This window comes from Ewingella sp. C233 (assembly GCF_055407225.1).
This window is the reverse complement of record NZ_JBUZRI010000001.1, coordinates 1-56,646: the sequence shown is the minus strand read 5'-3', so window position 1 is coordinate 56,646 and position 56,646 is coordinate 1. Positions and strand designations below refer to the sequence as shown.

Annotated in this window: 55 protein-coding genes and 1 rRNA gene (1 of these 56 only partly in view); 39 read left to right on the top strand and 17 right to left on the bottom strand. The window is 52.8% G+C overall.

What is annotated here, in order from left to right; translation table 11 throughout:
- Window positions 1-759 carry the 5' portion of an HNH endonuclease gene (locus ACZRKO_RS00280; protein WP_463735291.1) on the bottom strand. It extends 18 nt beyond the left edge of the window, so 759 of the gene's 777 nt are visible here — the first part of the coding sequence; its start codon is at window positions 757-759; its stop codon lies beyond the left edge, outside the window.
- Window positions 760-1,653: 894 nt separating this feature from the next.
- Between ACZRKO_RS00280 and ACZRKO_RS00275 the strand changes: the two genes are divergently transcribed.
- From ACZRKO_RS00275 to ACZRKO_RS00265, 3 genes are read left to right on the top strand one after another with little or no spacing between them, the layout of a single operon-like run.
- Entirely contained in the window at window positions 1,654-2,208 is a 555-nt protein-coding gene (locus ACZRKO_RS00275; protein WP_463735290.1) for a cysteine hydrolase family protein, read from the top strand.
- A 56-nt stretch (window positions 2,209-2,264) separates the two neighbouring features.
- Window positions 2,265-3,047, top strand: a complete 783-nt coding sequence (locus tag ACZRKO_RS00270) for an ABC transporter substrate-binding protein (protein WP_463735289.1) — start codon at window positions 2,265-2,267, stop codon at window positions 3,045-3,047.
- A gap of 21 nt (window positions 3,048-3,068) precedes the next feature.
- On the top strand, window positions 3,069-3,461 hold the full coding sequence (locus tag ACZRKO_RS00265) for a VOC family protein (protein ID WP_463735288.1): 393 nt from the start codon (window positions 3,069-3,071) through the stop codon (window positions 3,459-3,461).
- A 5-nt stretch (window positions 3,462-3,466) separates the two neighbouring features.
- On the opposite strand, the gene ACZRKO_RS00260 is transcribed toward ACZRKO_RS00265, so the two are convergent.
- Window positions 3,467-4,249, bottom strand: coding sequence for a DeoR/GlpR family DNA-binding transcription regulator (locus tag ACZRKO_RS00260; RefSeq protein ID WP_463735287.1), 783 nt, complete (start codon window positions 4,247-4,249; stop codon window positions 3,467-3,469).
- A 299-nt stretch (window positions 4,250-4,548) separates the two neighbouring features.
- On the opposite strand from ACZRKO_RS00260, the gene gatZ reads away from it, so the two are divergent.
- From gatZ to ACZRKO_RS00225, 7 genes are all read left to right on the top strand, one after another.
- Window positions 4,549-5,844 (top strand): tagatose-bisphosphate aldolase subunit GatZ, encoded by a 1,296-nt coding sequence (gatZ, locus tag ACZRKO_RS00255; RefSeq protein ID WP_463735286.1) that lies wholly within the window; start codon window positions 4,549-4,551, stop codon window positions 5,842-5,844.
- Window positions 5,837-6,361, top strand: coding sequence for a PTS galactitol transporter subunit IIA (gatA, locus tag ACZRKO_RS00250; protein WP_463735285.1), 525 nt, complete (start codon window positions 5,837-5,839; stop codon window positions 6,359-6,361). The genes gatZ and gatA overlap by 8 nt, the downstream gene beginning before the upstream one ends.
- The gene (gene gatB, locus ACZRKO_RS00245) at window positions 6,358-6,642 is read left to right on the top strand and encodes a PTS galactitol transporter subunit IIB (protein WP_463735284.1); all 285 of its coding nucleotides are present in this window, start codon (window positions 6,358-6,360) and stop codon (window positions 6,640-6,642) included. Before gatA ends, gatB begins: the two co-directional genes overlap by 4 nt.
- A 4-nt stretch (window positions 6,643-6,646) precedes the next feature.
- Window positions 6,647-8,044, top strand: a complete 1,398-nt coding sequence (locus ACZRKO_RS00240; protein WP_463735283.1) for a galactitol-specific PTS transporter subunit IIC — start codon at window positions 6,647-6,649, stop codon at window positions 8,042-8,044.
- A gap of 40 nt (window positions 8,045-8,084) precedes the next feature.
- On the top strand, window positions 8,085-9,134 hold the full coding sequence (gatD, locus tag ACZRKO_RS00235) for a galactitol-1-phosphate 5-dehydrogenase (RefSeq protein ID WP_463735282.1): 1,050 nt from the start codon (window positions 8,085-8,087) through the stop codon (window positions 9,132-9,134).
- A gap of 4 nt (window positions 9,135-9,138) precedes the next feature.
- Window positions 9,139-9,993 (top strand): tagatose bisphosphate family class II aldolase, encoded by an 855-nt coding sequence (locus ACZRKO_RS00230; RefSeq protein WP_463735281.1) that lies wholly within the window; start codon window positions 9,139-9,141, stop codon window positions 9,991-9,993.
- A 90-nt stretch (window positions 9,994-10,083) separates the two neighbouring features.
- Window positions 10,084-10,788 carry a GNAT family N-acetyltransferase gene (locus tag ACZRKO_RS00225; protein WP_463735280.1) on the top strand — a complete coding sequence of 235 codons (705 nt, stop codon included), beginning with the start codon at window positions 10,084-10,086 and terminating at the stop codon, window positions 10,786-10,788.
- A gap of 14 nt (window positions 10,789-10,802) precedes the next feature.
- On the opposite strand, the gene ACZRKO_RS00220 is transcribed toward ACZRKO_RS00225, so the two are convergent.
- Window positions 10,803-11,357: an N-acetyltransferase family protein gene (locus ACZRKO_RS00220; protein ID WP_463735279.1), complete on the bottom strand. Its 555-nt coding sequence runs from the start codon at window positions 11,355-11,357 to the stop codon at window positions 10,803-10,805.
- Window positions 11,358-11,454: 97 nt separating this feature from the next.
- Window positions 11,455-12,570, bottom strand: coding sequence for a bifunctional DNA-binding transcriptional regulator/O6-methylguanine-DNA methyltransferase Ada (ada, locus tag ACZRKO_RS00215; RefSeq protein ID WP_463735278.1), 1,116 nt, complete (start codon window positions 12,568-12,570; stop codon window positions 11,455-11,457).
- A 213-nt stretch (window positions 12,571-12,783) separates the two neighbouring features.
- Between ada and ACZRKO_RS00210 the strand changes: the two genes are divergently transcribed.
- Window positions 12,784-13,260 carry a GNAT family N-acetyltransferase gene (locus ACZRKO_RS00210; protein WP_463735277.1) on the top strand — a complete coding sequence of 159 codons (477 nt, stop codon included), beginning with the start codon at window positions 12,784-12,786 and terminating at the stop codon, window positions 13,258-13,260.
- Here ACZRKO_RS00210 and ACZRKO_RS00205 read toward each other — a convergent pair.
- On the bottom strand, window positions 13,244-14,032 hold the full coding sequence (locus tag ACZRKO_RS00205) for a transporter substrate-binding domain-containing protein (protein WP_463735276.1): 789 nt from the start codon (window positions 14,030-14,032) through the stop codon (window positions 13,244-13,246). The two genes, ACZRKO_RS00210 and ACZRKO_RS00205, sit on opposite strands and share 17 nt — an antisense overlap.
- Before the next feature lie 22 nt (window positions 14,033-14,054).
- Entirely contained in the window at window positions 14,055-15,242 is a 1,188-nt protein-coding gene (locus tag ACZRKO_RS00200; protein ID WP_463735275.1) for a M20 family metallopeptidase, read from the bottom strand.
- Window positions 15,243-15,440: 198 nt separating this feature from the next.
- Between ACZRKO_RS00200 and ACZRKO_RS00195 the strand changes: the two genes are divergently transcribed.
- Window positions 15,441-16,310 (top strand): LysR family transcriptional regulator, encoded by an 870-nt coding sequence (locus tag ACZRKO_RS00195; protein WP_463735274.1) that lies wholly within the window; start codon window positions 15,441-15,443, stop codon window positions 16,308-16,310.
- A gap of 3 nt (window positions 16,311-16,313) precedes the next feature.
- On the opposite strand, the gene ACZRKO_RS00190 is transcribed toward ACZRKO_RS00195, so the two are convergent.
- Window positions 16,314-17,195 (bottom strand): PhzF family phenazine biosynthesis protein, encoded by an 882-nt coding sequence (locus tag ACZRKO_RS00190; protein ID WP_463735273.1) that lies wholly within the window; start codon window positions 17,193-17,195, stop codon window positions 16,314-16,316.
- A gap of 78 nt (window positions 17,196-17,273) precedes the next feature.
- On the opposite strand from ACZRKO_RS00190, the gene ACZRKO_RS00185 reads away from it, so the two are divergent.
- A complete protein-coding gene (locus ACZRKO_RS00185; RefSeq protein WP_463735272.1) occupies window positions 17,274-18,554 on the top strand; it encodes a lysine N(6)-hydroxylase/L-ornithine N(5)-oxygenase family protein in 1,281 nt (426 codons plus the stop codon).
- Here ACZRKO_RS00185 and ACZRKO_RS00180 read toward each other — a convergent pair.
- The gene (locus ACZRKO_RS00180; protein ID WP_463735271.1) at window positions 18,551-19,084 is read right to left on the bottom strand and encodes a class IV adenylate cyclase; all 534 of its coding nucleotides are present in this window, start codon (window positions 19,082-19,084) and stop codon (window positions 18,551-18,553) included. The genes ACZRKO_RS00185 and ACZRKO_RS00180 overlap by 4 nt on opposite strands.
- Window positions 19,085-19,248: 164 nt before the next feature.
- On the opposite strand from ACZRKO_RS00180, the gene pfkB reads away from it, so the two are divergent.
- Together pfkB and ACZRKO_RS00170 are read left to right on the top strand one after the other, a co-directional pair.
- The gene (gene pfkB, locus ACZRKO_RS00175; RefSeq protein WP_463735270.1) at window positions 19,249-20,211 is read left to right on the top strand and encodes a 6-phosphofructokinase II; all 963 of its coding nucleotides are present in this window, start codon (window positions 19,249-19,251) and stop codon (window positions 20,209-20,211) included.
- A gap of 163 nt (window positions 20,212-20,374) precedes the next feature.
- The gene (locus tag ACZRKO_RS00170) at window positions 20,375-20,815 is read left to right on the top strand and encodes a DUF1198 domain-containing protein (protein WP_463735269.1); all 441 of its coding nucleotides are present in this window, start codon (window positions 20,375-20,377) and stop codon (window positions 20,813-20,815) included.
- Between the two features lie 125 nt (window positions 20,816-20,940).
- Here the strand turns inward: ACZRKO_RS00170 and ACZRKO_RS00165 are convergent, their stop codons facing one another.
- Entirely contained in the window at window positions 20,941-21,276 is a 336-nt protein-coding gene (locus tag ACZRKO_RS00165; RefSeq protein ID WP_463735268.1) for a DUF2002 family protein, read from the bottom strand.
- A gap of 163 nt (window positions 21,277-21,439) precedes the next feature.
- Window positions 21,440-22,639, bottom strand: a complete 1,200-nt coding sequence (locus tag ACZRKO_RS00160) for an MFS transporter (protein WP_463735267.1) — start codon at window positions 22,637-22,639, stop codon at window positions 21,440-21,442.
- Between the two features lie 297 nt (window positions 22,640-22,936).
- Between ACZRKO_RS00160 and ACZRKO_RS00155 the strand changes: the two genes are divergently transcribed.
- Window positions 22,937-23,245 carry an ElaB/YgaM/YqjD family protein gene (locus tag ACZRKO_RS00155; RefSeq protein ID WP_463735266.1) on the top strand — a complete coding sequence of 103 codons (309 nt, stop codon included), beginning with the start codon at window positions 22,937-22,939 and terminating at the stop codon, window positions 23,243-23,245.
- 204 nt (window positions 23,246-23,449) lie between these two features.
- On the opposite strand, the gene pdxR is transcribed toward ACZRKO_RS00155, so the two are convergent.
- Complete coding sequence (gene pdxR / locus ACZRKO_RS00150; RefSeq protein ID WP_463735265.1) at window positions 23,450-24,898, bottom strand: MocR-like pyridoxine biosynthesis transcription factor PdxR; 1,449 nt, start codon at window positions 24,896-24,898, stop codon at window positions 23,450-23,452.
- A gap of 110 nt (window positions 24,899-25,008) precedes the next feature.
- Here pdxR and ACZRKO_RS00145 point away from each other — a divergent pair, with 110 nt between their 5' ends.
- From ACZRKO_RS00145 to nrdF, 5 genes are all read left to right on the top strand, one after another.
- A complete protein-coding gene (locus ACZRKO_RS00145) occupies window positions 25,009-25,440 on the top strand; it encodes a carboxymuconolactone decarboxylase family protein (RefSeq protein WP_463735264.1) in 432 nt (143 codons plus the stop codon).
- A 279-nt stretch (window positions 25,441-25,719) separates the two neighbouring features.
- Window positions 25,720-25,959 (top strand): glutaredoxin-like protein NrdH, encoded by a 240-nt coding sequence (gene nrdH, locus ACZRKO_RS00140; protein WP_463735263.1) that lies wholly within the window; start codon window positions 25,720-25,722, stop codon window positions 25,957-25,959.
- 10 nt (window positions 25,960-25,969) lie between these two features.
- The gene (gene nrdI / locus ACZRKO_RS00135) at window positions 25,970-26,374 is read left to right on the top strand and encodes a class Ib ribonucleoside-diphosphate reductase assembly flavoprotein NrdI (protein ID WP_463735262.1); all 405 of its coding nucleotides are present in this window, start codon (window positions 25,970-25,972) and stop codon (window positions 26,372-26,374) included.
- Window positions 26,356-28,518, top strand: a complete 2,163-nt coding sequence (nrdE, locus tag ACZRKO_RS00130) for a class 1b ribonucleoside-diphosphate reductase subunit alpha (RefSeq protein ID WP_463735261.1) — start codon at window positions 26,356-26,358, stop codon at window positions 28,516-28,518. The genes nrdI and nrdE overlap by 19 nt, the downstream gene beginning before the upstream one ends.
- A gap of 9 nt (window positions 28,519-28,527) precedes the next feature.
- A complete protein-coding gene (nrdF, locus tag ACZRKO_RS00125) occupies window positions 28,528-29,511 on the top strand; it encodes a class 1b ribonucleoside-diphosphate reductase subunit beta (protein WP_463735260.1) in 984 nt (327 codons plus the stop codon).
- A 191-nt stretch (window positions 29,512-29,702) separates the two neighbouring features.
- On the opposite strand, the gene ACZRKO_RS00120 is transcribed toward nrdF, so the two are convergent.
- The 3 genes from ACZRKO_RS00120 to ACZRKO_RS00110 form a co-directional block, all read right to left on the bottom strand.
- Complete coding sequence (locus ACZRKO_RS00120; protein ID WP_463735259.1) at window positions 29,703-30,242, bottom strand: OmpH family outer membrane protein; 540 nt, start codon at window positions 30,240-30,242, stop codon at window positions 29,703-29,705.
- Window positions 30,243-30,418: 176 nt separating this feature from the next.
- Entirely contained in the window at window positions 30,419-30,979 is a 561-nt protein-coding gene (locus tag ACZRKO_RS00115) for a C40 family peptidase (RefSeq protein ID WP_463735258.1), read from the bottom strand.
- A 205-nt stretch (window positions 30,980-31,184) separates the two neighbouring features.
- Window positions 31,185-32,540, bottom strand: coding sequence for a 2-hydroxycarboxylate transporter family protein (locus tag ACZRKO_RS00110; RefSeq protein WP_463735257.1), 1,356 nt, complete (start codon window positions 32,538-32,540; stop codon window positions 31,185-31,187).
- 314 nt (window positions 32,541-32,854) lie between these two features.
- On the opposite strand from ACZRKO_RS00110, the gene ACZRKO_RS00105 reads away from it, so the two are divergent.
- The 6 genes from ACZRKO_RS00105 (at window position 32,855) to proX (ACZRKO_RS00080) (ending at window position 40,388) form a co-directional block, all read left to right on the top strand.
- Entirely contained in the window at window positions 32,855-34,483 is a 1,629-nt protein-coding gene (locus ACZRKO_RS00105) for an ATP-binding protein (RefSeq protein WP_463735256.1), read from the top strand.
- A gap of 17 nt (window positions 34,484-34,500) precedes the next feature.
- Window positions 34,501-35,244 (top strand): response regulator, encoded by a 744-nt coding sequence (locus ACZRKO_RS00100; protein WP_463735255.1) that lies wholly within the window; start codon window positions 34,501-34,503, stop codon window positions 35,242-35,244.
- A gap of 588 nt (window positions 35,245-35,832) precedes the next feature.
- Entirely contained in the window at window positions 35,833-37,029 is a 1,197-nt protein-coding gene (gene proV / locus ACZRKO_RS00095) for a glycine betaine/L-proline ABC transporter ATP-binding protein ProV (RefSeq protein WP_463735254.1), read from the top strand.
- The gene (gene proW, locus ACZRKO_RS00090) at window positions 37,029-38,210 is read left to right on the top strand and encodes a glycine betaine/L-proline ABC transporter permease ProW (protein ID WP_463735253.1); all 1,182 of its coding nucleotides are present in this window, start codon (window positions 37,029-37,031) and stop codon (window positions 38,208-38,210) included. Before proV ends, proW begins: the two co-directional genes overlap by 1 nt.
- A gap of 110 nt (window positions 38,211-38,320) precedes the next feature.
- A complete protein-coding gene (proX, locus tag ACZRKO_RS00085) occupies window positions 38,321-39,325 on the top strand; it encodes a glycine betaine/L-proline ABC transporter substrate-binding protein ProX (protein WP_463735252.1) in 1,005 nt (334 codons plus the stop codon).
- A gap of 67 nt (window positions 39,326-39,392) precedes the next feature.
- On the top strand, window positions 39,393-40,388 hold the full coding sequence (gene proX, locus ACZRKO_RS00080) for a glycine betaine/L-proline ABC transporter substrate-binding protein ProX (RefSeq protein WP_463735251.1): 996 nt from the start codon (window positions 39,393-39,395) through the stop codon (window positions 40,386-40,388).
- Window positions 40,389-40,467: 79 nt separating this feature from the next.
- Here proX (ACZRKO_RS00080) and ACZRKO_RS00075 read toward each other — a convergent pair whose 3' ends face one another.
- Window positions 40,468-41,340, bottom strand: a complete 873-nt coding sequence (locus ACZRKO_RS00075) for a LysR family transcriptional regulator (protein WP_463735250.1) — start codon at window positions 41,338-41,340, stop codon at window positions 40,468-40,470.
- A 179-nt stretch (window positions 41,341-41,519) separates the two neighbouring features.
- On the opposite strand from ACZRKO_RS00075, the gene ACZRKO_RS00070 reads away from it, so the two are divergent.
- From ACZRKO_RS00070 to emrB, 7 genes are all read left to right on the top strand, one after another.
- The gene (locus ACZRKO_RS00070; protein ID WP_463735249.1) at window positions 41,520-42,704 is read left to right on the top strand and encodes an MFS transporter; all 1,185 of its coding nucleotides are present in this window, start codon (window positions 41,520-41,522) and stop codon (window positions 42,702-42,704) included.
- A 196-nt stretch (window positions 42,705-42,900) separates the two neighbouring features.
- Window positions 42,901-43,656, top strand: coding sequence for an AzlC family ABC transporter permease (locus ACZRKO_RS00065; RefSeq protein WP_463735248.1), 756 nt, complete (start codon window positions 42,901-42,903; stop codon window positions 43,654-43,656).
- Window positions 43,646-43,987, top strand: coding sequence for an L-valine transporter subunit YgaH (gene ygaH / locus ACZRKO_RS00060; protein WP_463735247.1), 342 nt, complete (start codon window positions 43,646-43,648; stop codon window positions 43,985-43,987). The genes ACZRKO_RS00065 and ygaH overlap by 11 nt, the downstream gene beginning before the upstream one ends.
- Window positions 43,988-44,157: 170 nt before the next feature.
- Window positions 44,158-44,679 carry a transcriptional repressor MprA gene (gene mprA, locus ACZRKO_RS00055; protein WP_463735246.1) on the top strand — a complete coding sequence of 174 codons (522 nt, stop codon included), beginning with the start codon at window positions 44,158-44,160 and terminating at the stop codon, window positions 44,677-44,679.
- A gap of 22 nt (window positions 44,680-44,701) precedes the next feature.
- Window positions 44,702-46,156 (top strand): efflux transporter outer membrane subunit, encoded by a 1,455-nt coding sequence (locus ACZRKO_RS00050; protein WP_463735245.1) that lies wholly within the window; start codon window positions 44,702-44,704, stop codon window positions 46,154-46,156.
- Window positions 46,157-46,184: 28 nt separating this feature from the next.
- Window positions 46,185-47,381 (top strand): multidrug efflux MFS transporter periplasmic adaptor subunit EmrA, encoded by a 1,197-nt coding sequence (emrA, locus tag ACZRKO_RS00045; protein ID WP_463735244.1) that lies wholly within the window; start codon window positions 46,185-46,187, stop codon window positions 47,379-47,381.
- Window positions 47,382-47,398: 17 nt separating this feature from the next.
- A complete protein-coding gene (gene emrB, locus ACZRKO_RS00040) occupies window positions 47,399-48,943 on the top strand; it encodes a multidrug efflux MFS transporter permease subunit EmrB (protein ID WP_463735243.1) in 1,545 nt (514 codons plus the stop codon).
- A gap of 96 nt (window positions 48,944-49,039) precedes the next feature.
- Here the strand turns inward: emrB and ACZRKO_RS00035 are convergent, their stop codons facing one another.
- Entirely contained in the window at window positions 49,040-50,173 is a 1,134-nt protein-coding gene (locus ACZRKO_RS00035) for a tRNA/rRNA methyltransferase (RefSeq protein WP_463735242.1), read from the bottom strand.
- Window positions 50,174-50,407: 234 nt separating this feature from the next.
- On the opposite strand from ACZRKO_RS00035, the gene trxC reads away from it, so the two are divergent.
- The 5 genes from trxC (at window position 50,408) to ACZRKO_RS00010 (ending at window position 56,275) form a co-directional block, all read left to right on the top strand.
- Window positions 50,408-50,827 (top strand): thioredoxin TrxC, encoded by a 420-nt coding sequence (gene trxC / locus ACZRKO_RS00030; RefSeq protein WP_463735241.1) that lies wholly within the window; start codon window positions 50,408-50,410, stop codon window positions 50,825-50,827.
- 150 nt (window positions 50,828-50,977) lie between these two features.
- On the top strand, window positions 50,978-51,682 hold the full coding sequence (locus tag ACZRKO_RS00025) for a tRNA-uridine aminocarboxypropyltransferase (RefSeq protein WP_463735240.1): 705 nt from the start codon (window positions 50,978-50,980) through the stop codon (window positions 51,680-51,682).
- 31 nt (window positions 51,683-51,713) lie between these two features.
- Window positions 51,714-54,392 carry a bifunctional acetate--CoA ligase family protein/GNAT family N-acetyltransferase gene (locus ACZRKO_RS00020; protein WP_463735239.1) on the top strand — a complete coding sequence of 893 codons (2,679 nt, stop codon included), beginning with the start codon at window positions 51,714-51,716 and terminating at the stop codon, window positions 54,390-54,392.
- A 115-nt stretch (window positions 54,393-54,507) separates the two neighbouring features.
- On the top strand, window positions 54,508-55,863 hold the full coding sequence (pssA, locus tag ACZRKO_RS00015; protein ID WP_463735238.1) for a CDP-diacylglycerol--serine O-phosphatidyltransferase: 1,356 nt from the start codon (window positions 54,508-54,510) through the stop codon (window positions 55,861-55,863).
- Window positions 55,864-55,927: 64 nt separating this feature from the next.
- Window positions 55,928-56,275, top strand: coding sequence for a YfiM family lipoprotein (locus ACZRKO_RS00010; protein ID WP_463735237.1), 348 nt, complete (start codon window positions 55,928-55,930; stop codon window positions 56,273-56,275).
- Window positions 56,276-56,554: 279 nt separating this feature from the next.
- On the opposite strand, the gene rrf is transcribed toward ACZRKO_RS00010, so the two are convergent.
- Window positions 56,555-56,646: ribosomal RNA gene (gene rrf, locus ACZRKO_RS00005) — 5S ribosomal RNA — on the bottom strand; the annotation flags it as partial.

The window sequence follows — 56,646 nt, the reverse complement described above, 5'->3', positions numbered from 1 at the left end:
ATTTGCTGAGACGCATCCGTTAAGACTGATTCCAACATAGCAGTGACTTAAACTCATTGCGCTAAACGTTGCCCAGTCCACATTATTAAGGCTGATTGTTAGCTCTTTACTATCGCCTTTTAATCGAACACCTCTAAATAGCATATCTATTTTTTCAACAACGAGTCCAGTTGGTGGAATTAACCTTATTCTGAGAAAAATGTCCCTCAGTTTCCGTCTAAAAATAATCACTGAACCTTCAGATTCAACATCCCAACTACCAGAACTAACAGAGAATTCATTATCCTCTATGCTTAAAGACTCTCTACCTAAGCTATCAGTAAATACGCCTGACAGACGTACCGGCTCCCCTTCATTTTCTGGAGGTAAAACAGATAACAATGGGATATTATTTACCGTGATGAGATGGTTGCAATCGTAAAATTCAACGCCTGCAAATTGAATTCTTATTGGGTCGGTATGAAAATCGAAACTCTCATGTGCAAAACCTTTTTCCAGGCACTTAGGTGATTTGTTTGCTCTCGCGACGGTGTCTGATGACAATCTGTTCCTTGCCCTTTTCTGATTACACTGAGAACAAAGAAGCGTCATACCTTCAGGCCGATGTTCTTTAGCATCAACAAAATCAGGATCGAAGTGTTCATAGTCATAAAAAGCCAATCCACAGATGACACATCCAAAACCACAACGTTTTCTTATTTCCCTTTTCACATCAGCAGGGATGTCGCGTGTAAGCCCGTGCTTATTCTTCTCTGTCATAATAATTTTCTTTGTTAGGGGGTGAGGGCCAAAAATACTAAATCGTACGGCAGGAGCAAAATATCCGTCTAAAAAATCGAATATTAAACATCAGTGTCCGTAAAATGCCATTTTTCGATTATAAAAACATCATTTCAAGGACATTTTTCAATGTCCATTATATTTTTATATATCAGTCAGTTACTTCACTGGCGTACGTTGTCGTTCCATTGGACTTCAAACCCCAAGTTCGGCTATATCTCGCATTAGGGGCTGATAGCTCCACAACCTATCGCTTCACCCTTTTTATTTCTTATCAGTACTCGCAGCGCTCCGTCCCCATCTATGGAGTCTACGGTGAAATTTTTTTTGCCAATAACTCCGGTAATAGCAGCAAGGTAACCACCAGTGATCGACTCACAATGAATAGCCCCTACTTTCGATGAGTTGAGTCTTACAGGATTGGCTTGGTCTGCAACACTGTAGCCCTATCAAAATCGGCATTGGTATACGTTTAGGTATACGCTACAAATATGAATTCGTAATTAACAATTTAAAACAGTAAGTTAGCCAAATTACTCAACTTCCCCCAGCCCGATGAAGAGGCTGAGAAGCGCATTTTATGAAAGACATGGCTGGCAGCGTTGCGATGAAATCCCCTGCTTACCCGCGCGGCACCCGCCGAATTGTCATGAGTAAGAAGCTTTAGCTCAGTTGACTTGATAGATAGATGAAGCCATATTCATTCTATGAATAAATTTATGCGCGCCCTACATACGACCACCACAACGACCGCTTATGGCGGGACGTAGGGTTCGTTCGTCGATGTAAAGCGTGCAGATCCTAAGCCCCCGCCTGACAGGCCGGGGCTTTTTCTTTTCCCTAGCCTCATGGGCATTTTTGAGGAGAAGAAAGATGAAACAATCCAGCCCTAGAAATAAAGCACTGGTGATTATCGATATGCAAAATGGTTTGTATTTCTCAGAGCCCCCTGCATACGACAAAGAACATGTTCTGAGTAATATTAATCTGCTCATCCGTCAATTTCGCGCTGACAGCGATCCGGTAATCTTTGTGCAACATACCGGACCACAAGGCTCTCCGATCCAGCAGGGACAAGACCTGTGGCAGTTGATCGTGGGGATGGATGTACAACCTGCGTCAGACCTGATTATTAGCAAGCATAAATCCAGTATCTTCACGGATACACCGCTTTTCGAGTGGCTAAATCAGCATGGGATTAACTCGCTTTATATCGCCGGGATGAAAACACAATACTGCATCGATACGGCCTGCCGCGCCGCATCAGGCTTAGGTCTGGAAGTGATATTGGTGTCCGATGCACATACTTGTATAGATACTGGAGATCTGACAGCACAGCAGATTATCAACCATCACAATACGACGCTGAATGGGCCCTTTGCCAAAATAAAAAACACGGTGGAGATTTGCGGCACCGATTTTGCTTAATCCTGATGTAGTTCAAATCTAACCTTAAATTTTTGTCTCTTTCCAGGGAATATAACGTGAAAAAATACAGTCTAGTGATGATGGTTTTGATCGGTTCTTTTAGCACAGCAAGCCAGGCAGAAACCGTGATTAAATTTGGGGTTGATCCCTCCTTCCCACCCTTCGAGTCCAAAGCTACTGACGGATCGTTGGTCGGTTTTGATATTGATCTGGGCAATGCAATTTGTGAGCAGGCGAAAGCCAAATGCATATGGGTTGAAACGGCGTATGACAGCATTATCCCGGCCCTGAACGCCAAAAAGTTCGATGCAGTACTCTCGGCGATGGCCATTACCGAAAAGCGCAAAACTCAGGTGAATTTCTCCAACGTGCTCTACAACATCCCGAGCGTATTGGTGGCGAAAAAAGGCAGCCAGCTTGATACCACCGTTGATTCACTCAAAGGGAAGATCATCGGCGTGGCGCAAGGCACCACTCAGGAAGCTTATGCCGTCGGCATGTGGCAGTCGAAAGGCGTGCAGGTCGTGTCTTATCAAAATCAGGACTCCGTCAATCTCGATTTAGAAACTGGCAGAATCGACGCAACGTTCACTAACGCAGCAGCTGCTGAAACAGGTTTTCTGAAAACACCGCAGGGCGCTGGTTTTGGTTTTGTGGGCAAAACCGTGCTGGACCCGCAATACCTGGGAGGCGGTGCAGCGATTGCCTTGCGTAAAGATGATCAAGCCCAATTAGCGATGATTAACAAAGCGCTCGCCGGAATGCACGCGGATGGCACCTATACTAAGCTTGAGAAAAAATACTTTACCTTTGATGTCTTTAAAAACAATAAACCTTAATCCCTCAGATAAGGAGCCAGAATGTTTTCCCACCTTTGTATTGGCGTAAACGATTTTGACCGGTCATTTGTTTTTTATTCGGCGATATCACGAGTTCTGGGTCTGGAACTCAAATTCTGCGACAACGAACGCTCATGGGCAAGCTGGCAAACCCCTGAGGTTCCACGTCCCCTGCTGATTATCGGCAAACCGCTGGACGGTAAACCCGCCACTACCGGAAACGGTCAGATGGTCGCGTGGCTTGCCAATAGCCGGGTACAAGTCGAACGCGTTTACCACACAGCATTGGAATATGGTGCTCACTGCGAAGGGCCACCAGGGTTGCGTCCGTATTATCACGAACACTATTTTGGTGCCTACTTCCGCGATCCTGATGGCAATAAACTTTGCGTTTGTTGCCATCATTCAGAATAGGCCCGTTAAACCACCACCACATTGGCTTTGGTTTGTGCCAAAGCCTCTGAGGCTTCTTCGCTGATCCCGCTATCGGTGATAATCGTGTCAATTTTCTCCATCGGTAACACCAAATTAAAGCCCCGACGGCCAAACTTACTGGAATCCGTCACCACGACCACTTGCCGGGCAGCTTCCGCCATCTTTGCACTGATCGAATACCCTTCATTAAATGTCGTAATACCGCTGCTGGCATCAAGCCCGTCTGCGCCTACAAACATCAGGTTCGCCACAATGCCTTGCAACGCAAATTCTGTAATGTTCCCGTGAAGTGAACGGGTCTTATGCCGTAACGTCCCCCCGCACACTACCAGCGTAATATCCGGATTCTCAGACAACACAAATGCGGCAGGTAGATTATTCGTGATCACGGTGATACTGGCCGTTTTCACCAGCTCCTCAGCGATAAGCATCGTCGTACTGCCACTGTCGAGAATGATCGTATCACCCGGTTTGACCATAGCGGCAGCAGCCAGCGCGATGCGTTTTTTAGGATCTTCGGCCTGCCGATAGCGCTCTTCTAACACCAACTCTCCGGCCGCATTGGCGCTGTTCACCTCAGTGACAGGAGCCGCCTTTCCCGCGCCTCCGTGAAAACGTGTCATCAACCCTTTCTGTTCCAGCAAACGTAAATCTGCACGTATCGTCACCTCAGACACTCCGAAAGAATTCGAAATATCGGAAACTAAAACACTGCCATTTTCATTCACCAGATCAATGATCTTATGGCGTCTCTCGTATGAATTCATCGGTTCATGCCTGTTACTCAACATAAGATCAGTTTAAACAAAAGAATTCGAAAATGGGAGAAAAAAAACAACTCTGTGAAATGTGCCACAACACCCCGCTCTCACGGCCTCTCCTCGTTGTCGTATCGGCCATCTTCTAAATAAACAGGATGGATTTTGTTCGAGATGCCGCGAAAAACCAAAGAAACGCAATGTCGAAAGGCAACGAAATACTTCGATCTCTATCACGAAACATATACAACAGCATTGTACGGATATCGAAATAATATGATTATTTTCGAAAATAAACGGAGATTGATATGAAAGACATTCTAAAAAAGCACAAAGGCGGGGAATTGGTTGGTATCTGTTCTGTCTGCTCTGCACATCCTCTTGTGATTGAGGCAGCATTACGTCTCGATCTGCATACCGATCGCCAGGTTCTTATTGAAGCAACTTCCAATCAGGTGAATCAGTTTGGCGGGTATACCGGCATGCAGCCGATTGATTTTCGAGATTTTGTACTCAATATCGCGGAGCGCGTGGGTTTTCCACAACAGCGTTTGATCCTAGGGGGCGATCATCTCGGTCCAAACTGCTGGCAGGGAGAAAATGCCGAAGACGCCATGACCAAAGCGGAAGTCCTCATCGCCCGTTATGTCGAAGCCGGATTCAGTAAAATTCATTTAGATGCCTCTATGTCTTGTGCAGACGATCCGGTTCCTCTGGACCCTTTCGTTGTCGCCACCCGTGCAGCCCGCCTTTGTAAGGTAGCCGAGCGCGTAGCAACGCCACTGCAGAAACAAAAACTGACCTACGTGATAGGAACTGAAGTACCAGTGCCAGGGGGAGAATCTGCGGCGATTGAGCAGGTTCATATTACCCTTGCCAAAGATGCACAAGCCACCATTGAACTGCATCACCAGGCATTTTCTGAAGCCGGCCTGACTGACGCCATTGAGCGTATTATTGCCGTCGTCGTGCAGCCAGGCGTGGAGTTCGACCACAGCAGTGTTATCCATTATCAGCCACAACATGCCAGGGAACTCTCTGCGTATATCGCCTCAACGCCTCTGGTCTATGAAGCCCACTCTACGGATTATCAAACACGCGATTCATATCGCCGTTTAGTGGAAGATCATTATGCCATCCTGAAAGTTGGCCCGGCCCTGACGTTTGCACTGCGTGAAGCCATTTTTGCATTGGCCAACATTGAACAGACCATTGTAGCGCCGGGCGAACAGAGCCAGGTTTTAGCGGTGATTGACCGCGTAATGCTCGACGAACCCGATTACTGGAAAAAATATTATCACCCGACCTTCAGCCGCTCATTGATCGATCTGCACTTCAGCCTTTCTGACCGCATTCGTTATTACTGGCCACATCCCCGCATCAGCCAGGCGGTCAACACTATGCTGAGTAATTTGCAGCAGTCAGAAATACCCCTCGGCCTGCTCAGCCAATATATGCCGGTTCAGTTCGGCCGCGTCATGTCTGGGAAGCTCAATACTGTCGCGCATGAGCTCATTATCGACAAAATACAGGATGTCCTTCGCGACTATCGCTATGGCTGTACCGTGGCACCGTTAAAAACCGAGGTTAGCACCCATGCATAACTGTGAAGTTTTTGTCAAAACAGGGATTGCATTTAGCGATGCGCAAGAAGCCCTGAAACATATCGGGAAAGAGATGCTGCGCGCAGGCGTCGTTGAGGTGAGCTATCCCCAAGCATTAATCCGGCGGGAGGCCGAATTCCCAACCGGCATCATGCTGGAAAGCCATGCAGTTGCGATCCCCCATTGCGAAGCCGTGCATGCGCTTAAGCCGGCGATTTACCTCATCCGTCCTGACAATGCAGTGCTCTTTTCTCAGGCCGATGGAGACGAACCTATTCAAGCATTGCTGATTATCGCGCTGATCGTCACACACCCGTCAGAACAACTCATCCTGCTGCGAAATCTGTTCGGGCAGCTACAGGATCCCTGTTTTATCGAACAACTGCTGGAGGCGCCAGAACACCAACTGGCGAACATTTTTAAACAGCAGGTTTTTCCCACGTTAAGTAATGAGCCCGACCCAACAACCCCAAAAACAACAATATCTAAAACAGAACACCAAGGAGCTTTATCGTGAAGAGAAAAATTATTGTCGCCTGCGGCGGTGCCGTTGCGACTTCCACGCTCGCCGCTGAAGAGATCAAAGAACTGTGTGCAGAGCATGAGATCACGCTTGATCTCATCCAGTGCCGGGTCACCGAAATTGAGACCTACATGGAGGGTGCGGATCTCATCTGCACCACCGCGCGTGTAGACCGTCAGTTTGGTGATATTCCGGTTGTTCACGGCATGCCCTTTGTCTCCGGTGTTGGTATTGATGTGCTGAGACAAAAAATACTGACGCTGTTACAGGAGTAATCCCATGTTTACAGACATCATGCGTTACATCCTCGATCTCGGGCCCACGGTGATGCTGCCACTGGTGATCATCATTTTCTCCATGATATTAGGAATGAAAATCGGTGACTCCTTTAAATCTGGCCTGCATATCGGTATTGGTTTCGTTGGCATAGGGCTGGTCATCGGCCTGATGCTGGACTCTATAGGCCCGGCCGCTAAATCGATGGCCGAGCATTTTCAAATCAATCTTCAGGTTGTCGATATTGGCTGGCCCGGTTCATCACCGATGACCTGGGCATCGCAAATCGCGCTGGTCGCCATCCCTATTGCCATTGGTGTCAATATTCTGATGCTGGTGACACGCATGACCCGCGTGGTGAATGTCGATATCTGGAACATCTGGCACATGACGTTCACCGGCGCCATGCTGCATCTGGCAACCGGTTCCTACTGGCTCGGCATTATGGGCGTGGTGGTACATGCCGCCTTTGTTTACAAACTGGGCGACTGGTTCGCTAAAGACACCCGTGACTTTTTCAACCTCGAAGGGATTGCTATCCCGCATGGTTCTTCGGCCTATCTCGGCCCGATAGCTGTGCTTGTGGATGCCATCATTGAAAAAATTCCGGGCCTGCGAAACATCCATTTCAGCGCAGACGATGTGCAAAAGCGCTTTGGCCCCTTTGGTGAACCGGTCACCGTCGGCTTTGTTATGGGTCTGTTGATTGGTTATCTCGCGGGTTATGACGTCAAGGGCATCATGCAACTGGCTGTTAAAACCGCCGCTGTGATGTTGCTGATGCCTCGCGTCATCAAACCCATCATGGACGGGCTGACACCTATTGCACGTCATGCCCGTAGCCGTTTACAGGCAAAGTTTGGTGGACAGGAGTTCCTGATTGGTCTGGATCCCGCGTTGTTGTTGGGTCATACCGCCGTGGTCTCCGCCAGCCTGATTTTCATTCCTCTCACTATCCTGATTGCCGTTATTGTTCCGGGAAATCAGGTGCTCCCATTTGGTGACCTGGCAACCATCGGCTTCTTTGTAGCAATTGCCGTCGCGGTCCATCAGGGCAATTTATTCCGCACCCTGATTTCTGGCGTGATCATCATGGGAATCACCCTGTGGATAGCCACGCAGACCATCGGTTTACACACCCAACTGGCGGCAAATGCAGGCGCACTGAAAGCCGGTGGACAGGTAGCGTCGATGGATCAGGGTGGCTCTCCGATCACCTATCTGCTGATTCAGCTTTGTACCTGGCAAAACATCGCAGGCCTGACCGGTATTGGTGTGGTTTATGCCCTTGGCGTATTCCTGACATGGCGCCGTGCGCGGGGGTTCCTGCGCGCAGAACGCCTGACGGCAACGGTTACCGCAACCACTACCGCTTCACTAAATAAATCTAACGCACTTTAACTAACCTGTGGGGGCGAAAGCCCCCTGTATGGAGTTTTCAATGAAATCAGTTGTAGTTCACGCTGGCGGAAAGGTGGTTGTCGAAGAAAAACCCACCCCGCAGATTCAGCACCCTGACGATGTACTGGTCAAGATTGCCTATTCCGGGCTCTGCGGCTCGGATATCCCACGCATTTTTGCTGAAGGTGCACATTATTACCCGATAACATTAGGTCACGAATTCAGTGGTGAAGTGGTCAGTTACGGAGAAAAAGTGGAGGATTTAGAAGTGGGAGATGCCGTTGCCTGCGTACCGCTGCAACCTTGCTTTAGTTGTCCGGAATGTCAGCGCAACGCTTTCTCGCAGTGCAAACACTATCAGTTTATTGGTTCAAGAAGTGATGGCGGCCACGCCGGGTATCTGGCAGTACGCCGGAGTAGCCTCTTTAAATTGCCGAAGGGATCGTCTCTTTTACAAGGGGCATTCCTGGAACCTATCACCGTCAGTCTCCACGCATTAAAACTGGCCGGGGGCTGTGAAGGAAAGGAAGTGATTGTCATCGGCGCAGGCACCATCGGCCAGTTAGCGATTCAGTGCGCTAAAGCCTTGGGCGCTAAAGCGGTGACGGCTATCGATATCAATCCGCAGCGCCTGCAACTGGCACAAGAGATCGGCGCATCTTTTGTGTATGACAGCGCCACCATGAGTGCCGCAGAGATAGCCACGGATTTGCACCCGCGGCGTTTCGACCAGTTAATCCTTGAAACTGCTGGTACCCCACAAACGGTTGCTCTGGCATTGGAGATCGCGGGGCCACATGCTCAGGTCGCGCTGGTCGGCACACTGCACAAAGACCTCCTGCTCCCGTCTGCAACTTTCAGCCATATATTGCGTAAAGAGCTGACGATTCTCGGTAGCTGGATGAACTACTCCGCTCCCTGGCCGGGCAGTGAATGGCAACAGGCTGCCACCCTGTTCGATCAAAAAAAGCTCCAGCTGGAACCGCTGATCGCCACCACTGGCGATGCACAGACCTTCGCAGACAGTGTCAATGCGCTCGGTGGTCAGCCAATGAAAGGCAAAATCTTGCTCGACATGACGGAGGATTAACGCCATGTATCTGATATCAAACAGAGAAATGCTTCGCAAAGCACAGCGTGAAGGCTATGCCGTACCGGCATTCAACGTGCACAACCTTGAAACCGTGCAAGTCGTGGCAGAGACCGCCGCCAGAATGGGCTCTCCCGTGATTATGGCCGGAACGCCGGGAACCTTCAGCTATGCAGGTGTCGATTTTCTGGTGTCCATTTGCCATCAGGCTGCACAACTTTACCGCACCCCTATCGCTCTGCATCTTGATCACCATGAAGAGCTGGACGATATTGAAAGCAAGGTCCGCGCCGGGATCCGCTCAGTGATGATTGATGCTTCGCATTATGACTTTGAACAAAACATCGAGAAAGTTAGCCAAACCGTCCGGCTCTGCCACGGATTTGATGCCAGCGTCGAAGCCGAGCTTGGCCGTCTCGGTGGTCAGGAAGATGATCTGAATGTCGCTGCCGCAGACAGTTTCTTTACTGACCCTCTGGCAGCAAAAGAGTTTGTCGCCCGCACGGGGATAGATTCTCTGGCCGTGGCAATTGGCTCTGCGCATGGCTTGTACCAAGGAGAACCTCATCTCGACTTTGTGCGGCTGGAGAAAATCCGCCAGCATGTGGATATTCCTCTTGTTCTTCATGGCGCATCAGGGATCCCGGAAGGAATGGTCAGAGAAGCCATTGCTCTGGGTGTCTGCAAAGTGAATATCGCCACTGAACTGAAGATTGCTTTTGCTGACGCTGTAAAACTCTATTTCGGCGAACATCCCGCAGCCAACGATCCGCGCAAGTATATCGTGCCGGGCAAAGCGGCTATGCAAGGGGTGGTTGAAGAGAAAATCCGTATCTGCGGCAGTGCCGGAAAACTTTAGCCAAACAAGTGTCATGCTTCGGGTTGCAGCGTTGTCAGGCTTCTGATTTTATAGAGTCTGTTCACGGGTAAAATAGAAACGGAATCAGACATGACAACGCTCAACCACTTTGGTCAACCTCTCGGTGATGCCCTGCCAGACTGGCAAGCACGAGAAGTTCCGCAATCGGTGCAACTTGATGGTCGCTTCTGCCGGCTGGAACCACTGGATCCTTCTCTTCACAGCGAGGCGCTGTTCTCTGCCTGGCACAGTATTGATGACGATCGTGACTGGACCTATTTCGCCAGCGATCGCCCCGCGACGCAAGCAGAGTGTGATTCACTGCTAACCCGTAATGCGGCAAGTCGGGATCCGCTATTTTTTGCCGTGGTCGATAACACAACCCAGCGCGCAATCGGCAGCGTAGCGCTGATGCGCATTGATCCGGTAAACGGTGTGGCAGAAATTGGTTGGGTAAATTGGTCACCGCTGATGAAGCGTTCAAGCCACGGTACCGAAGCCATTTCCCTGTTGCTGAAATACCTCTTCGATGAGCTGAAATATCGCCGCTGCGAATGGAAATGCCACAGTCTGAATGCAGCGTCCAATGCAGCCGCGCAAAGATTTGGCTTCCAGTTCGAAGGAATTTTCCGTCAGGCAATCGTCAACAAAGGCCGCAACCGTGATACCTGCTGGTACTCCATGCTGGATAATGAATGGCCCACACGTAAACCTGCTTTTGAACAGTGGCTAAGTGCAGCGAATTTTGATGCTGAAGGCCAGCAGAAACAGCGTCTGGAAGCCTTCAGAAAGTAGAAGAGAGGAAAAACTTAACGCCGTTGCGGCTTGAGGGATGACGACAGAAGCTGGTCGATATCATCCCACGCATAAATAATATTCGGGGAAAGCCAGAGAGGTCCGGAGTCGGTATAGCGACCGGCCTCTTTGCCACCCAGCGCGGTATAGAAACTGATAGCCGGAGCATTGCCTTCGACCACGCCCAGACCCGCGCCGGTGAAACCGCTGTTTTTCAGCCGCTGCGCAACCTCAGTTAACAGACAGCGCCCGATCCCCTGACGTGCAAACTGGCTATAGACATACAGCATTTTTATTTCAGCCAGCGCACCGAACTCTGGGTTTGAGGAAGCAGACGCCAAGACGAACCCGGCCAGTTCACCGTTAATTTCAGCCAGTAATACGAACTGATTTTCTGCCGGATTGGCGAATTTATCCTGCCAGAATGCCAGTCTGCGGGGCTCATTCAGTGCCGCAAACGCGTCGGCGGGAGCCAGTTCACGATAGGTTTCGCGCCAGACAGCAACGTGTAAACGGGCCAGTTCAGCAGCGTCAGAGGCTTTCGCATCTCTGAGAGTCAGCGTAGTCACAGAAAATATCCTTAAATTTAACGGATTAGCTTTCACTTTTGGAAAGTCATTCGCCAGTATAGCGTCTGATCTGTGCTTTCCCGATAGCGCAGAGAGGTTATTTACCTCCCGCTTTTTTCTCTTGTGTGAGCAAAGCCTGTTTGCGCTCGACGCCCCAACGGTAACCGGAAATCTGCCCGTCGTTTTTGACTACCCGATGACAGGGAATAGCCACCGCCAGCAGGTTGGCAGCGCAGGCACCCGCAACGGCACGAACTGATTTTGGCACTCCCATTTTCTGAGCAATTTGCGAATAACTGGCGGTCTCGCCCAATGGGATTTCACGTAATGCCTGCCAGACACGCTGCTGAAAAGCGGTACCTCGAATATCCAGAGGAAGTGACAGGCCGGTCTGCGGCGCATCGACAAACCCGAGAATGCTTGCCATCCGCTGCTCAAAATCAGGATCCGCTCCCCGCAAAACGGCATGAGGGAAATGGTCCTGCAACTGATGAACCAACAGTTCGGGGCCATCGCCCAGCAAGATGGCGCAAATCCCTCTTGCACTTTCGGCCACGAGAATATCGCCAAGCGAACATTTTCCGACCGCAAACCAGACTTCAATCCCGCGCCCACCGGCCCTGAATACTGTCGGTGTCATACCCAAAGTCAGGCCGGCACTCTCGTAAAACCGGCTATCGGAAGCGTATCCGGACTGATAAATAGCCTCGGTCACCGGCAGATCTTCTCGCAGGGTTTCACGCACGCGCCTGCTGCGCAGCGCCAGCGCATACTCTTTCGGTGTTACGCCGGTATGAGCTTTAAACAGTCGGTGAAAATGATAGGAGCTGATGCCGACAGCCGTGGCGAGTGCGTTCAATGTCAGAGGATTCTCTGCCTGTTCAATCAGGCGACAGGCGTGTTCAATTTGCCGGGTATGATGCTGCGCGAGAGAAATCAGCCCCTGACGGCAGCGCTTACAAGGACGAAAACCCGCCTGCTCGGCTTCTTGTGCACCGGCAAAGAAAACCACATTGTTAGGATTAGGCTGACGGGAAGCACAGGAAGGCGCGCAGTAGATTCCCGTGGTTTTCACGGCATAGACAAACTGTCCGTCAGCAGCAGCGTCGCAATCCACCACCGCTAGCCAACGCGGGTCATCCTGCGTCAGGGGGGTAGCGCTTTTCACGAGCAAGATTTTCGCTGACTTCGCTGACATCGTTTTCGTAGACATGGCAGAACCTCGTTGATCTCGGGTGGGCTGAATAACAGGCTAACCCGCCTGCGGCTGCAAAACCCTCCGGCGCTTGCTTTCTCATTGTGCATCAGCACGGAACCCGCGTCATTAGCTGGCCGGGGTTTCACGCGTTCAACAACGGCCCGTTCCTTGCCTATGAGAATCTTTATTATTATAGATCATGCCTGTTTAACTCTGGAGTGTACTGATATGGCGCTGAGCATTTTCCCCATTACGCTCAATGATCCGCGTATGGCAACGCTGATCGCCGAGCTCGATAAATACCAGTCCGTTCTCTATCCGGATGGCAGTAACTACGCGATGCCACTGGATCGGATGGCAAATGCGGAGAACTATCCTTTTCTGGCGGAAAACGAGGGTCAGCCGGTGGGCTGCGCTTGTCTGTATCTGGGGGACAACGGGATTGCGGAAATTAAGCGGGTTTACGTAGCACCTGCCGGCCGCGGCAAAGGTGTAGCCTCCAGACTGATTCAGGCTCTGGAGGCCCACGTGCAGACTTTAAGTATTACGGCACTGTTTCTTGAAACCGGTATTTATCAGCCCGAAGCGATAGGTTTATATCAGAAACTGGGTTACGGCATGACCGGGCCCTTCGGCGATTACACCTTCGACCCGCTCAGTGTTTATATGGTGAAAACTTTCCACGCCACTATTGCGAACGTTTGACCGCCATCTCCAGCGAGCCAAAATAGTGGGTTTTGATTTTTTCCCACGTACCGTCGGCAATGATTTTTGCCAGACCGTCATTGAGCAGTTTTTTGGTTTTGTCGTCACCCTTACGCATCCCGTAAGCCGAGCCGATACTGAACAACTTATCGTCACGCACTTCCGGACCGGTCAGAGCGAAATCTTTGCCTTCCGGTTTATTGAGGAAGCCAAAGGTCACAGCCACGCCAGGGCTGAGGGATGCATCGAGACGCCCGGCGATCAAATCCTGATAAATCGTATCCTGATCGGCGTAGGCAACCACATCAACCCCCTTCGGCAGCCAGAACGCATTGGCATACATTTCCTGAATAGAGCCTTGCTGTACGGCAACACGCTTACCCTTCAGAGATTCGGCGGTAGGCTGCAACGGACTGCCTTTGGGGGCGACTAACTTAGTCGGAATGTGGAAGACAAAATCGCTGAAGTCGATCACCTTACGGCGCTTTTCAGTCGCACCCTGCGGTGAAATAAAATCGACTTTCTTCGCCATCAGCGACGGAATTTCAGCATCGAAACTGCCGACCACATATTCACATTTTACGTTCATCTCTTTACAGATAGCGTTAGTGATATCAATTTCGAAGCCGGTCGGCGTCCCGCTGGCATCACGGAACTGGAAAGGTGGAAAACCCAGATCCGCGCCGACGCGCAGGGTTTCGCCTTCGGCGTGTGCCATTGTGCTGCTCATCATCAGGCCGAAAACGGCCAAGGCCAGTGTTCTTTTGATCATTATTGTTCTCTTATACCCAGGGTTATTTTTGTGACTGCCAGTGTAAAAACTCTTCCCGTACCGCGCGCAGCATCTCAGGGTTCTGACACAAATCCACGGCGGTCATTGCCAGCGCTTTGGCTGCCTGCAGCATGGTGCTCAGCCCGGCCTCAGACCCGGCAGCTTCGGCAAATTCGGGGGTATGCGGCAGGACATCGCCAATACGTAAATAAGGATGGATCGCCGCCGTAATCTGGCTGACGTTACCAATATCGGACGAGCCAATACCGCCGCTGAGCGGTGGCGGAACCACCTCCTCGCCGAGGATCGCCAGATTTTGCTGGAAGTATCCGGCCAGCGTCAGGTTGTTATTACGCTCGGCGTAGGTTAGCCCTTCCTCAATTTCCAGCCGCGCCCCGCTCATATCTGCCGAACCTTGCGCGGCGGCGAAGACTTTCTGTTTCACTGTCGCCAGTCCGCCGACGGTGTTGGCGCGCATCAGGAATTTGGCTTCGGCATAGGCAGGTACGATATTGGTGGCGCTGCCGCCGTGGGTAATAATGCCGTGGACACGAACGTCGTCGGTGAACAACTGGCGCAGGGCATTAATACCGACAAAAGTGTGGATCACCGCGTCGAGCGCGCTGATGCCGTTTTGCGGTGCGGAGGCCGCATGAGCGGCTTTGCCGAAGAATTTAAACGTCGCATCGACGCAGGCCAGACCGCCGCGGGTGACCATGGTTTTATCCCGCGGGTGGAACATCATCACAGCATCAACGTGGTCAAAAAAGCCTTTATCCGCCAGAATGATTTTCCCGCCGCCCTCTTCTTCCGCCGGTGTTCCCACCACTTCCAGCTTGCCGGTCAGGGCTGGAAAACCCGCTTTCAGCGCCAGCGCAGCCGCCACTGAAGCGGTGCCGATCAGGTTATGCCCGCAAGCATGCCCCAGACCTTCAAGCGCATCATATTCAGCCAGCAGCGCGATGGTCGGGCCAGGTTTACCGCTGTCAAAGGTGGCGCGAAACGCCGTCGTCAGTCCGCCAAGGGGCTCTTCAATCTCAAAACCCGCGGCCCGCAACGGGGCTATCAGCGCCGCCGCCGACTGCACTTCCTGAAAACTTAACTCCGGGTTGGCGTGAATCGTCAATGCCAGCGCGGTGAGTTCAGCCGCGTGCCGATCAACGCTGTCGATCACCTGCTGCTTATGATCCGTCATGGTGCAATAAGACATGTTTATTTCCCTGCTCTGGTGCAAAACCAAAAAATATTTTCGCCGGACGGGCTAAGCACGATGCGATCGTGCATATGAATGCCTTAGAAATAGGGCTTTTACAGAGAAGGGTCAAATTCAGCCTTTTTATCTGTTGCGCTCTCTGCGCAAAAATTATTTTATGGCTACAGTTTTTAATACCCAAAATAAAGAGGCGGTATGAACGAGAAAGACTGGCTGATCCTGCGCGCCGTCTGGCAGCACAAAAATATTACCCGCGCAGCCGAGCAGCTCTATACCTCACAACCGGCGCTGAGTTATCGCCTGCGCCAGATCGAACGTAAGCTGGCGATCAGGCTGTTTGTAGAGGGGCAAAAAGGTCTGGTTTTCAGCGCGCAGGGAGAATATCTCGCCCAACATGCGCTGGCCGTCTTGCGGGATTTACAGCAGTTGAAAATTACCCTGCACAGTATGGATCAGGGCCAGCAGGGGGAAATTTCCCTGGGCGTGTCGAGCAACTACGCGGCGTATCGTCTGCCTGCATTGTTAAGCCAGTTTCGCCAGTCGCATCCGGGGATTCGCGTGAATCTGATGAGTGGTTTCAGCGAGGAAATATTCCAGAAGTTGCTGCGTAACGAAATCGATATGGCGCTGGTAAAGGACGATTTTAACTGGAAGGAAGGTAAGCATCTGGTTGAAGAGGATGACTATTTTTTAGTGAACCGTCAGGATTTTGATTTCGCCCTGCTGCCGCAGATGCCACAAATAAAGATTCATCACGGCGCGCACGTCACGCAGTTAATCGAACGCTGGTGGAATGCCAATTTCTCTCACGCCCCCAATATTGCCATGGAAGTGGACAAGCTCGAAGTCTGCCTGGCAATGGTGGAACATGGGCTGGGTTACGCTATTGTCGCCACCTATTTACCACTGGCTGAACATCTTTACCGCCGCCCTATCAGCGTCGACGGGCGGACGGTAAAAAACTGCACCTGGCTGCTGTACCGCCACACGCTGAATGACTCGCCGATGATGCAGGCATTTATTCATCTGATGCGGACGGCGCAGCACGGCGAGATCAGAGGCTGAGCGTCAAAGCGCCAGCGTCCCGTCGATTAACGTGCAGGTATGTCCGCCAATCCACGGCTCGCCGCCAACGTATTCCACCGCCACGCACCCTTCGCGCTGGCGCAGCGTACCCTGACGCACCTGATAACTTTCTGCGCTATTTTCACCGTCAGGAAAACCCTGCGCTTTCAGCACCCGCGCCAGACAGGCGTTGGCGCTGCCGGTGACCGGATCTTCCGTCAGTATGCCTTGCTCCACCAGCAGTGCCCGCACTTCGTAATCCGCCGGGCCGCCTGCGGCGTACGCGCCAAATACGGCCACGCCGTCAACACCGCATTCCTGCTGTAATTGCTCAATCGCCTGCATATTGCCGACAATATCCAGACAAGCCTGCGCACTTTCCATACGCACCACCAGCCAGCGGATACCCATATTTACCGCCAGTGGCGTCACATCTGACTGAATTTGACCGCCCGCCAGTGCAGCGGTGAGCAACGGGCGATGTGCGTCGTCAAGCGGAGTGATTTCCGCCGCAGGTGCACAAAATGCCAGCCCGCCGTCATCGAGCATTTTGACCGGCACCAGCCCCACACCACACTCCTGAATCACAAACCCCGGCCGCTTTGGCTGTAAGCCCGCTTCCAGCAAGGCGTGCGCAGTGCCGAGCGTTGGGTGTCCGGCAAAGGGAAATTCGGTATCCGGCGTAAAGATACGCACGCGGTAGTCCGCCGTGGGGTCCGTTGGCTTGAGAACAAAGGTGGTTTCAGAAAGATTGGTCCAGCGGGCCATAGCCTGCATCTGTGTGTCACTGAGATCGTCGGCATCGAAAATCACGGCCAGCGGATTACCTTTCAGGGGAACAGACGTGAAAACATCCACTTGTTTGAAACGGCGCGTTTGCGTCATGAAGAGTCCTTTTTAAAATCCGCTTTCAGAGCGTTGTTCTATGATTAAGAAATCATAAAGGGAAAAGGAATTTAAATCATGTCGGCAGTAGATTTGATTGGTGTGGGGATTGGTCCTTTTAACCTGAGCCTGGCGGCACTGGCAAAAGATACCGGTAAAATTGAGAGTGCTTTTTTCGATGCAAACAAAGAGTTCAGCTGGCACCCCGGCATGTTGCTGCCCACCGCCACCATGCAGACCTATGTCTTACAGGATCTGGTGACCACGGTTGCGCCGCGCAGCGAGTTTTCGTTTATCAATTATCTGGTCGAACAGAAGAAGATCTACCGCTTTCTGGCCACGGAGCAGCTGATCATCAGCCGTGATGAGTTCTCCGATTATTTGCGCTGGGCCTGCGCCCGTATTGACCGCCTGCACTTCTCGCAGCCCATCGATGCAATAAATTTTGATGACGCGAAACAGGAATTCATTGTCCATACCCAAAAAGGCGAACACCGGGCGCGCAATATTTGCCTTGGCACCGGTCATGCGCCCTGGGTGCCTAAATCGGCCCGTCCGGCGATTGGGACAAATTGTTTTCACGCCTCGGAAATGGAGCTTCGTGAACCCGACTTTACCGGTAAACGGGTGATGGTGGTCGGCGGTGGGCAGAGCGGCGCTGACATTGTTCTTAACGCGCTGGACAATCACTGGGGAGATTTCGCAGAGCTGAGCTGGCTGTCACGCCGGCCTAACTTCCAGCCGCTGGATGAATCCATCTTTACGAATGAGTATTTCACGCCGGAGTACGTCAACTATTTCTATACCCTGCCGGAAGAGATCCGTGAGCAGGAGATAAAAACCCAGAAGCTGCCGTCGGATGGCATCAGCTATCACACGCTGGAGGCCATTTATAAGCAGCTTTACCATCGTTTTGACGTGCTGCACCAACCGCGAAACGTGCGTTTATTGCCGCACCGGGCGCTGGACAACATCGCTGTGGAGGCTGACGGCAGCTACCGTCTACAGGCCCTGCACGGGCTGGAGAATGGCGAAGAGCACTTCAGGGCAGATATTGTCATTCTGGCGACGGGTTACCGGCCGGGCCTGCCGGATTATCTGGAGCCGCTGCTGGAGCGCATCCCTTACGATCGCGAACAGCATCTGCCGCTGCGGCCCAATTTTAATCTCGAGTGGGAAGGCCCGGCGAATAACCGTATTTACGCAGTTAATGCTGGCATCCACAGCCATGGAAGCGCCGAAGGCCAACTGACGCTCACCGCGTGGCGGTCAGCAAAAATCCTCAACCATTTGCTTGGCGAAGCGCATTATGACCTCACTCCCGGCCCGTCGCTGATACAGTGGTGGAGCGGCGATTAGTCTTCCTGCGAGCCTTTACCTTTGGCGTTGAGTAAATCCACATAGGCCTGATCGATTAATTCCTGACGGTCTATGTGCAGTTTTTCCAGCAACGCTTCGGCGATGGCAATACCCTCTTCATGGCTTTGGTGATCGGCCAGCACCACTTCAAATTCCAGGTAATCACCGAGTCCCTTCACGCGGTCCAGATGCAGGCGGGTCTGCCCGACCATAAACAGCGTACGCTGTTTAATCACGCGCCCGGCGGCACCATAGGCCAGCGTCAGGGTATTACGTAACCCCTCTGGATCGGCTGTTTCGGTCAGCACATAGAAACTGGGTTTAGGACCGGCTTGATCCGGACGCTGATAAAAAATCAATTCACCGCGATCGACCGCCAGCGTACGCAATTTGAGACGACCATGCGGGCAGATAAAGAACGTATCATCTTGGTCGATAAGATCCGGCAACCCTTCAGCCATCAGACCAATTTTTTCGTACATCGCTGAAAAATCATCAATTTTGGCTTTAATCTCAATATTTCTGGCCATGCTATTTCCTTTTATACAGCACGTGGATACTGCGTTTAACCCTATCACCATGGGGCCAGAGTGGCATCTGTTGATTTGATCTGGGACGCTAAAATGGCGATCAAATACCCCGTTTATTTTGTCAGGTGCTAGGTTGGAGATCGGATTTATTCTTTGAGGGAAAAATGATGATTCAGAAAGCTGAACCCCGCATTGTCACGCTGACGCTGGCTCCTTCGCTCGACAGCGCAACCATCACGCCAAAAATTTATCCTGAAGGAAAATTACGCTGCAGCGCACCGGTATTTGAACCGGGCGGTGGCGGGATCAACGTGGCGCGCGCCATTGTGCATCTTGGCGGTAAAGCGACGGCGTTGTTCCCGGTGGGCGGACCGACCGGCGCACATCTGGCGCAGCTGCTGGAGCAGGAAGGCATCACCACCGAGACGCTGGAAACTCATGACTGGACCCGGCAGAACCTGCACGTTCACACCGAAAATACCGGGGAGCAGTACCGCTTTGTGATGCCCGGCGCGAAGCTTACGGATGAAGAGTTCGCCGCCCTGAGCGCCAAAGTGACGCAGCTTCCTGCCGGTTCCCTTCTGGTGGTCAGCGGCAGTTTACCGTCAGGCACAGACGTCGCCGCGCTGACCGGCCTGCTACGTAAAGCCAAACAGGCGGGGCTGCACTGCATCCTCGACAGTTCCGGCGATGCGCTGGCTGCTGGTTTAAAACTGGGCGGACTGGCGCTGGTGAAACCCAATCAAAATGAGCTGGCGCAACTGGTGGGGTATCCGCTGGAAAAACCGGATGACGTGCTTAATGCCGCAAGGCAGATCATCCGTGAGGGCGGCGCTAAACGTGTGGTGGTATCCCTTGGACCGCAGGGCGCGCTGGCGGTGGATGCAGAACGCTGGTTCCAGGTCATTCCGCCGCCGGTGAAGAAAATGAGCACCGTGGGCGCAGGCGACAGCATGGTCGGCGCGATGACACTCAAACTGGCCGCCGGTGCAGACCTGCTGGATATCGTGCGTTATGGCGTGGCAGCAGGCAGCGCGGCGACGCTCAATATCGGCACCCGTTTGTGTTCGCATACCGACACGCACGGCATTTATGATTACCTTTGCCAGCAAACACCGGCGCATTAGTTTTATGCCGGAGATCCACTTCGCCCCCCCGCGATGGCGTCGGGGCGCAAATTCTTCGTCTTTCTCCTTAGGCTTTTCAGGTGATAACCAGATAAACTCGCCGCATCGGGTGCCCTGCGCACCTTTCCGTCACGCCAGATTAGGCCGGAGGCCAACGTCCAGAATGATATGGATTATGCTTGCAGCAATTGTTGTGGTTTTCATCGTTGGGTATTGGTTCATGACCGCAGACACCCGCAAGGCCAATGATTCCCTTGCCAGTCTGCTGAAAATTAAGCCGGTGTATATTGATTCCATGCTGCTGGAAATGGGTAAACGCCAGAGCCAGATGTTTATCCGATCGATCAGCGGAGGCTATGCTGAGGAGATCCGCAAAGCCGCTTATATCGTATTTATCTATTACACATTCATTAAAGATCCGTCTGACGAAAACGTCGTCAAATGGCGTGAGATTTTGATCCGCGCACATCTTTCGCCGCAGCTCTCCAGCGAACATGCCGAACTGGCGCTGTTCTATTTTGCCGAACTGGATTTGGAACCTTTCGAGCTGGCGCAGTTTCGCCGCCATTACAATGAAACCTATAACCAGATCCATTTGGTTTGAGTTTGCCTGAAAGTGATCACATCAGAGTGAACATGCACAGCAAACAGATATTTTGTTGCCACTGAAGTAGTCAACGCAGGAAGTACAAAGAAGAACAGCGCTGGGATTTCAGCGCTGTTGGCATATTACCGGAAGACGTTTTCGAGATAGCTCGCCAGGATCTGACGTGAGCTGAAACCATGACAGATGCCGTAATAGGCTTCGTTGTCGCTGGCGACATCCAGAGGAAAACGGGTGTAAACTTGGCTGCTTCGAAAGGAAGCGGTTGGATCGGCAAAACGCTCACTGCGCTCTTTCAGCGCCGGGTGAATAACCAGGGCAGTCCGACCAAACCGCGCTTCCCGGTTCACATAAACGTAATGCTCGCCCCGGCAGTAGCCGTAAGCTTTATCATCAACAAAATCGCGCTCAAATCCTGAAGTCTCTAATACACGCGCTACTTCATCTGGCCGTAAATACATGGTTGCTCCTCGCTTCTTTAACCGCAAGGGACCATAACGTATTCATACTTGTGAATAACCTCTTTATCCTGCCATTTGGCACATTTAGGAATTATCTAAGCCAGATAACATAAATGCTCAGACGTTATACGCTATATGCCTTCAGATTGGCGCAGAGCCAGATTCACACTTCAGGTTCACCCATACGTTGTTGAATTTTATACAGGCGCAGCGTCAGTAACCACGCCAGCACCACCATAATAGCGGCGGCCAGATAAATCGAAGGCGTTCCCGCATGGGCAATCAGCAATCCCGCCACCGGGCCGGTCAGTCCTAAACCCAGATCGAGAAACGCCGAATACATTCCCAGCGCTGTTCCCTGATTCTGCGGAGGCACTTGCTTCACCGCTTCCACACCCAGCGCAGGGAAAATCAGCGAGAAACCGCAGCCGGTCAGGAATGCCCCAAGCTGGACAATAAGAGGATCACTGCCTTGCCAGATCATCAGTAAGCCAATCGCTTCGAAAACAAAGGAGAACAGCGATACGCGCAGGCCGCCGAAGCGGTTAATGGTGTTGGCAAACACCAGACGAGCACCGACAAAGCCTAGGCTGAAGAGTGTCAGCGTGAAGGCCGCCCCGCTCCAGTTTTTATCCGCGTAGTAGAGCGTGATAAAGGTCGCGATCACCCCAAAACCTATGGTGCCGAATCCCAGCCCAAGGCCGTGCAGCCAGATACGCCCGACCACCGCTTTAAAGGCGATACGTTTACCTGTGCTGACTGAAATGGCCGATTTTTGCGTGGCAAGCCAGACAGCAATGGCGACGCAAACCACAACCAACACTGCCACGCCCATCAGCCCGAAGTGAGCATTCAGCAGCACGCCCAGCGGCGCTCCGACCGCCATCGCGCCGTAAGTTGCCACACCGTTCCATGAGATCACCCGCGCGGTGTGCAGCGCGCCGACCGCGCCAATGCCCCACAGCGTGGTGCCGGTACTGGCAAAACTTTCGCCCACGCCGAGGAACCCTCGCCCGACACACAGCAACAATAAACTGACCAGCGGATGCCCGGCAAAGACAAACGCCAGTGCATAAAACAGGCCGCTGACGCCGCAACAACTCAGGCCAAAGATCACCACTTTTTTCGGGCCAAGCTGATCGGCATAACGTCCTGCATGGGGACGGCTGGCGAGCGTGGCGAAATATTGCACGCTGATAATCAGCCCCGCCAGCACCGAGTTATAGCCGAGTGTGTTATGCACAAACCCTGGCAATACCGCCAACGGCAGGCCGATCGTCAGGTAACAGACGAAGGTAAACGTCATAAATGACAGGATGCGTTTATTTAATTGCAGATTGGAGCGCAGCGTACTTAACGACATGGACGGACCCGGGCGGAGATCACAGTTTGAGGAAATAACAGCATAGACAGGTTTACCTGTCGAGGGAACGTAAAATCCCGGAAAAAGGTTATTGCCTGTAAACTTGTTCAGACTTACAGAAAAATCTGATCTGCGTCACGCTAAGCCGCGCCGTGCCTGCGTTGGTTTGACAGTCACAATGACTATTAACGCCGAAAATGGCGGGAGTTTTGACTGAGGATCTTCACCTCATAATATTTTGGGCTATGCTTAAAGCACAGTTCAAACAAAAAGCACAGTTCAAACAAGGAGAGGCACATGTTTAAGAAATCAGAAAAAGTCGAACGCGACATTGATCAGGACGTAACTCTGCTGGCCGATACCCTCGATGAGGTACTTCAGTCATCGGGTGCCAAAACGAAAGATGAGCTGGAAAAAATTCGTGGTAAAGCGGAAGGCGTATTACGCGATGCCCGCGCCCGTTTTAGCGGCAACAGTAGCCTGAAACAACATGCCCGCGATGCTGCCGATCAGGCCACAAGCTACGTGAAAGATAATCCGTGGCACGGTGTGGGTGTCGGTGCCGCCGTCGGTATCGTCCTCGGCGTCTTGCTGGGACGTCGCTAACGCGGTCTGGCAAACAAGGTGCTATTTCCTGTGTCGGGTACCAGCACCTAAGCGATTTTAGCGGATGTTTTTTTCCCTCATTAATCCGCTTTAACTTGCTTTGACGACGGGGCCATCTGGCCCCGTTTTCTATGGTTCTTATTCCACGGTTTCCACGGTGCTTATCCCGCGAGTTTTTATCCCATAGCCTATAGCTATAGATAGTCAGCCGGTGAGCACGGCCGCCAGTCGCCCTGCCAACTCGTGCGCCTGTTCCTGTGAGCTGATATTCGGAAATCCCATCAGTAAACCATTAGGCCGCAGCGCATCCCCCGTTTCACGCCAGTTTATCTGCCAGTCTGACACCGCCTGCACCGCCAGTCCGTTTTCACGCGCCCGCCTGGCGATGTCGGCATCATCGAGATGTTTACCCAAACGTACGCAAAGCTGGATACCGCCAATTTGTTCAGTGACCTGTAAAACCTCTGCGGGAAAAGCCGCCGCCAGCGCCTCAGCCAGATAACCACGGCGTTCAGCGTAAAGCTGGCGCATACGCTTGGTATGACGGTAAAAATGTCCCTGTTCAAGAAATTCCGTGATGCTGGTTTGCAGCAGCGGCGGCGTGGCGCAGGGGCGCAGCGGGCAATACGCTTCCACCTTTTCGACCAGACTTTCCGGCACCACCACATAGCCACAACGCAGCGCCGGAAACATCGTCTTGCTGAAGGTACCCGCGTAAATCACCCGCCCCCTGGTGTCGAGGCTTTTCAGAGAAGGCAGCGGCTGGCCGTGGTAGCGGAACTCACTGTCGTAATCATCTTCGATGATCCACGCCTGTTCTCTGGCCGCCCACTCCAGCAGAGCCATACGGCGCGATAAACTCATGGTCACGCCGGTCGGACTCTGATGCGCGGGCGTCACTACGGCAAAGCGCGCCTGCGGAAATTCCACCACTGCCTGCGAAACGTTCATTCCCTCGTCATCAACGTTCACTGCCATGGGCACTGCACCGGCAGCGCGGAAAAAAGCCTGTGTCACCGGATAACCGGGATCTTCCAGCCAGACACCATCGCCTTTATGAAACAGGCTGCCGATGAGTAAATCCAGCACGGCGGCATAGCCGGCACAGATAAATATCTGCTCCGGCTGGCAGGTAAAACCGCGGGAGAGTTGCAGGTAGCGCGCAATGGCGCTGCGCAGCGCAGCGACGCCGGTCAGCGGCGGATGGCCAAACTCGTTGATGCTGGTATGCCGGATCTGACGTGCGACGATGCGCGACCAGATAGCGCGTGGAAAAGCGTCCAGCGCGGGCAGCCCAAGTTGAAACGGCAGCGAAGAGAGGGAGGGCAACATCGGGTTAATGGGTTTAGATACGGGCTTTCTGTCCGCCGCAGAAAGGGACGCGGGGATCGGCCCGAGCGACGCACTGACGACTGTTCCCGCCTGGCCCCGGCTTTGCAGAAAACCTTCTGCGGTCAGCAGGCCATACGCATTTTCCACCGTGGCCCGTGCGACACCCAACTCACTTGCCAGCGTGCGCACTGATGGCACGCGGCTGCCGGTCTTCAGTTTTCCTTCCATGATAGCCGTCTTCACCCGGTGATAAATCTGCCGGTAAAGCGGCGCGTGATGCTTCGGATCGAGGTGAAAGGAGAGGCTGAAGCGGCTCATCATGACCTGCTTAAAAAGACATTTTATGGCCCTGTAGTATAGACCATGCGCGACGTAAAGTAGCGATCATTGAGGCGCGCTGTGCGCCCCTGTGTTTAACCGGGATTATGACTATGAATACGCTTCGCCTGCCTTACTTCACCCTCTCCTCTTCCGTGATGGACCCAATGGTTGCCGCACTCGGCGCACTGGAAAAAGGCCCGCTGGATAACGTGATTATCGAACTGGCCTTCCTGCGCGTTTCGCAAATTAATGGCTGTGCGTACTGTCTGGATATGCACTCAAAATCATTGCGTAAAATGGACGTCTCCCAGGCCAAACTGGATCAGCTGGCGGGCTGGCAGGTGAGCCATGCATTTTCTGAGCGCGAGCGCGCGGCGCTGGCATGGGCTGACAGCGTCACGTTAATTGCGGCAACCGGGGCACCGGACAGTGTTTATGAGCCATTGAAGGCACATTTCAGCGACGTGGAAATCTCCGAACTGACCTTCGCTATCGGCCTGATGAATGCCTTTAATCGTCTCGGTGTCGGGATGCGTCAGTAATATCGCAGAAAATAGACAGTTCGATTTTTGACCACAAGCCTGCGTTAAAAAAGTTTTCATCTCCCAGCCCGCGCCCTGCGGGCTTTGCCGTATTTGCAATAAGCAAATTTAAAATATCTACATATTGTATGGTTGATAATTTAAATCACCACATCTAGTATTCATCTCATCGGGACGCCACAAGGGCACCGGTACTCGTCGCCCCTTTCATGCTGAAGCAATCGCCACAGCGACCGGGCAAAACCGTCTCTGATTTCTTTACAGATGGAAATACGAATCATGAGCATTATTATTTACAGTAAGCCTGACTGTGTCCAGTGCAACGCCACCTACCGCGCCTTAGATAAACACGGCATCGCTTATGAAGTGATCGATTTGACCTTAGACGCTGTCGCTCTCGGGCAGGTACGCGCCATGGGTTATCAGCAGGTGCCGGTGATTGTGGCCGGTGACGATCACTGGTCGGGTTTCCGCCCGGACAAAATCAGCGCCCTGCGCCAACTTCAGAACGCGTTCTGAGGGCCGGCGGATGAATCCGTTGGTCTATTTTTCCAGTAGTTCAGAAAACACCCATCGTTTCGTCGGCAGGACTGGTTTGCCGGCGATACGTATCCCGATTGACCGGCAGCCTGAAAAACTGCGCGTGACGTCGCCGTACATTCTGGTAGTACCGAGCTACGGCGGCGGTTCGGCCAAGGGCGCGGTGCCAACGCAGGTGATCCGTTTTCTGAACGATGAACAAAACCGTTCGCTTATCCGCGGCGTTATTGCCGCCGGAAATACCAATTTCGGCGCAGCGTATTGCATTGCCGGTGACATCATCGCCCAGAAGTGTCAGGTGCCTTACCTGTACCGCTTTGAATTACTGGGTACGCCGGAAGACGTTGCAAAGGTTACACAGGGAGTTACTGAATTTTGGCAACGACAGAACTGAATCTCACCGAGGCGGACACCTCCAGCCCGGACTATCACGCGCTCAACGCCATGTTGAATCTATTCGATGCCGAAGGCCGCATCCAGTTCGACAAAGACCGGCTGGCCGCGCGTCAGTACTTTCTACAGCACGTTAATCAAAACACCGTGTTTTTCCACAATCTGGCGGAGAAGCTGCGCTATCTGGTGGAAGAAGGTTATTACGATGCGCTGGTGCTGGATCAGTACGCTTTCGATGATATCAAGGCGTTATTCAAGCAGGCTTACGCCAAAAAATTCCGCTTCCAGACCTTTCTGGGCGCCTTCAAGTATTACACCAGCTACACGCTGAAAACCTTCGACGGCAAACGCTATCTCGAGCGCTACGAAGACCGCGTGTGCATGGTGGCGCTGACGCTGGCGCGCGGCGACATTCAGCTCGCCGGTCATTTTGTGGATGAGATCATTTCCGGCCGCTTCCAGCCCGCGACACCGACCTTCCTCAACTGCGGCAAAAAACAGCGCGGCGAACTGGTCTCCTGCTTCCTGCTGCGTATCGAAGACAACATGGAGTCGATTGGCCGTTCAGTGAACTCGGCGTTGCAACTGTCCAAACGCGGCGGCGGCGTGGCTTTCCTGCTGACCAACATTCGTGAAGTCGGCGCGCCGATTAAGCGCATCGAAAACCAGTCCTCCGGCGTGATTCCGATCATGAAGATGTTGGAAGATGCGTTCTCTTACGCCAACCAGCTCGGTGCGCGTCAGGGCGCGGGCGCGGTCTATCTGAACGCGCATCACCCCGACATTCTGCGTTTCCTCGATACCAAGCGCGAAAACGCCGACGAGAAAATCCGCATTAAAACGCTCTCACTGGGCGTGGTCATTCCGGACATTACGTTCGAACTGGCGAAGAACAACGAAGATATGTACCTGTTCTCGCCGTACCACGTCGAGAAAGTCTACGGTGTGCCGATGTCCGAAATCAGCATCACGGAGAAATACCGTGAGATGGTCAACGACAAGCGCATCCACAAAACCAAGATCAACGCCCGTGAGTTCTTCCAGGTGCTGGCCGAGATTCAGTTTGAATCTGGCTATCCGTACATGATGTTTGAAGACACGGTCAACCGTGCCAATCCGATCAAAGGTCGCATCAACATGAGCAACCTGTGTTCGGAGATTTTGCAGGTGAATACCGCGACGGTGTATAGCGAAGATCTCTCCTATCAGCAAGTCGGCAAAGATATCTCCTGTAATCTCGGCTCGCTGAATATCGCCTCCGCCATGGACTCACCTGATTTCGGCAACACGGTGGAAATGGCGATCCGCGCACTGACGGCGGTGTCAGACATGAGCAATATCCGCTCGGTGCCGTCGATTGATCAGGGCAATCAGGATTCACACGCCATAGGCCTGGGTCAGATGAATCTGCACGGTTATTTATGCCGCGAGCGGATTTATTACGGTTCCGAAGCCGGGCTGGATTTCACCAATATCTATTTTTACAGCGTGGCGTATCACGCGGTGCGCGCCTCGAATCAGCTGGCGATTGAGCGCAGTCAGCACTTCAAAGGGTTTGAGGATTCGACCTACGCCAGCGGCACTTATTTCGATAAATATGTGGATGACGCGCAGGCACATCTTTGGCAGCCGAAAACTGAACGCGTGCGCGAACTGTTTAGCGACGCCGGGATTGCTATCCCGAGCGCCGACGACTGGAGGCAGTTGAAAGCGTCAGTGATGCAGCACGGGTTGTATAACCAAAACTTGCAGGCGGTACCGCCGACCGGTTCGATTTCGTATATCAATAACTCGACGTCAAGTATTCACCCGATTGTGTCCCGCGTGGAGATCCGTAAAGAGGGCAAAATCGGCCGCGTGTATTATCCGGCGGCATTCATGACCAATGACAATCTGGATTACTACCAGGATGCCTACGAAATCGGCCCGGAAAAGATCATTGATACCTACGCGGAAGCCACGCAGCACGTCGATCAGGGGCTGTCGCTGACGCTGTTCTTCCGTGATACCGCCACCACGCGCGACATCAACAAAGCGCAGATCTATGCCTGGCGTAAGGGCATCAAAACCATTTATTACATCCGTCTGCGTCAGATGGCGCTGGCAGGCACCGAAGTTCAGGGCTGCGTGTCCTGCACGCTTTAAGGAAAAATCATGAGTGGAATTAAACAACTGCTGGTGCCACAGCCCATCAGCAAAGCCATCAACTGGAATAAACTTCAGGATGATAAAGATCTGGAAGTGTGGAACCGTCTGACCTCGAACTTCTGGCTGCCGGAAAAGGTGCCGTTATCCAATGATATACCGTCGTGGGCAACGCTGAGTGCGCAGGAAAAGCAGCTGACGATCCGCGTATTTACCGGCCTGACGCTGCTCGACACCGTGCAGAACGTCGTCGGCGCGCCGACGCTGATGAAAGACGCCGTCACGCAGCATGAGGAAGCGGTGTATTCAAATATCTGCTTTATGGAAGCGGTACATGCGCGTTCATACAGTTCGATCTTCTCGACGCTGTGCGCCACCGTGGACGTTGATGAAGCCTATCGCTGGAGTGAAGAGAACGTTGCGCTGCAAAATAAAGCCGCGATCATTCTTTCTTATTATGACGGCGAAGATCCGCTGATGAAGAAAGTCGCCAGCGTGTTCCTCGAATCATTCCTGTTTTACTCCGGTTTTTATCTGCCGATGTACTGGTCGAGCCGCGCCAAACTAACCAACACCGCCGATCTGATCCGTCTGATCATCCGTGATGAAGCGGTGCATGGTTACTACATTGGCTATAAATTCCAGAAAGCGCTGGCACTGGAAAGCGAAGAACGTCAGCGGCAGATAAAAGAACAGGCGTTTGATCTGATGCAGGACTTGTACGATAACGAGATCCGCTACACCGAAGAGCTATACGACGGCGTTGGCTGGAGCGAAGACGTGAAGAAATTCCTGCATTACAACGCCAACAAAGCATTGATGAATCTCGGCTACGAAGCACTGTTTCCCGCCAGCATGGCGGACGTGAACCCGGCAATACTGTCCGCATTGTCGCCGAATGCCGACGAAAACCACGACTTCTTCTCGGGTTCGGGTTCATCGTATGTCATTGGAACCGCGGTGAATACAGAAGATGAGGATTGGGATTTCTGATAGGTCATTCGCTCCGGTCAGTACATCAAGGAGCGGAAAAGCTTAGCAAACGGTAACTAAGCAGAAAGTATTTAGAAAATTTTCATAAAAATGCCCCTTATTATATCTTCCTATAAAAGATTTAATAAGAGGCACTTATGTATTAATCATCAAAAACAATAAATCACATCGTAAGGTTGTTATTTATTCTTTCATTTAGATTCTGCTACCGGCTCAGATTCTTCTTTCTGCGTAATTTTCGGCAGGTCACCAAAACTGACTTTGGTATCCTTCAGTGAAGCAACCAGATCAGCACTGACATCCAGATCTTTGGAGTAACTCAGGGCGCTTCGTACTGGCATGATCGCGTCAATGTGGTGAGCAGCGCGGTATTGTTCTGCAACCTGCGCAACCTGACTTAACACGATATTATTTGCTGCTGCTTGCTCTGAATTCCATTTTGCATTCAATATGGCACTGTCGGCCTGACGTGCCTGCTCGACTTTGTCTTTCGGCAGGTTTTTATAGGTTCCTTCAGCCAGTTTCGCACCGTCCATAAGACGTTGACGTACCGCTTCCAGATGTGTTTTTTCCTGAATAGCAAGGCCTGAGTCAACAATAACTTGCTCGATGTTGACGAATTTCATTTGTTTTTCTGCAACAGATTTTGAATCGCAACCGGTAAGCATGGCGCTTGCCATTAATACAACAATAAGCGTTCCTGCCATACGGTTAAAAACGGTAGATTTCATTTCTTTTACTCCTGAGTGGGACAGCATTTAATATGCTGAAACCAATTATCAACTACAAAAAAATCACTTCAATTAAGATTGGCTAACAAATTACTTTATAAAAACCAAAAGGGACATTTCAGGTATAAGAACCACTAAGAGAAGCTCTTTATCTTTCCTAAAATAGTTTTGGGAAATCAACTCATCAACTCCAGACGGCGGGCGGTTTCGTAATGGTTAATCCAGTACTGATCGTCGAGTGACGAAATAGTTACGCCCTGCGATTTTGAGGCATGAATAAACTCGTGATCGCCAATATAAACGCCCACGTGGCGGGTATCGGGTTCGGTCTTGAAAAATACCAGGTCACCCGGTTTCAGATTTTCTTTGCTCACACGTTCCCCATTTTTAATCTGCTGAACGGTCGTGCGCGGCAATTTCTTGTGCAGCGAATCCTGGAATATTTGCTGCATCAGCGACGAGCAGTCCACCCCATCACGCGTGGTGCCACCCCAGTGGTACTGCGTGCCTTTCCAGTTGGAATACTGGGCCAACAGCGCAGTTTTCACCACTTCAGCCCGGCCACCCTGGCTCGTTTCAATAAGCGGTGTTACCTGCGTAAATAATTCAGGTTGTGAATAGCTTGCGAGTTCGAAAGTAGATAGTTCTTTCGGCATATTAAAGGCAAAGGAATGAGTGCTAAGCAGAGCCGATGCTGTAAACAGTATTGCGCAGGTGAAATTTTTAGTGCGGGACATGAAAAGTTTCTTTATTAGTGAAATTATGACTAATCCTTACCAGAGCACCACAGACCGGGTGGCGGACTCTTCTTTGAGTGCGCAAATAATAACCAATGAATAATAAATAACCACCCCTTGTAATTACCAAAAAGTGGCATTTGAATTTTTTGCTCAATAAACCAATCCCTTCCAAAAGAAGGGATCAACATAGACTTGTTTTAGATCAAGAAAAGAACTTTGCCAGAACCAGTAAACCGACGGTGACATTGATTGCTCCGCCGATGCGGGTGGCGATTTGCGCAAACGGCATTAATGCCATGCGGTTGCCTGACGTAAGAATAGCCACATCGCCGGTGCCGCCCTGCCCGCTCTGGCAACAGGAAACAATCGCGACATCAATCGGGTGCATACCGATTTTTTTACCGACAAAGAAACCAGTGCCGACCAGCGCACAAACCGTCGTGACGATCACGCACAGGTTTTGCACCGTGAAGGCGTTCACCAGCTCCTGCCACGGCGTGATCGCCACGCCAACGGCAAACAACACCGGATAGGTCACGGCGGTGCGGAAAAATTTATACACCACCATCGAACCCTGCTGAATGGTCGGGGAAACCCCGTTGACCAGTTTGAGTACCACCGCCGCAAACAACATCCCCACCGGCGCAGGCAGGCCAATCAGACGCTGCCCGAGCATCCCAACCATATACAGCAGGATCGCCAGCAAAGCGCCACAGGCCAGTGCGTTCACATCAGGCTTTCCGGAAAACTCTTCCAGGCCATGGTCAAGCAGGCCTTTTTTGGCTGGCATCAATTGGCCTTCACCGGTCAGATGCGGATAGCGTTTCCCCATTCTGTTCAGCACGCCCGCCAGCACAATGGCCGTCAGACCACCGAGCATCACAATCGGTAAAATGCGTCCGAGCGCCACGCCCTGCTCCATATGCAGGATCGTCGCATAACCCATCGACAGCGGGATCGCCCCTTCGCCCACGCCGCCCGCCATGATCGGCAGGATCAGGAAGAAGAACGTCTGGAAAGGCGGCAGCCCCAACAACGTGCCCATCGCCAGCCCCGCCACCATACCGACAATCTCACCGCACAGCATCGGCACAAAAATCCGCACGAAGCCCTGGATCAGCACCTGACGGTTCATGCTCATGATGCTGCCAACAATAATGCAGCAGATGTAGAGATAGAGAATATTGGTGGATTTGTAGAACTTGATGGTGGAGTCCACGACCACATCTGGCAATAGCCCGTAATGCACCATCGCCGAGGGAATAAAGGTGGCGCAGATCGCCGCCGCACCGAGTTTTCCTACCAACGGCAGGCGCTTACCCAGTTCGCCACAGGCAAAGCCAAAGAAGGCCAGCGTTGCCACCATGACCACGATATCGCTCGGCAGTTTACCGTTCAGGCAGTCGAGAAAAATCAGCACACCTGCCAGCAGGAAAAACGGCAGCGGGATGATCCCTATTTTGTAGTTATCCAGAATATGCCACCAGCGCTCTTTGGCTGAGAGGATAGGCTTTTCGGGGTCTTTGGCGACCAGATAGGAGTCATCGGATGTGCTCATGACATTGCTCTCTTTTTATCAATAACATTATAGAAAGTGAGCATAGAAATCGCCGCGCACGCGGGTTGTGAGGTTGCTCAAAGTAAAACCGCTGATTTAAAGGTTGTAATGGTGTTAATGACGTTAATGCTACTGCGCTTGCAATCCTTATCAGCTTTGTAGCAAATCACACGCTTACCCCTATTATTCGTGGGTCTATCCGCGGCATTCCGTGCGGTCTATGCGCTTTTGCTCACAACCTGACAGCGCGGGGAATGTTACCGGTGAAAAACGCGTGTTAGGCTTATTCTTCAATTTTCGCCCCGGCAGCCCGAATGAAATTACGATTAACCTTCCAGATAAAACTTTTCCTTAGCCTGGTGGCCTTTTCCTCTGTGCTGCTGGCTCTGGTCGGTGCCTTTCTTTTTCACACCATTGATCGTCAGTTGAACCATGACCTCGGCAACCGCGCCAAGGTGCAGGCGGCGCAAATCGCCCTGATGCCCGGTTTGTCTGAATTGGTCGAAGCCCATGACAGCGCGGGGATTGCCCGTTTAGTCGCGCCGCTGCGGGCGAAAAGTGACGCCAGCTATATTGTGGTGGGTGACGCTAACGAAAATCATCTCTACCACTCTCAGTCGCCGGATCGCGTCGGCAAGCCGATGGTCGGCGGGGATAACGCGGGCGTGCTGGCAGGAAAAACCATCATTTCTGTACGTCAGGGCGGCATCGGCATTTCGCTGCGCAGCAAAGCGCCGGTACTGGATACGCAAAATAAGGTGATCGGCATTGTCTCGGTCGGTTACCTCACGTCATACATCGATGACATTACGGTCAGACAGCTGGCGCAAGCGGCGCTCTCCGGCATACTGCTGTTGGTATTGCTGTTTATCTTCTCGTGGCTGTTCAGTAAAAATCTTAAAAAACAGATGTTCTGGCTGGAACCCAAAGAGATCGCCCTGCTGGTTCGCCAGCAAAAAGCGCTGCTGGAAGCCATTTATGAAGGGGTGATCGCTATTGATGACCGCCAGCGCATCATCTCGATAAATCATGCAGCCCGCGAACTTCTGGAACTCTCCCAGCCCGAAGACGCGCTGATAGGCCAGAACATCCGCGACATGATCCACACCGATGACGGATTTTTTGCCAGCGATAGCGCGACTCCCAACCGCCACGATGAAGTGGCCCACTTTAATCAGCGCCTGGTGATCGTCAACCGGGTGCGTATCGAACTGGAACCCGCCACGCAAACCGGCTGGGTATTCAGCTTCCGCGATAAAAATGACATTAATACGCTCAGCAGCCAGCTCAGTCAGGTGAAGCGCTATGCCGATAATCTGCGCATCATGCGGCATGAACAGCTCAACTGGACTGCCACGCTGGCCGGTTTGCTGCATATGAAACGTTATGATGAAGCCATCGGTTATATTCAGGCGCAGTCCGAGGGCGCACAGGCAGTACTGGATTTTGTTTCAGCGCGTTTTGCGTCACCGACGCTGTGTGGTCTGTTGCTGGGCAAATTTGCCAGCGCACGCGAAAAAGGCGTGACGTTGAATTTCGATCCAGCCTGTCAGCTGCGCCGCCTGCCTGCAGCGTTGACAGAGTCAGAACTGATGTCGATTATCGGTAACTTAATCGATAACGCGGTCGATGCCACTTTGGCGGCACCGGCACCGCATCAGCCGGTCGAGTTTTATCTGTCGGACAGTCATGATGAACTGCTGATAGAAGTGGCCGATCAGGGCACCGGGATCCGGCCTGAAATTCGCCCGCAGATTTTTGAACAGGGTGTGACCACAAAGCCGCTATCGGCCGCTGACGACACCGGAGGCGAACATGGCATCGGTCTCTATGTGGTCGCCCGTTATGTCCGTCAGGCGCACGGTATGATTGAAATTTCGGACAATGCGCCGCGTGGCACCGTGTTTTCGCTGTTCATCCCTAATCCGCCGCAGGGCGTATGAGCCAGTCAGGAACGATAATGAACAACAGTAATGTACTCAACAACAGCATCAATCAGGGCAGCGCGCTGGACGTGATGATCGTCGAGGATGAACCCTATCTGGCAGGGCTGCACCGCGATTTTATCGAGCAAAATTTTAACCTGCGGGTGGTCAGTATTGCGGCGACGCTGGCGCAGGCCAAAACGCAGTTACAGCTCTACCGGCCGCGCCTGGTGCTGCTTGATAACTATTTACCTGACGGTCAGGGCATTGAGCTCATTGACAGCGCGCTGCTGAAAAGCCTCGACTGCTCGGTGATTTTCATCACTGCGGCCAGCGATATGCATACCTGTAGTCAGGCCATGCGCGGCGGCGCGTTCGACTACATCATCAAGCCGGTCTCCTTCCAGCGCCTGCGTAATTCTCTGGAGCGGTTTCTGCAACTGGTACATCAGTTGCGCCACGTCAAGGTGCTGGATCAGCAGGCGCTGGATCGCCTCTATAATCTGCCCGCCAGCGACACGCCCGCAGCTCCAGCCACGAAAGGAATTGAGCCCAACACGCTGGAGCTGGTTCAGCGCGTTTTCAGCGAAGGAGACGACCGCAACTGGTCGGTCGATGAGGTGGTAGAACAGGTGGGGATCAGTAAAACCACCGGCCGCCGCTATCTGGAATATTGCGTGGAAATTGGCTTTATTGCCGTGGAAATGCAGTACGGCAATATTGGGCATCCGCGCCGCCTTTATCGAAAAATAGCAAGTGGAGAAAAATCCGTATCCTGATACTCAATTTTTGCATTTCATCCTGCCGAATTCCCTGTCTCTGCCGGTGGCAACACCGGCCAATTCCCCGCCGATGGCCTGCCATCGGCTCATTAATTCCTTTAATCTTCACATTTCAGACAACCGGTAAATTTACCCGTTTCACGCCAGGCTGAAATCTCTAATTACACCGAAAAATACACGCTGCTAAATTCGTATTACATCGCCTGATACCTCTCAATTATCCCCAGATAAACCCACACGAAAACAAAAGTTATTAATTACTTAAAATTCAATTATTTAAATATATAATCCCCACACCACACCCCCCCGACAATTAGCAAAAATACCGGGGGATTGGCGCGCGATAATTTGTCATTAAATGTCAACGGCAAGACCACAAAATTAGACGCGCCAGATACACACATATACACGAGCAGAATCGCAATCACGAATATTCTTCAGAAACATTGAGACTTGTCTCAGAATTTCGATGTGTTAGGGTATAACGCGTTCACTATTTCGTTACAGGTATGACTTTATACGGTCCAACAAAAAAAATAGACATCGAGCCGACACGGCTACTTATATCCAAGGAATGCACATTGCATGGCAATTAAAATCGAAGTAAAAAATCTTTATAAGGTATTTGGCGAGCACCCTGAGCGCGCATTTAAGCTGATAGATTCAGGTAAAGGTAAAGAAGAGATTTTCGAGAAAACCGGGCTGTCACTTGGTGTGAAAAACGCCAGTCTGGCCATTGAAGAAGGCGAGATCTTCGTCATCATGGGGTTATCCGGTTCCGGAAAATCCACCATGGTACGCCTTCTCAATCGTCTGATAGAACCTACCCGCGGTGAAGTGCTGATTGACGGCGAAGATATCGCCAAGATCTCCGAGTCGAAATTGCGTCAGGTACGCCGCAGCAAAATCAGTATGGTGTTCCAGTCGTTCGCCCTGATGCCCCACCTGAATGTGTTAGATAACACGGCGTTCGGGATGGAGCTGGCCGGCGTCCCGGCGCAGGAGCGTAATGAAAAGGCTCTCGACGCATTGCGTCAGGTGGGTCTGGAAAACTACGCCAACTCCTATCCGGATGAGCTGTCCGGCGGGATGCGTCAGCGTGTGGGTCTGGCCCGCGCCATGGCCAACAACCCCGACATTCTGCTGATGGATGAAGCCTTCTCGGCACTCGATCCCCTCATCCGTACCGAAATGCAGGATGAACTGGTGAAATTGCAGGCGCAGCATCAGCGCACCATCGTGTTTATTTCCCATGACCTCGACGAAGCCATGCGCATAGGCGACCGCATCGCGATTATGCAGGGCGGCGAAGTGGTACAGGTCGGTACGCCGGAAGAGATCCTGAATAACCCGGCCAACGATTATGTACGCACCTTCTTCCGCGGCGTGGATATCAGTCAGGTCTTCAGTGCCAAAGATATCGCCCGTCGTCGTGGCACGTTGATTCGTAAAACCCCCGGTTTTGGTCCGCGTGCAGCCCTCAAGCTGCTCGAAGATGAAGACCGCGAATATGGTTATGTGCTGGAGCGCGGTCAGAAATTCATCGGCGTGGTGTCGATTGATTCTCTGAAAGTTGCGCTCAAGGCCAATCAGTCTCTGGATTCCGCGCTGCTGGAACTTCCCGCACCGGTGCAGGCAGATATGCCGCTCAGTGAACTGATTTCTCATGTCGCCGCCGCGCCTTGTGCCGTGCCGGTGGTCAATGAGGACAATAACTATATCGGTATTATTTCCAAGGCCATGTTGCTTCGTGCCCTGGATAAAGAAGGGGGTAACGAATAATGAAGAATTCAATTCACGACAGCATCGTTCAACATGCGCAGGCCGCGTCACAAACGCTGGATGCAACCATTGATCCATGGAGTGCAGACAACGCCAGCGGCGGTCATGCCGCAGCAGCACAACCCGCGGCTGACGCTGCCACCAGCAGTGATCCGTGGGGCGGTGCCAGCGATGCGGCCACCAGCGCACCTGACACCACGCACCACGCCGCCGCACAGGCTAATGACTGGCTGACTGTGGCTCCGGCACAGCATGATCAATTTACTATTCTGGATCCGTTCCACACTACGCTTATCCCGCTGGATCGCTGGGTCACCGAAGGGATCGACTGGCTTGTAACGAACTTCCGTCCGGTGTTTCAGGGTATTCGTGTGCCGGTCGATTTCGTCCTGAGCGGTTTTCAGCACGGACTGGAGTCACTGCCCGCGCCGATTGCCATGCTGATCTTTGCGCTGATCGCCTGGCAGATGGCAGGCCTTGGAATGGGTGCTGCAACGCTGGTTTCACTGGTGATCATTGGTGCTATCGGTGCCTGGTCTCAGGCTATGGTTACGCTGGCGTTGGTGCTGACCTCGCTGTTCTTCTGTGTGCTGATAGGGCTTCCGCTCGGCATATGGCTGGCGCGCAGCAAAGGTGCGGCGAAGATTATCCGCCCGCTGCTCGATGCCATGCAGACCACACCGGCGTTCGTCTATCTGGTGCCGATCGTGATGCTGTTTGGTATCGGTAATGTGCCGGGCGTTGTCGTCACCATTATCTTCGCCCTGCCGCCTATCGTGCGTCTGACGATTCTGGGTATTAACCAGGTGCCGGAAGATCTGATAGAAGCCTCACAGTCCTTCGGGGCCAGCCCGAGCCAACTGCTGTTCAAAGTACAGCTGCCGCTGGCGATGCCGACCATCATGGCCGGTATTAACCAGACGCTGATGCTGGCGCTGTCGATGGTGGTTATCGCCTCGATGATTGCCGTTGGCGGCCTCGGCCAGATGGTTCTGCGCGGCATCGGCCGTCTGGACATGGGTCTGGCGTCGGTCGGTGGTGCAGGTATCGTTATTCTCGCCATTATCCTCGACCGTCTGACTCAGTCGATGGGTCAGGACAGCCGTAGCAAAGGCGGCCACCGCTGGTTTACCCGCGGACCGGTTGGTCTGCTGGCAAAACCTTTTGTGAAAAAAGCCTGATCACCAGCACGACTTTCCCGGCGGTTTCGCCGCCGGGAACTCTCTACTAAGCAGAAGTCCACTCTTACGTATTCATAAGCCATAAACTTAAAAAAGAATAAGGGTTCACCATGCGCATCAACCATTTCAGGGCCATCGCTCTCGCTGTATCAATCACCACTCCCGCCGCGTTCGCCGCCGCCCCTCCGGGCAAAGGCGTCGTCGTCAAACCGTTGCAAAGCACCATCGCTGAAGAAACATTCCAAACCGAGCTGGTTAACCGGGCCCTGCAAAAACTGGGTTATGACGTGCAGCCCACCGGCGAAGTCGATTACAACGTGGCCTATACCGCTATCGCCGCCGGTGACTCGACGTACATGGCGGTGAATTGGGATCCGCTGCAAGTCGATATGTATGCCGCCACTGGCGGGGACAAAAAGTTCTACCGTCAGGGGACGTTTATCAGCGGCGCAGCGCAGGGTTATCTAATCGATAAAAAAACCGCTGACAAGTACCACATCACCAGCATTGATCAGCTGAAAGATCCCAAACTCGCCAAACTTTTTGATGCTAACGGCGACGGCAAGGCCGATCTCGCGGGCTGCGATCCGGGCTGGGAATGCGCAAAAGTCGTCACCAAACAGATTGAAGCTTACGGCCTGAGTAATACCGTGCAGCAGAATCAGGGTAACTATTCGGCCATCATTGCCGACACCCTGACCCGCTACAAAAGCGGCAAGCCGGTGCTCTATTACACCTGGACACCGTACTGGGTGAGCAACGAAATGAAACCGGGGAAAGATGTGGTGTGGCTGACGGTGCCGTTCTCGGCGAATCCGGGCTCGAACAAAGATCTCGATACCACACTGCCTAACGGCAAAAACTACGGTTTCCCGGTCAATAACGAACACATCGTGGCAAACAAACAGTGGGCCGAAGCCAACCCTGCCGCCGCCAAGCTGTTTGCCATCATGAAATTACCGTTGGCAGACGTGAATGCACAGAATCTGCGAATGCACGATGGTGAGTCTTCTTCGGCGGACATTTCGCAGCATGTCGATGGCTGGATCAAAGCGCATCAGGCCACCTTTGATGGCTGGGTGAGTGAAGCCGCGGCGGCCGCGAAAAAATCATAATCGGAACAGCGCTGCCCTCGGCGGCGCGTTTAAAACATAACAACGACGATAAACAGGACATTATTTTATGCGAAAGACAAACCTCTGGGCGGTTGCCGCCCTGACCACACTGGCATCAGCTTCGACCTTCGCCGCAGACCTGCCGGGCAAAGGCGTGACCGTTACCCCGATTCAGAGCACCATCAGCGAAGAGACCTTCCAGACTCAACTGGTCAGCAAGGCACTGGAAAAACTGGGCTATGATGTTCAGCCGATCCGCGAAGTCGATTACAACGTCGGCTACACCACCATTGCCGCCGGTGACGCTACCTTTACGGCAGTAAACTGGTCGCCATTGCATGATGAAATGTACAAAGCCGCAGGCGGTGACAAAGTCTTCTACCGCGAAGGCACCTACGTTAACGGCGCGGCGCAGGGTTATCTGATCGATAAGAAAACTGCGGAAAAATACCACATTACCAATATCGAACAGCTGAAAGATCCTAAGATCGCCAAGCTGTTTGATACCAACGGTGACGGTAAAGCTGACCTGACCGGTTGTACGCCGGGCTGGGGTTGTGAAGCCGCACTGAATGCGCAGCTCAAAGCGTACGATCTGGAAAAAACCGTGACGCACAATCAGGGGAATTACTCGGCCATGATTGCTGACACCATCACGCGTTATAAAGAAGGTAAACCTATCTTCTATTACACCTGGACACCGTACTGGGTGAGTGACGTGCTGGTACCGGGTAAAGACGTGCTGTGGATGCAGGTGCCTTTCTCTGTCGTACCGGGCGATAAAAATGCCGACACCGCCTTACCGAACGGTAAAAACTACGGCTTTAAAGTCAGTACTATGCATATCGTCGCCAACAAGAAGTTTGCTGAAGCTAACCCGGCCGCCGCAAAACTCTTCGCAATCATGCAGTTGCCGTTAAAAGATATTAACGCACAGAACTCTGCAATGCATGCCGGTCAAAGCTCTGAAGCGGATATCGCAAATCAGACTGACGGCTGGATCAAAGCCCACCAGGAAACCTTCGATGGTTGGGTGAAAGAAGCCGCAGCGGCAGCGAAGTAAGACAGCAGATCTGACGTAATACTTAAGATTTTACGTGAGTAGAAAGGCGCTGAATGCAGATTCAGCGCCTTTTTTATCGTCACTCCTCTTCCTGATCAAAGGCCAAGAAACGTTCGGCGGCCGCGCTAAGGCTCGGCTGCCAGACGCAAAATACCTGGCGCCGTGGGGCATTCTCTATCGGAATAGAGACCAGATCGGCGGCGTGGCGGGCGCGGGACAACGGCACGATGCCTGCGGCCAGCGATCGCCGCACGATGCTTTCAAGCCATTCAATATGGTCGATTTCAAAACTCACGTGACGGGTAACACCCGCCTCACCGAACGCGTTGTCAGTCTGACGCCGCGCGCCGGCACCGGCGTAGAAGTCCACCAGCGGCACCTGAGCGAGTTCGTTGAGCGTGATGGTAGGACGTAAAGCGTAGGCATGTGTTGGGCTGACCAGCGCCACCAGCGGCTCATCTGCCAGCTGGCGATGCGGAAGACGCAGCGTGGCTTTGTCCCCCGGCCAGATGCCGACGAACGCCACGTCCGTGCGCAGTTGCTGCACATCTTCCAGCAGTTTCTCACTCATGCCGACATACATACGAATATTCACCAGCGGGTAACGCCGGGTGAATTTCGCCAGCTGGCCGATGACATCTATCGCGTTCAGCGTTGAAATAATGCCCACCGTCAGGGTGCCGGTCACCTCGCCTTTCAGCGCTTCCATGGTATCGAGCAGATGGTTGTGCGCCGCAAGCAGTTGTTCCGCCGGGGCTAAAAATGCTCGTCCGGCCGCCGTAAGATTGACCCGCCTTGAGGTACGCTCAAACAGCGCACTGCCGAGCTCCTCCTCCAGTTTGGCGATCTGATGGCTGAGCGCTGATTGCACCGTGTGGCAGCGCTGCGCCGCCTTGGTAAAGTTCTGTTCCTGCGCCACGGCAAGGGCGAAGCGGATCTGTTTTAGATTCATCGATTCATCGCGAAATGAGATAGTTTAGATGAAAATTATACATTGGTTTACTATTTATGGTTGAGCGATACTCGCGGCGCTCCAACAGCACGGTGCTGATATTCAAATACAACCTGCAGCTTTATCTGACACGCTTCACTTAAACAAAAACTCAAAACAAAACGTAAAACGAAAACATCATGAAAAATTCGACTCAACACTCTCCGCTAACGCCGGGACTGATCGTTCTGATGGCTGTCGCCACCGGACTGGCCGTCGCCAGTAATTATTATCCCCAACCTTTACTTGAGACTATTGCCCGGGCTTTTGACCTTTCCGTTAATCAGGCCGGTTTTATCGTCACCATTGCTCAGCTCGGCTATGCTTTTGGCTTGATGTTCTTAGTGCCTTTGGGCGATATGTTTGAACGTCGCAGTCTGATTGTGGTGATGACCATCCTTTCAGCCGCCGGTTTGCTTATCACCGCGATGGCGCCGACGCTGACGGTCATGCTGATAGGGACCGCGCTCACCGGGTTGTTCTCGGTAGTCGCGCAGATCCTGGTGCCACTGGCAGCCACGCTGGCAGAACCTGAACGGCGCGGTAAAGTGGTCGGGCTGATTATGTCCGGCCTGCTGCTCGGTATTTTACTGGCACGAACCGTCGCCGGTTTGCTCGCCACGCTTGGCGGCTGGCGCACGGTGTATTGGGTAGCCAGTGCGCTGATGCTGGCGATGGCGCTGATACTGTGGCGTCGTCTGCCCACGCACAAACAGCATACTGGCCTGAATTATCCGCAGTTGCTGAAATCGATTTTTAGCCTGTTTCTGCACACGCCAGTCTTACGTACCCGCGCGCTGCTTGGCCTGTTCTCCTTCGCCAACTTCAGTATTTTGTGGACCTCCATGGCATTTCTGCTGGCGGGTCCGGCGTATCACTACTCCGAAGGCGTGATTGGTCTGTTTGGTCTGGTCGGCGCGGCCGGTGCCTTAGCAGCAACCCGCGCCGGGCAGCTGGCGGATAAAGGCAAAGCTCACCTGACCACTACCGTAGGGCTGGTACTCTTGCTGCTGTCATGGGCGGCGATAGCTTATGGTCAGCATTCGGTGATTGCGCTGGTCGTCGGGATTATCGTGCTGGATCTGGCCGTGCAGGGCGTACACATCACCAACCAAAGCGTCATCTATAAGTCGATGCCCGAGGCGCGTAATCGCCTGACGGCCGGTTATATGACCACCTATTTTATCGGCGGCGCAATAGGCTCCCTGGTGTCGGCGTCGGCGTTTCAATGGGCGGGCTGGTATGGTGTTTCCACCGCAGGCGTGGTCATGAGCGTCCTGAATTTGCTGACCTGGTGGTCGGGCCATAAAGATAAAATGGCCTGAGGGTTCAGAGCCTATTTCCACCTGCTGAAGAAAACTGACAACACGGGGCGATCATCACGCCCCTGATTAGCTTGCGAATAATCATCGCTGAAATTTATTTCCCACTGAGGGTATTATCACTACTGACAGTCTGGTAATGTTTGCCCATAAATTATTCACGGGTGAGATATCCCGTCTTCACTGCCCTGATTGCCTAATGCCAACCCACACAGCACAAGACACTTCAGCCCCTGTTCGCGTCTCCACGTTTACGCAAGGCGTTGTCGACAGTCTGCCTATTGTTATCGGTTATCTCCCTATCGCGTTTGCCTTCGGTCTGAGTGCGGTGAAACTGGGTTTCACACCGCTGGAAAGCACCCTGTTTTCAGTGCTGATTTATGCCGGAGCCAGTCAGTTTGTGATCACAGCCCTGCTGAGTGCCGGGATGTCGTTATGGGTTTCAGCCCTGACGGTGATGGCGATGGACGTGCGCCACGTTCTGTACGGCCCTTCCCTGCGCAACCGCCTGACGGGTGGACGCCTGAACGGCAAGAAAACCGCATTGTGGGCTTTCGGCCTGACCGATGAGGTGTTTGCCGCCGCCACCACCAAACTGATTCGTGATAAACGCAGCTGGAGCGAAAACTGGATGTGCGGCATCGCGCTCACGTCCTGGCTGGCCTGGGTTTTTGGTACCGTTATCGGTGCGCTTTTCGGTAATGGCCCGCTGGAAAACTACCCTGCCGTCGAGGCTTCTCTCACCTTTATGCTTCCGGCCCTGTTTCTGAGCTTCCTGCTGGCCGCCTTTAAACGTCAGCAAAGTCTGGTATTCGTTGCCTCTCTGGGTGGCGCACTGGGCGGTCTGCTGTTCTGGTCTATCCCCGTGGCGATTTTGTGCGGACTAGGCGCGGGTTGTATCGCCGCGCTGCTGCAACGTCCCGCTGCTGAACTGGAGGCTGCCAATGAAAACTGAAGTGATCCTTGTGTGCGGGGTCGTCGGCATCGCGAATTATCTTTTCCGCTATCTGCCGCTGCGCCTTGGCGCGGGCCGCAAAACGGGCGCGATGAAAAGTGGCCCGCTGGCGCGGGTACTCGACAGCATTGGTATTGCCTCTATCTGCGCCCTTCTTGTGGTCTCCAGCACGCCGGAGATCCTGCGTGACAGCCAGCGTTTATTGCCCACACTTGCCGGTTTCGTGGTACTGACGCTGGTATTCTGGCGCAGCAAAAGCATCATTTTATCTACTTTGGTTGGTGCGGTAGCGTACGGACTGGTCTTCAAAGTGATGTTACCAACTGGCTGAAAAACAAGCGTTTCGGTCATCTTTCGCGGCGCAGAACACAAGCTTTAAATTTCGAATAATTCACCGTCGTTATGAATCACACTTAATGCTAAAGCTTTGGGGGGTCATAACATTGATATTATTAATTACCGTCGTTACTATGTCATTCGTAACTAATGAGGTTTCTCGTCATGGACAGCTCCTTCGCGCCAATTGAACACATGCTAAATTTCCGGGCCAAGAAACAGAAAGACTTTCCTTATCAGGAAATTCTGCTGACCCGGCTCTGTATGCATATGCAAAGTAAATTGCTGGAAAACCGCAATAAAATGCTGAAAGCACAGGGGATCAACGAAACGCTGTTTATGGCGTTACTGACTCTTGATGCACAGGAAAGCCACAGCATTCAGCCTTCCGAACTGAGTTCTGCGCTGGGCTCTTCCCGTACTAATGCGACACGGATTGCGGATGAGCTTGAGAAGCGCGGCTGGATTGAACGCCGTGAAAGCGATAACGACCGTCGATGCCTGCATTTGCACCTGACGCCGGACGGGGAAGCCTTTATTCAAAAGGTTCTGCCACCTCAACATAAGAGCCTGCATCTTCTCTGGTCTACCCTTGACGCTGATGAACAGAAGCAGTTAGAAACCCTGACCCGCAAACTGTTATCTCGCCTCGATCAGATGGATGTCACTGCGACACAATTACTTTAATTTCTGTTCAGGTAACCCAAACATGTCACTCCAAGCCAGCTGGAGACTTACGCCGCTGTTCGCCGTTTTACTTTTGGCGGGCTGCGCCTCCAGCGATAACATCGCGCCTCAGTCAACGTTGCTGGACAACCAGCAACTGAAACTGGCCCAGCCTAAAGTCAGTTCGCTGTCCATCAGTTCACAGTGGTGGCGCAGCCTTAACGACCCGCAACTTGATAACCTGATGACGACGACGTTGCAAAACTCACCGTCACTGCGTCAGGCAGCGGCTCGTGTGCGTGAAGCGCAGAGCGTGGTCGGTGAAGCCAGCGCAGCCAATGGGCCCTACCTGGATTTAAACGGAACCACCAAGCGTGAGCGTGTTTCCAAAAATACGATCCCGCCGTTCCTGACCAGCTACCCCGATGCGCCAATCTTCGACAGCACCAATACGCTGGGGCTGAACCTGAGCTATGAGTTTGACTGGTGGGGTAAATACCGCAATCAGGTCAATGCAGCGAAGGCTCAGGTGGATTCAGCCCGCGCCGAACAGGCACAGGCTGCCCTGACGCTGACCAGTTCTGTCGCCTCGGCTTACTATCAGTTGCAGGCCAATCTGGCGGTACAAAAAGTCCTGCAACAGGAAGTGGATAATAATCAGCATCTGGCCGATTTGCGCAAAGCCCAGTACAAAGCCGGGATTTATGGCATCGATGTGCCGCAGCAAACTCAGGCACAGGCTGACAGCGCACGCCAACAGATTATTGAATCCCAGTCACAGATTGATCAGTTGAAACATCAGCTGTCAGCGCTGGCGGGCCTCGGTCCGAACGCAATGAATAATCTGCACACGGTTCCCCTGCCTGCCGCAGACGCCATCTCTCCGAAAGGTGAGCTGACCATCGACTTACTGGGCAAACGCCCGGATATCGCCGCGCAACGCGCGCTGGTTGAGTCCTATTCACAACGTATTCAGGCGGCGAAGAAAGAGTTCTATCCGAGTCTGTCGATCAGTGCGTTTGGTGGTTTCAATACCACAAACTACGGCGGTACCTCGCCAAACCTGCTGGACGCAGCCAGTAAAGCCTGGAATATCGCGCCGGCTATCTCGCTGCCAATTTTCCATGCGGGTGCCCTGCGCGCCAAGCTGGGCGAAGAATCTGCGCTCTATGACCAGTCGGTCGAGTCTTACAATCAGACCATCCTGTCTGCTATCCAGCAGACTGCGGATGCGATGACCATCGCAAAAAGTAGTGTCGATCAATTGCAGCAAGCGTCGTCAGCTGTGAAGTCGATCGAAGATGTGTATCGGGTTGCCGATGCGCGTTACAAAGCAGGCGTTATTGGACGGGATGAGTTGTTAACCGGCCAGTCAGCGCTCTTGCAGCAACAACAGGCCCAACTGAACGCCAGCAGCAATTTGTTGCAAGCCAAAATCAGTTTAATCCGCGCGCTTGGGGGGGGTTATCAGGCCCCGGCAGCGGAACAAAAATCATAAAAAAACAAGACTCAGCGTGGAGAAAACCATGAGCGAAAATGCGGGCATTCAGGCGACGCCACCGCAGGATTCGGTTGTTGCGAAACAACCAACCAAGAAAAAGAAATCACGCAAAATTGCATTGCTGTTCTTAACGGGGGTTTTTGTCATTATCGCCATCGCCTACCTGCTTTACTGGCTGCTGGTGTTACGTCATTTCCAGAGTACCGATGACTCCTATGTCTCCGGTAATCAGGTACAAATCATGGCGCAGGTCTCAGGGAGTGTGACCAGCGTGAATTTTGACAGCACTGATTTCGTCAAAAAAGGCGATCCTTTGGTGGTGCTGGATCCGACCGATGCCGAACAGGCTTTCGAGCGGGCCAAAACCGGCCTGGCAAACAGCGTGCGCCAGACTCACCAGTTGATCATCAATGGCCGTCAGTATCAGGCTAATGTGGCGCTGCGTCAGACTCAACTGCAACAAGCGCAGACTGATCTGAAACGCCGCGTGGTGCTGGGTAATGTCGATGCTATCGGCCGCGAAGAGCTGCAACATGCGCATGACGCCGTTGACAGCGCTAAAGCGCAGCTCGACGTTGCGGTTCAGCAATACAATGCCAATCAGGCGATGGTGCTGAACACCCCTGTCGATCAGCAGCCGCAGGTTCTGCAATCCGCCGCACAGGTACGTGATGCCTGGCTGGCACTGCAGCGTACCCGCGTGGTCAGCCCGATCGACGGTTATGTATCACGCCGTTCGGTACAGGTTGGTCAGCAAATTACCCCGGGAACTGCCCTGATGGCTGTCGTTCCGGCGAATCATATTTGGGTTGATGCCAACTTTAAAGAGACGCAGATTGCCAATATGCGTATAGGCCAGGCGGCTACCGTTGTCAGCGATATGTACGGCGACAACGTGACCTATAAAGGCAAAGTGGTCGGTATGGATATGGGTACCGGCGGTGCGTTCTCTCTGTTACCGGCACAGAATGCAACCGGCAACTGGATCAAAGTGGTTCAACGTCTGCCGGTACGTATCGAGCTGGATGACGAGCAGGTAGCAAAACATCCACTGCGTATCGGTTTATCTGCGCTTGTTACAGTAGATACTCAAGATCTCAACGGTCTGGTGCTGGCCGATAAAGTCCGTACCGAACCACTGTACCAGACTACGGCGCTGACGCTGGATCTGGCGCCGGTTAACGCCATTATTGCTGATGTTATTCATGCAAATGCAGGCTGATACCCTCGGAGGCCTTTGTGGCAATTAAACCGCTTTCAGGCGCGCCGCTGGCCTGGATGACGGTGGCGCTGTCAATGGCCACCTTCATGCAGGTACTGGACTCGACGATCGCCAACGTGGCGATCCCGACGATCGCCGGTAATTTGGGTGCCTCAAACTCACAGGGCACTTGGGTTATCACGTCGTTCGGGGTCGCTAACGCGATCTCAATTCCGATCACCGGGTGGCTTGCGAAACGCATCGGTGAGGTCAAGCTGTTCCTGTGGTCTACGGTGCTGTTTGCTATCGCCTCCTGGTTGTGCGGGATTTCCAACAGCTTGGAAATGTTGATCTTCTTCCGTGTGATCCAAGGCGTGGTGGCAGGTCCACTGATCCCGCTATCACAAAGCTTGTTACTGAATAACTATCCGCCAGCCAAGCGAAGTACCGCCTTAGCGCTCTGGTCGATGACGGTGATCGTGGCGCCTATCTGTGGCCCGATCCTCGGCGGTTATATCAGTGATAACTTCCACTGGGGCTGGATCTTCTTTATCAACGTGCCAATTGCCATTGTGGTTGTCGCACTGACGTTGAGAACGCTGAAAGGCCGCGAAACGCCCACACAAATACGCCCGATCGACAGCGTCGGTTTGGTGTTACTGGTCTTGGGGGTTGGTTGCCTGCAGGTGATGCTTGACCGCGGTAAAGAGCTGGACTGGTTTAACTCCACGGAAATTATCGTGCTGGCCGCCGTGGCGGTGGTGGCGCTCTGCTTCCTCGTGGTCTGGGAGCTAACGGACGACCACCCGATTGTCGATCTGTCGCTGTTCAAATCGAGAAACTTTACTATCGGCGTGCTGTGTATCAGCCTGGCCTACATGCTCTACTTCGGCGCTATCGTCCTGCTGCCGCAGTTACTGCAGGAGGTATATGGCTACACCGCGACCTGGGCGGGTCTGGCCTCTGCGCCAGTCGGGATCCTGCCGGTCATGATGTCGCCGATCATCGGTCGCTACGCCCATCGCCTCGATATGCGCTGGCTGATCACGTTCAGCTTTATTATGTACGCGGTGTGCTTCTACTGGCGCGCCTATACGTTTGAACCGGGGATGGATTTTGGGGCTTCTGCGTGGCCGCAGTTTATTCAGGGCTTCGCGGTCGGCTGCTTCTTTATGCCACTGACCACCATTATTCTGTCGGGGTTACCACCAGAACGTATGGCGGCGGCATCGAGCTTGTCGAACTTTATCCGTACACTGGCCGGTTCAATTGGTACATCCGTCACCACTACCATGTGGGCTGATCGCGAGTCGCTGCACCATGCGCATCTGTCGGAAAACATCACAGCGTTTAACCCGGCCGCACAGCAGACTTACTCGCAGCTCGAAGGGATGGGAATGAGCCACCAGCAGGCATCAGGCTGGATAGCACGTGAGATAACCAATCAGGGGCTGATCATTTCCGCCAATGAGATTTTCTGGTTATCGGGTGGCGCCTTCCTGATATTGCTGATTTTGATCTGGTTCGCCCGACCGCCGTTCGGAGGTGCGGGAGGCAGTAAAGATGGTGGCGGTGCGCACTAATCTGCGTTTCGCCGGAGATTTTACTGAAAGCAGAAAGCAAAACGGACGCCCTGAGGCGTCCGTTTTTTTATGGCTTTCACAGCATAACCCTGAAGGTTAAGCCTTATTCTGACGCCACCAGTCGGCCAGCAAAATACCGGTCGCAACGGAAACGTTCAGACTTTCGACTTTACCGGTGCCACCAATAGAGACGTTGATATCGCCCTGCTGCCACGCGCTGTCGGATAAACCATCACTCTCTTCGCCCAGCACCAATACCATTTTGGCTGGCAGCTCGGCTTTACCGAGTACCGTACCTTTATGGCTTGAGGTGGTGACGATGGTGTAACCGGCTTTACGGAAGCTGGCCAGTACATCGAGGAAGTTGTCAGCGCTGATCGCTTTAATGTGCTCCGCGCCGCCTTCAGCGGTACGCACTGCAGCACCAGATTCCAGCAGAGCCGGATCCTGTACCACTAAACCGTTCACACCAAAGTGCGCACAGCTTCGCATAATACCGCCGAGGTTATGCGGGTTACCGACATTTTCCAATGCCAGCACGCAGTCTTTTTCCGGCGCAGTTTGCAGATACGTATCCGCATCCAGACCCAGACGTTTTTTAATCAGGAAGCAAACGCCGCCGTGATGTTCTGTGCCTGAAGCTTTGGCCAGTTCATCATCTTCAACGACGTGGTAAGCCTTGCGGTTTGCTGCCATCCAGCGCAGCGCTTCGCGAAAACGCGGCGTCACAGATTGTACGAACCAGGCACGGACGATAGAGTCCGGGCGGCTGGCGAACAGCGCCTGACAGGCGTTCTCGCCGTACACGCGGGTCTCTTCCTGACGCTGACGGCGCAGTTGCTCCGGATCGATAAAGCTTTTACCGCTGATGCCGCCGTGATCCGGTGCAGACTCATCGTCCGGTGCACGGGAAACGGTTTTCCACGGTGAGGAATACGGGCCGTCGTCGTCACGGTCAGAACGCGCCGGACGCGGTGCATCGCGGCCTGTACGCTGCGGGCGAGCATCGCCACGGCGAGCGTCAGGACCACGTGAATCACCACGGGTATCGGTGCTGCGACGCTCATTGCGGCGGGCATCGTCTGGACGGGATCCGGTACGCGGCTTGTCGCCAGGACGTCCTTTATTGTTAGAAGGACGTTTATCGTTATTGCGGTTATCGCCGTCGTCGTCACTGCGGACGTACATCACTTTGACTTTGCCGTTTTTGCCACTGAATGAATCGTTCATTTCTCTCTCCACCTACGCGCTGGGCGCGAAGATTACCTGATGTCTGTGTGGTAAGCCACTTGCTTTGGACCAAAAGCTAAAAACTATCGTATTCATTGAGTAAACCGCGTTGTCCAGAATGCGGTCTAACTTCATACTGGCAACATATAAGCAACATATCAGCCCCGTCGTTCACCACTTATTGGTGTCGGGTTGATCCGACTCTCACGACTGAGCAATGCAGAGGCTAATTTTATGAATACGATTTGTACTTCATGCCAGGCTACCAACCGCCTGCCTGAGGATCGTATCGACGACGGCGCAAAATGCGGCCGTTGCGGTCACTCCCTGTTTGAAGGCGAGGTAGTTCACGCTACGGCAAGTACGCTGGATAAATACCTGCAGGATGATTTGCCGGTAGTTATCGATTTCTGGGCACCGTGGTGTGGCCCTTGCGTGAACTTCGCGCCCATCTTTGAAGATGTCGCGCAGGAACGTGCCGGTAAAATCCGTTTCATTAAAGTGAATACAGAAGCAGAGCCTGAGCTGAGCGCGCGTTTTCGTATCCGCAGTATTCCGACCATAATGGTGTTCAATGACGGCAAAATGGTCGACATGCTGAGCGGCGCAATGCCTAAAGCGCCATTCAACAACTGGCTGAATGAATCATTGTAACGCATAAGTCCGGATTAAGCCCCCGGCCAATGGCCCGCCAGTGTGCGGGCCTTTTTCTTTTCGTCAGAGCGGACACTTTACGCCGATATGCCACTATCACTGCGCACCAACGCCGATTAGAATAGCCGGTTTTCTACCTGCGGAATGCTTATGTCAGACAATGCCGTTCTTCGCCTGCGTGAGCAGCGCCTTGCCAAATCCACCCGGCCGTTCCTTGCGCGCGGTTCGCGTGCTATCCGCTGCCAGGCCTGCCTGCTGCCTAAACGCAACTGCATCTGCGCCACACGAGAAATTCATCAGGCCGCCAGCCGTTTTTGTCTGGTGATGTTTGATACTGAGCCAATGAAACCTAGCAATACCGGCCGGTTGATTGCTGACGTTCTGCCCGATACACAGGCATTTATGTGGTCGCGCACGCAAACGGATCCCGCGCTGCTTGAGGCCATTTCAGATCCGTCCCGCCAGCCGTATGTCGTTTTCCCGGCATCTTTCGCACCGCCGCCGCGTCAGGTGTTTACCGAAGTCCCGGCGGGCAGTAAACCGCCTTTGTTTATTATGCTCGATGGCACCTGGAACGAAGCGCGTAAGATGTTTCGCAAAAGTCCCTATATGGATAATTTGCCGGTTTTCTCTCTCGATGTAAGCGCCAGCTCCGGCTATATTCTGCGGGAAGCCTCACGCCCTGAATTACATTGCACCGTAGAAGTGGCCGCCGCCTTGCTGGAAAAAGCCGGTGATATTGAGGCGTCTGCAGGACTGTCGCGGCACTTCACCCATTTCCGCACGCAGTATCTGGCGGGAAAACCCCATCATCTGGTGCATCAGCTCACAGCAAAAGAGAACGAAACCCTCTAGAATCAGTACGACACTGATATCCGGAGGATAAATGAGCCAGCGCGGACTAGAAGCATTATTACGACCTAAATCTATTGCAGTGCTTGGCGCGAGTGACAAACCCGGCCGCGCCGGTTATCTGATGATGCGTAATTTGCTGGGAGGCGGCTTCAATGGGCCGGTTCTGCCAGTGACCCCCGCTTACCATGCGGTTTGTGGCGTGTTGGCCTACCCGGACGTTGCCAGCCTACCCATCACTCCCGATCTGGCCATCCTCTGTACCCGCGCTGAACGTAATCTGCCCCTGTTGGAACAACTCGGGGAGCGCGGTTGTAAAACAGTGATTGTGCTCTCTTCCCATTCCCAACAGTTTTCAGCGCTTAAAGCCTGCGCCCAGCGTTTTCATATGCGCCTGCTAGGGCCGAACAGCTTAGGTATATTGGCCCCCTGGCAACGACTGAATGCGAGCTTTTCTCCGGTGCCAATCTTGCCCGGAAAACTGGCTTTTATTTCGCAATCGGCCGCCGTCGCCAATACAATACTGGACTGGGCTCAACAGCGGGCCGTAGGCTTCTCCTACTTTATTTCGCTGGGAGACAGCCTGGATATTGATGTTGATGACCTGCTGGATTTTCTGGCGCGTGACAGCAAAACCAGTGCAATCCTGCTCTACCTCGAACATATCAGTGATGCACGCCGCTTTTTGTCTGCCTCGCGCAGCGCCTCACGTAATAAACCTATTCTGGTGATTAAAAGCGGTCGCAGTGCGCAGGCGCAAAAGCTGCTTAATAGTCCTTTAAGTCTCGATGCTGCCTATGATGCTGCTATTCAGCGTGCCGGTTTGCTGCGTGTACAGGATACGCACGAGCTGTTCTCTGCCGTAGAGACGCTGAGCCATATGCACCCCCTGCGGGGTGAGCGCTTGCTCATCATCAGTAATGGTGCCGCCCCGGCCTCGATGGCCCTTGACCAGTTACTGTCCCGCAATGGCAAGCTGGCCACGATAGGAGAAGAGACGGCAGCGGCGCTGCGGGCCGTATTGCCTGAAAGCATCACGATATCGAATCCCATCGATCTGCACGATGACGCCACGCCGCAGCGCTACCAGTCAGTGCTTACTCCGCTACTAGACAGTATGGACTATGATGCCCTTCTGATCATTCATGCGCCAAGCGCAGCGGCACATGGCACCGTGACGGCAGAACAAGTGATTGCCACGCTGCATAAGCATCCCCGAGGGAAACGTGTGACCGTGCTGACCAACTGGTGCGGCGAGCATTCATCACAGGAAGCGCGCAAACTGTTTACCGAAGCCGGCGTGCCGACCTACCGCACACCTGAAGGTACGGTAACGGCGTTTATGCATATGGTCGAATACCGTCGTAATCAAAAACAGTTAAAGGAAACCCCGTCATTGCCGGTTGGGTTGCAGCAAAATACCGATGAGGCGCACCGTTTAATTACTCAGGCACTGACAGAAGGCGCCACGCAGCTTGATACCCATGAAGTGCGAACCATTTTTCAGGCCTACGGGCTGGATGTTCTGCCGACCTGGATTGCCGGTGACAGTGCCGAAGCCGTGCATATCGCCGGGCAGGTAGGCTACCCGGTCGCGCTGAAACTGCGTTCGCCGGATATTCCACACAATTCGCAAGTTCAGGGCGTGATGCTTTATCTGCGTACATCGAGCGAAGTCGAGCAGGCCGCTAACGCAATCTTTGATCGCGCAAAACACTCATTTCCTCAGGCGCGTATCCACGGTTTGTTAGTACAAACTATGGCTAATCGGCCCGGCTCACAGGAGTTACGCATTGTCGTTGAGCAGGATGCGGTCTTTGGCCCCATCATTATGCTCGGTGAAGGCGGCAGCGAGTGGCGTCCTGAAACGCAGGTGGCGATCGCATTACCTCCGCTGAATCTGGCGCTGGCACGCTATCTGGTTTTGCAGGCCGTGAAAGGCGGCAAAATACGCGATCACAATGCTTCCCGACCGCTGGATGTCCAAACGCTGAGCCAGCTGCTGGTCAAGGTGTCCAACCTGATCGTCGATTGCCCACAAATTGTCCGGCTGGATATTCATCCGTTGCTGGCATCGGGCGATGAGCTGAACTTGCTTGATGTCACGCTACAGCTCTCTTCGATCAGCGACAGTACGCACTCGCGGCTGGCTATCCGCCCTTATCCGCAGGAGTTGGAAGAGCACGTCACGCTGAAAGATGGTTTAGCCTGCCAGTTCCGCCCTATCCTGCCGGAAGATGAGCCTTTGCTAAAAGCCTTCATTCTCAAGGTGACCAAAGAAGATCTCTATTATCGCTATTTCAGTGAGATCAACGAGTTTACCCATGATGATTTAGCCAACATGACGCAAATCGACTACGATCGTGAAATGGCCTTCGTTGCTATTCGTTCGGTGAATGATAAATCGGAAATTATTGGGGTGACGCGAGCAGTCTCAGATCCGGACAATATTGATGCTGAATTCTCCGTGCTCGTTCGCTCAGATTTGAAAGGCCTCGGGCTTGGCAGGCACCTGCTGGACAAGATGATCAAATACACCTCAGACCATGGCCTGCAACGTCTGACAGGGATCACGATGCCGAATAATCAGGGCATGGTGTCTCTTGCCAGAAAGCTCGGATTTGATGTAGATGTGCAGTTGCAGGATGGGATTGTTAACCTGTCTTTGAGCCTCAAACCCAGCCAGAACGTCGCCGCTCATGGTCACAAATAGGCAAAACATGCGCACAACTGGGAGCACTAATGGTATTATCCACCGATTATGCGGTTTACATAGTTCTTCCTGTGCCGCTATCGCTATTACCTGAAGAGAGAAGAAGCGCACAGTGATGTTGTCAAAATTTAAACGTAATAAACATCAACAACACCTTGCTCAACTGCCAAAACTCCCCCAATCGGTTGACGCTGTACAGACCTTATACTGCCCAATGGATTTCCGTACCACGCTGCTTGAGGCCATCGCCCGCGCAACGCAACGGATCTACCTTGTTGCACTCTACCTTGAGAATGACGATGGCGGGCGTGATGTGCTTTCGGCGCTTTATGCTGCCAAGCAACAACGGCCTGAGCTTGAGATCTGTGTGCTGGTTGACTGGCATCGTGCTCAGCGTGGACGCATTGGCGCCGCTGCCTCGAACACTAACGCTGACTGGTATTGCAGCATGGCGCAACAGCATCCAGACCTTTCGGTCCCCATTTATGGCGTGCCTGTTAACACCCGGGAAGCATTAGGCGTTCTGCACCTCAAAGGTTTTGTCGTCGATGACCGCGTTATTTATAGCGGTGCCAGCCTCAATGACGTCTATTTACATCGTCATTCGAAATACCGCTACGACCGCTACCATTTACTGATGAACACCACTCTGGCAGAAGCTATGGTCGATTTCATCAGAAAATCAATCCTCAGCGCGAGCGCAGTTCAGCGACTGGATCGTGAAGATCGCCCTAAAAGCATCGAAATTAAAAATGAGACCCGCCAGTTTCGACAATCCCTGCGCGACAGCAGTTATCATTTTAAAGACAGCGCAGGCAACGATGAACTGGCCGTTATTCCTTTAGTTGGTTTGGGTAAGCAGAATTCACTTAACCGCACCATTCACCACCTGATGGCCAGCGCCGACCAAAAATTAACGCTGTGTACGCCTTATTTCAATATGCCAGCACTGCTCGCAAGAAACATTATTGCGCTGCTGCGTCGCGGTAAGCAGGTAGAAATCATTGTGGGCGATAAGACGGCGAATGATTTCTATATACCGCAAGATCAGCCGTTTAAAATTATTGGTGCCTTGCCTTATTTGTATGAAATCAATTTGCGTCGTTTTTTGAGCCGATTACAGCGGTTTGTCGACAGCGGTCAGTTAATTGTTCGCCTGTGGAAAGATGGTGAAAATAGCTATCATCTCAAAGGGATGTGGGTTGATGACCGCTGGCAGCTTATTACGGGTAATAACCTTAATCCCCGTGCCTGGCGGCTGGATTTAGAGAACGCTATACTTATTCATGACCCGCATAATGAGATGCAAGTTCAGCGTCATAAAGAACTTGAGGAAATACGTGTGCATACCCACATCGTCTCGCATTACATGGAGCTTGAAAGTATTCCGAATTACCCGGTCAAAGTCCGTAAGCTTATTCGACGTTTGCGTCGTATCCGAATAGATAGATTAATCAGCCGGATTTTATAATCCGCGATTATACTAAGAGCCTGATCGTCGTGATCAGGCTTTTTTTATGTCAGGAATATATACCATGCTTATTTCTATTCCTCGTCTGGCCCTGCTTGGACTCTGCACTCCTGTTTTGCTGTGCGGCGGTTGCACCCATTTCGCCAATGACAGTTGGTCCGGCAAAGATAAAGCTGAGCATTTCGCTGGTTCAGCGATATTAGCTGCCGCGGGTACTGCCTATGGGGAACATCAGGGGTGGAATGATGCGCGGAGCCGCTCTTTCGGTCTGCTCTTTTCGATAGGATTAGGCGCAGGGAAAGAGTTATATGACAGCCGTGAAGCCGGTACAGGGTGGAGCTGGAAAGATTTTGCATGGGATGCAGCCGGAGCCGTGGTGGGTTATGGGGCTTATCAGGTCATACATCATTAAAACGTTATAGCGAATACAGTAAACGCGATCGTTAAACGTCCATTGCCTACTTCGTAAAATCCCCATAGCAAAAAACCCCAGTCTTTCGACTGAGGTTTTCCACTAATTTGATGCCTGGCAGTTGATGACCCACTTCGTGCCTCACCCTTCGGGCCGTTGCTTCGCAACGTTCAAAAGGCATAGCCTTTTGTCCTACTCTCTTCTCGTGTAGCCAACATCCTGATAGCAATAAAGACAAAAGCCCCGTACGCAAGTACGGGGCTTTTGTCTTTATTTGATGCCTGGCAGTTCCCTACTCTCGCATGGGGAGACCCCACACTACCATCGGCGCTACGGCGTTTCACTTCTGAGTTCGGCATGGGGTCAGGTGG

Bases quoted from the DNA above. Each gene is read 5' to 3' on its own strand.
- ACZRKO_RS00275 (WP_463735290.1), top strand. From the start codon at position 1,654: ATGAAACAATCCAGCCCTAGAAATAAAGCACTGGTGATTATCGATATG.
- ACZRKO_RS00265 (WP_463735288.1), top strand. From the start codon at position 3,069: ATGTTTTCCCACCTTTGTATTGGCGTAAACGATTTTGACCGGTCATTT.
- ACZRKO_RS00260 (WP_463735287.1), bottom strand. From the start codon at position 4,249: ATGAATTCATACGAGAGACGCCATAAGATCATTGATCTGGTGAATGAA.
- gatZ (WP_463735286.1), top strand. From the start codon at position 4,549: ATGAAAGACATTCTAAAAAAGCACAAAGGCGGGGAATTGGTTGGTATC.
- gatA (WP_463735285.1), top strand. From the start codon at position 5,837: ATGCATAACTGTGAAGTTTTTGTCAAAACAGGGATTGCATTTAGCGAT.
- ACZRKO_RS00240 (WP_463735283.1), top strand. From the start codon at position 6,647: ATGTTTACAGACATCATGCGTTACATCCTCGATCTCGGGCCCACGGTG.
- gatD (WP_463735282.1), top strand. From the start codon at position 8,085: ATGAAATCAGTTGTAGTTCACGCTGGCGGAAAGGTGGTTGTCGAAGAA.
- ACZRKO_RS00230 (WP_463735281.1), top strand. From the start codon at position 9,139: ATGTATCTGATATCAAACAGAGAAATGCTTCGCAAAGCACAGCGTGAA.
- ACZRKO_RS00225 (WP_463735280.1), top strand. From the start codon at position 10,084: ATGACAACGCTCAACCACTTTGGTCAACCTCTCGGTGATGCCCTGCCA.
- ada (WP_463735278.1), bottom strand. From the start codon at position 12,570: ATGTCTACGAAAACGATGTCAGCGAAGTCAGCGAAAATCTTGCTCGTG.
- ACZRKO_RS00210 (WP_463735277.1), top strand. From the start codon at position 12,784: ATGGCGCTGAGCATTTTCCCCATTACGCTCAATGATCCGCGTATGGCA.
- ACZRKO_RS00205 (WP_463735276.1), bottom strand. From the start codon at position 14,032: ATGATCAAAAGAACACTGGCCTTGGCCGTTTTCGGCCTGATGATGAGC.
- ACZRKO_RS00200 (WP_463735275.1), bottom strand. From the start codon at position 15,242: ATGTCTTATTGCACCATGACGGATCATAAGCAGCAGGTGATCGACAGC.
- ACZRKO_RS00195 (WP_463735274.1), top strand. From the start codon at position 15,441: ATGAACGAGAAAGACTGGCTGATCCTGCGCGCCGTCTGGCAGCACAAA.
- ACZRKO_RS00190 (WP_463735273.1), bottom strand. From the start codon at position 17,195: ATGACGCAAACGCGCCGTTTCAAACAAGTGGATGTTTTCACGTCTGTT.
- ACZRKO_RS00185 (WP_463735272.1), top strand. From the start codon at position 17,274: ATGTCGGCAGTAGATTTGATTGGTGTGGGGATTGGTCCTTTTAACCTG.
- ACZRKO_RS00180 (WP_463735271.1), bottom strand. From the start codon at position 19,084: ATGGCCAGAAATATTGAGATTAAAGCCAAAATTGATGATTTTTCAGCG.
- pfkB (WP_463735270.1), top strand. From the start codon at position 19,249: ATGATGATTCAGAAAGCTGAACCCCGCATTGTCACGCTGACGCTGGCT.
- ACZRKO_RS00170 (WP_463735269.1), top strand. From the start codon at position 20,375: ATGATATGGATTATGCTTGCAGCAATTGTTGTGGTTTTCATCGTTGGG.
- ACZRKO_RS00165 (WP_463735268.1), bottom strand. From the start codon at position 21,276: ATGTATTTACGGCCAGATGAAGTAGCGCGTGTATTAGAGACTTCAGGA.
- ACZRKO_RS00160 (WP_463735267.1), bottom strand. From the start codon at position 22,639: ATGTCGTTAAGTACGCTGCGCTCCAATCTGCAATTAAATAAACGCATC.
- ACZRKO_RS00155 (WP_463735266.1), top strand. From the start codon at position 22,937: ATGTTTAAGAAATCAGAAAAAGTCGAACGCGACATTGATCAGGACGTA.
- pdxR (WP_463735265.1), bottom strand. From the start codon at position 24,898: ATGATGAGCCGCTTCAGCCTCTCCTTTCACCTCGATCCGAAGCATCAC.
- ACZRKO_RS00145 (WP_463735264.1), top strand. From the start codon at position 25,009: ATGAATACGCTTCGCCTGCCTTACTTCACCCTCTCCTCTTCCGTGATG.
- nrdH (WP_463735263.1), top strand. From the start codon at position 25,720: ATGAGCATTATTATTTACAGTAAGCCTGACTGTGTCCAGTGCAACGCC.
- nrdI (WP_463735262.1), top strand. From the start codon at position 25,970: ATGAATCCGTTGGTCTATTTTTCCAGTAGTTCAGAAAACACCCATCGT.
- nrdF (WP_463735260.1), top strand. From the start codon at position 28,528: ATGAGTGGAATTAAACAACTGCTGGTGCCACAGCCCATCAGCAAAGCC.
- ACZRKO_RS00120 (WP_463735259.1), bottom strand. From the start codon at position 30,242: ATGAAATCTACCGTTTTTAACCGTATGGCAGGAACGCTTATTGTTGTA.
- ACZRKO_RS00115 (WP_463735258.1), bottom strand. From the start codon at position 30,979: ATGTCCCGCACTAAAAATTTCACCTGCGCAATACTGTTTACAGCATCG.
- ACZRKO_RS00110 (WP_463735257.1), bottom strand. From the start codon at position 32,540: ATGAGCACATCCGATGACTCCTATCTGGTCGCCAAAGACCCCGAAAAG.
- ACZRKO_RS00105 (WP_463735256.1), top strand. From the start codon at position 32,855: ATGAAATTACGATTAACCTTCCAGATAAAACTTTTCCTTAGCCTGGTG.
- ACZRKO_RS00100 (WP_463735255.1), top strand. From the start codon at position 34,501: ATGAACAACAGTAATGTACTCAACAACAGCATCAATCAGGGCAGCGCG.
- proV (WP_463735254.1), top strand. From the start codon at position 35,833: ATGGCAATTAAAATCGAAGTAAAAAATCTTTATAAGGTATTTGGCGAG.
- proW (WP_463735253.1), top strand. From the start codon at position 37,029: ATGAAGAATTCAATTCACGACAGCATCGTTCAACATGCGCAGGCCGCG.
- proX (WP_463735252.1), top strand. From the start codon at position 38,321: ATGCGCATCAACCATTTCAGGGCCATCGCTCTCGCTGTATCAATCACC.
- proX (WP_463735251.1), top strand. From the start codon at position 39,393: ATGCGAAAGACAAACCTCTGGGCGGTTGCCGCCCTGACCACACTGGCA.
- ACZRKO_RS00075 (WP_463735250.1), bottom strand. From the start codon at position 41,340: ATGAATCTAAAACAGATCCGCTTCGCCCTTGCCGTGGCGCAGGAACAG.
- ACZRKO_RS00070 (WP_463735249.1), top strand. From the start codon at position 41,520: ATGAAAAATTCGACTCAACACTCTCCGCTAACGCCGGGACTGATCGTT.
- ACZRKO_RS00065 (WP_463735248.1), top strand. From the start codon at position 42,901: ATGCCAACCCACACAGCACAAGACACTTCAGCCCCTGTTCGCGTCTCC.
- ygaH (WP_463735247.1), top strand. From the start codon at position 43,646: ATGAAAACTGAAGTGATCCTTGTGTGCGGGGTCGTCGGCATCGCGAAT.
- mprA (WP_463735246.1), top strand. From the start codon at position 44,158: ATGGACAGCTCCTTCGCGCCAATTGAACACATGCTAAATTTCCGGGCC.
- ACZRKO_RS00050 (WP_463735245.1), top strand. From the start codon at position 44,702: ATGTCACTCCAAGCCAGCTGGAGACTTACGCCGCTGTTCGCCGTTTTA.
- emrA (WP_463735244.1), top strand. From the start codon at position 46,185: ATGAGCGAAAATGCGGGCATTCAGGCGACGCCACCGCAGGATTCGGTT.
- ACZRKO_RS00035 (WP_463735242.1), bottom strand. From the start codon at position 50,173: ATGAACGATTCATTCAGTGGCAAAAACGGCAAAGTCAAAGTGATGTAC.
- trxC (WP_463735241.1), top strand. From the start codon at position 50,408: ATGAATACGATTTGTACTTCATGCCAGGCTACCAACCGCCTGCCTGAG.
- ACZRKO_RS00025 (WP_463735240.1), top strand. From the start codon at position 50,978: ATGTCAGACAATGCCGTTCTTCGCCTGCGTGAGCAGCGCCTTGCCAAA.
- ACZRKO_RS00020 (WP_463735239.1), top strand. From the start codon at position 51,714: ATGAGCCAGCGCGGACTAGAAGCATTATTACGACCTAAATCTATTGCA.
- pssA (WP_463735238.1), top strand. From the start codon at position 54,508: ATGTTGTCAAAATTTAAACGTAATAAACATCAACAACACCTTGCTCAA.
- ACZRKO_RS00010 (WP_463735237.1), top strand. From the start codon at position 55,928: ATGCTTATTTCTATTCCTCGTCTGGCCCTGCTTGGACTCTGCACTCCT.